Origin of the sequence: Longimycelium tulufanense (genome assembly GCF_014645795.1) — a bacterium.
In the GTDB taxonomy this organism is placed as follows: domain Bacteria; phylum Actinomycetota; class Actinomycetes; order Mycobacteriales; family Pseudonocardiaceae; genus Longimycelium; species Longimycelium tulufanense.
In genome coordinates this window covers 115,344-166,866 of record NZ_BMMK01000013.1, presented here as the reverse complement: position 1 = coordinate 166,866, position 51,523 = coordinate 115,344, and the positions used below count along the sequence as shown (strand labels likewise).

General features: G+C 69.7%; 46 protein-coding genes, 3 tRNA genes and 1 pseudogene (1 of these 50 running past the window's edge). 22 read left to right on the top strand and 28 right to left on the bottom strand.

The genetic code is table 11. The features are described from left to right. The first annotated feature begins 836 nt into the window (after positions 1-836). Entirely contained in the window at positions 837-1,232 is a 396-nt protein-coding gene (locus tag IEY55_RS15535; protein WP_189058399.1) for a hypothetical protein, read from the top strand. Positions 1,233-1,596: 364 nt separating this feature from the next. Here IEY55_RS15535 and IEY55_RS15530 read toward each other — a convergent pair. The 4 genes from IEY55_RS15530 to IEY55_RS15515 all read right to left on the bottom strand — a co-directional run bounded on the left by IEY55_RS15530 (position 1,597) and on the right by IEY55_RS15515 (position 4,772). Beyond that, positions 1,597-1,669: transfer RNA gene (locus IEY55_RS15530), tRNA-Arg, on the bottom strand. Between the two features lie 31 nt (positions 1,670-1,700). Further along, positions 1,701-1,794, bottom strand: a tRNA-Ser gene (locus IEY55_RS15525). A gap of 176 nt (positions 1,795-1,970) precedes the next feature. Then, a complete protein-coding gene (locus IEY55_RS15520) occupies positions 1,971-3,995 on the bottom strand; it encodes an acetoacetate--CoA ligase (protein ID WP_189058398.1) in 2,025 nt (674 codons plus the stop codon). 72 nt (positions 3,996-4,067) lie between these two features. Next, positions 4,068-4,772, bottom strand: a complete 705-nt coding sequence (locus IEY55_RS15515; protein WP_189058397.1) for a dienelactone hydrolase family protein — start codon at positions 4,770-4,772, stop codon at positions 4,068-4,070. Positions 4,773-4,894: 122 nt separating this feature from the next. Between IEY55_RS15515 and hisC the strand changes: the two genes are divergently transcribed. Further along, positions 4,895-5,947 (top strand): histidinol-phosphate transaminase, encoded by a 1,053-nt coding sequence (hisC, locus tag IEY55_RS15510; RefSeq protein WP_189058396.1) that lies wholly within the window; start codon positions 4,895-4,897, stop codon positions 5,945-5,947. On the opposite strand, the gene IEY55_RS15505 is transcribed toward hisC, so the two are convergent. Beyond that, on the bottom strand, positions 5,948-6,415 hold the full coding sequence (locus tag IEY55_RS15505; RefSeq protein ID WP_189058395.1) for a PIN domain-containing protein: 468 nt from the start codon (positions 6,413-6,415) through the stop codon (positions 5,948-5,950). Beyond that, on the bottom strand, positions 6,412-6,672 hold the full coding sequence (locus IEY55_RS15500) for a hypothetical protein (protein ID WP_189058394.1): 261 nt from the start codon (positions 6,670-6,672) through the stop codon (positions 6,412-6,414). The genes IEY55_RS15505 and IEY55_RS15500 overlap by 4 nt, the downstream gene beginning before the upstream one ends. A gap of 281 nt (positions 6,673-6,953) precedes the next feature. Here IEY55_RS15500 and IEY55_RS15495 point away from each other — a divergent pair, with 281 nt between their 5' ends. Continuing rightward, positions 6,954-7,214, top strand: coding sequence for a hypothetical protein (locus tag IEY55_RS15495; protein WP_189058393.1), 261 nt, complete (start codon positions 6,954-6,956; stop codon positions 7,212-7,214). Positions 7,215-7,355: 141 nt separating this feature from the next. On the opposite strand, the gene IEY55_RS15490 is transcribed toward IEY55_RS15495, so the two are convergent. Further along, positions 7,356-7,440, bottom strand: a tRNA-Ser gene (locus IEY55_RS15490). 33 nt (positions 7,441-7,473) lie between these two features. Then, a complete protein-coding gene (locus IEY55_RS15485; RefSeq protein WP_189058433.1) occupies positions 7,474-7,905 on the bottom strand; it encodes a MarR family winged helix-turn-helix transcriptional regulator in 432 nt (143 codons plus the stop codon). Between the two features lie 185 nt (positions 7,906-8,090). On the opposite strand from IEY55_RS15485, the pseudogene IEY55_RS15480 reads away from it, so the two are divergent. Then, positions 8,091-9,802 (top strand): annotated as a pseudogene (locus tag IEY55_RS15480) (bifunctional metallophosphatase/5'-nucleotidase). 50 nt (positions 9,803-9,852) lie between these two features. Here the strand turns inward: IEY55_RS15480 and IEY55_RS15475 are convergent. Further along, positions 9,853-10,392, bottom strand: a complete 540-nt coding sequence (locus IEY55_RS15475) for a MarR family winged helix-turn-helix transcriptional regulator (RefSeq protein WP_229686420.1) — start codon at positions 10,390-10,392, stop codon at positions 9,853-9,855. 1,146 nt (positions 10,393-11,538) lie between these two features. On the opposite strand from IEY55_RS15475, the gene ypfJ reads away from it, so the two are divergent. After that, positions 11,539-12,468 carry a KPN_02809 family neutral zinc metallopeptidase gene (gene ypfJ, locus IEY55_RS15470; protein WP_189058429.1) on the top strand — a complete coding sequence of 310 codons (930 nt, stop codon included), beginning with the start codon at positions 11,539-11,541 and terminating at the stop codon, positions 12,466-12,468. 741 nt (positions 12,469-13,209) lie between these two features. On the opposite strand, the gene IEY55_RS15465 is transcribed toward ypfJ, so the two are convergent. Further along, entirely contained in the window at positions 13,210-14,739 is a 1,530-nt protein-coding gene (locus IEY55_RS15465; RefSeq protein WP_229686419.1) for a M28 family metallopeptidase, read from the bottom strand. Between the two features lie 225 nt (positions 14,740-14,964). Here IEY55_RS15465 and IEY55_RS15460 point away from each other — a divergent pair, with 225 nt between their 5' ends. Then, on the top strand, positions 14,965-15,954 hold the full coding sequence (locus IEY55_RS15460; RefSeq protein WP_189058392.1) for an NAD(P)H-quinone oxidoreductase: 990 nt from the start codon (positions 14,965-14,967) through the stop codon (positions 15,952-15,954). Between the two features lie 220 nt (positions 15,955-16,174). Here the strand turns inward: IEY55_RS15460 and IEY55_RS15455 are convergent, their stop codons facing one another. Further along, positions 16,175-16,864, bottom strand: a complete 690-nt coding sequence (locus IEY55_RS15455; protein WP_189058390.1) for a class I SAM-dependent methyltransferase — start codon at positions 16,862-16,864, stop codon at positions 16,175-16,177. A gap of 13 nt (positions 16,865-16,877) precedes the next feature. Then, a complete protein-coding gene (locus IEY55_RS15450; protein WP_189058388.1) occupies positions 16,878-18,077 on the bottom strand; it encodes a cysteine desulfurase-like protein in 1,200 nt (399 codons plus the stop codon). 141 nt (positions 18,078-18,218) lie between these two features. Here IEY55_RS15450 and IEY55_RS15445 point away from each other — a divergent pair, with 141 nt between their 5' ends. Continuing rightward, complete coding sequence (locus IEY55_RS15445) at positions 18,219-18,776, top strand: bacterial proteasome activator family protein (RefSeq protein ID WP_189058425.1); 558 nt, start codon at positions 18,219-18,221, stop codon at positions 18,774-18,776. Between the two features lie 130 nt (positions 18,777-18,906). Here the strand turns inward: IEY55_RS15445 and IEY55_RS15440 are convergent, their stop codons facing one another. The 4 genes from IEY55_RS15440 to IEY55_RS15425 form a co-directional block, all read right to left on the bottom strand. After that, positions 18,907-20,205 carry a nitroreductase family protein gene (locus IEY55_RS15440; RefSeq protein WP_189058386.1) on the bottom strand — a complete coding sequence of 433 codons (1,299 nt, stop codon included), beginning with the start codon at positions 20,203-20,205 and terminating at the stop codon, positions 18,907-18,909. A gap of 95 nt (positions 20,206-20,300) precedes the next feature. After that, positions 20,301-21,635: a YcaO-like family protein gene (locus tag IEY55_RS15435; RefSeq protein WP_189058384.1), complete on the bottom strand. Its 1,335-nt coding sequence runs from the start codon at positions 21,633-21,635 to the stop codon at positions 20,301-20,303. Beyond that, entirely contained in the window at positions 21,632-23,110 is a 1,479-nt protein-coding gene (locus IEY55_RS15430; protein WP_229686426.1) for a CocE/NonD family hydrolase, read from the bottom strand. The genes IEY55_RS15435 and IEY55_RS15430 overlap by 4 nt, the downstream gene beginning before the upstream one ends. Continuing rightward, positions 23,107-23,793 carry a hypothetical protein gene (locus IEY55_RS15425; RefSeq protein ID WP_189058380.1) on the bottom strand — a complete coding sequence of 229 codons (687 nt, stop codon included), beginning with the start codon at positions 23,791-23,793 and terminating at the stop codon, positions 23,107-23,109. Before IEY55_RS15425 ends, IEY55_RS15430 begins: the two co-directional genes overlap by 4 nt. 21 nt (positions 23,794-23,814) lie before the next feature. Between IEY55_RS15425 and IEY55_RS15420 the strand changes: the two genes are divergently transcribed. Beyond that, positions 23,815-24,093 carry a hypothetical protein gene (locus tag IEY55_RS15420; protein ID WP_189058378.1) on the top strand — a complete coding sequence of 93 codons (279 nt, stop codon included), beginning with the start codon at positions 23,815-23,817 and terminating at the stop codon, positions 24,091-24,093. A 298-nt stretch (positions 24,094-24,391) separates the two neighbouring features. Here the strand turns inward: IEY55_RS15420 and amiA are convergent, their stop codons facing one another. Beyond that, the gene (gene amiA / locus IEY55_RS32550; protein WP_268239317.1) at positions 24,392-24,499 is read right to left on the bottom strand and encodes a streptamidine family RiPP; all 108 of its coding nucleotides are present in this window, start codon (positions 24,497-24,499) and stop codon (positions 24,392-24,394) included. 615 nt (positions 24,500-25,114) lie between these two features. On the opposite strand from amiA, the gene IEY55_RS15415 reads away from it, so the two are divergent. Both IEY55_RS15415 and IEY55_RS15410 read left to right on the top strand, forming a co-directional pair. Then, complete coding sequence (locus IEY55_RS15415) at positions 25,115-26,383, top strand: MFS transporter (protein WP_229686418.1); 1,269 nt, start codon at positions 25,115-25,117, stop codon at positions 26,381-26,383. A gap of 693 nt (positions 26,384-27,076) precedes the next feature. Then, positions 27,077-27,904: an SDR family oxidoreductase gene (locus IEY55_RS15410; RefSeq protein ID WP_189058376.1), complete on the top strand. Its 828-nt coding sequence runs from the start codon at positions 27,077-27,079 to the stop codon at positions 27,902-27,904. A gap of 148 nt (positions 27,905-28,052) precedes the next feature. On the opposite strand, the gene IEY55_RS15405 is transcribed toward IEY55_RS15410, so the two are convergent. Genes IEY55_RS15405 through IEY55_RS15390 form a run of 4 tightly spaced genes read right to left on the bottom strand, consistent with a single transcriptional unit; the run spans position 28,053 to position 31,775 of the window. Beyond that, on the bottom strand, positions 28,053-28,772 hold the full coding sequence (locus IEY55_RS15405) for an ABC transporter ATP-binding protein (RefSeq protein ID WP_229686417.1): 720 nt from the start codon (positions 28,770-28,772) through the stop codon (positions 28,053-28,055). A 59-nt stretch (positions 28,773-28,831) separates the two neighbouring features. Then, complete coding sequence (locus tag IEY55_RS15400) at positions 28,832-29,830, bottom strand: FecCD family ABC transporter permease (RefSeq protein ID WP_189058372.1); 999 nt, start codon at positions 29,828-29,830, stop codon at positions 28,832-28,834. Then, complete coding sequence (locus tag IEY55_RS15395) at positions 29,827-30,792, bottom strand: FecCD family ABC transporter permease (protein ID WP_189058370.1); 966 nt, start codon at positions 30,790-30,792, stop codon at positions 29,827-29,829. Before IEY55_RS15395 ends, IEY55_RS15400 begins: the two co-directional genes overlap by 4 nt. Then, positions 30,789-31,775: an ABC transporter substrate-binding protein gene (locus tag IEY55_RS15390; RefSeq protein WP_189058368.1), complete on the bottom strand. Its 987-nt coding sequence runs from the start codon at positions 31,773-31,775 to the stop codon at positions 30,789-30,791. Before IEY55_RS15390 ends, IEY55_RS15395 begins: the two co-directional genes overlap by 4 nt. Before the next feature lie 134 nt (positions 31,776-31,909). On the opposite strand from IEY55_RS15390, the gene IEY55_RS15385 reads away from it, so the two are divergent. Genes IEY55_RS15385 through glfT1 form a run of 4 tightly spaced genes read left to right on the top strand, consistent with a single transcriptional unit; the run spans position 31,910 to position 35,405 of the window. Next, entirely contained in the window at positions 31,910-32,767 is an 858-nt protein-coding gene (locus tag IEY55_RS15385; protein ID WP_373290017.1) for a class I SAM-dependent methyltransferase, read from the top strand. A 47-nt stretch (positions 32,768-32,814) separates the two neighbouring features. After that, entirely contained in the window at positions 32,815-33,666 is an 852-nt protein-coding gene (gene wzm / locus IEY55_RS15380; RefSeq protein WP_189058366.1) for a galactan export ABC transporter permease subunit Wzm/RfbD, read from the top strand. Then, a complete protein-coding gene (wzt, locus tag IEY55_RS15375) occupies positions 33,667-34,488 on the top strand; it encodes a galactan export ABC transporter ATP-binding subunit Wzt/RfbE (protein ID WP_444543291.1) in 822 nt (273 codons plus the stop codon). Beyond that, positions 34,485-35,405, top strand: a complete 921-nt coding sequence (gene glfT1 / locus IEY55_RS15370) for a galactofuranosyltransferase GlfT1 (protein ID WP_189058362.1) — start codon at positions 34,485-34,487, stop codon at positions 35,403-35,405. Before wzt ends, glfT1 begins: the two co-directional genes overlap by 4 nt. A gap of 91 nt (positions 35,406-35,496) precedes the next feature. Here glfT1 and IEY55_RS15365 read toward each other — a convergent pair whose 3' ends face one another. The 3 genes from IEY55_RS15365 to IEY55_RS15355 all read right to left on the bottom strand — a co-directional run bounded on the left by IEY55_RS15365 (position 35,497) and on the right by IEY55_RS15355 (position 38,502). Then, positions 35,497-35,883: a VOC family protein gene (locus tag IEY55_RS15365; RefSeq protein WP_189058360.1), complete on the bottom strand. Its 387-nt coding sequence runs from the start codon at positions 35,881-35,883 to the stop codon at positions 35,497-35,499. Positions 35,884-35,952: 69 nt separating this feature from the next. Beyond that, entirely contained in the window at positions 35,953-36,834 is an 882-nt protein-coding gene (locus IEY55_RS15360) for an NAD(P)-dependent oxidoreductase (RefSeq protein ID WP_268239316.1), read from the bottom strand. A gap of 387 nt (positions 36,835-37,221) precedes the next feature. Next, complete coding sequence (locus IEY55_RS15355; protein ID WP_189058359.1) at positions 37,222-38,502, bottom strand: acetyl-CoA C-acetyltransferase; 1,281 nt, start codon at positions 38,500-38,502, stop codon at positions 37,222-37,224. Between the two features lie 88 nt (positions 38,503-38,590). Between IEY55_RS15355 and IEY55_RS15350 the strand changes: the two genes are divergently transcribed. After that, positions 38,591-39,922: a 3-oxoacyl-ACP reductase gene (locus IEY55_RS15350; protein WP_189058357.1), complete on the top strand. Its 1,332-nt coding sequence runs from the start codon at positions 38,591-38,593 to the stop codon at positions 39,920-39,922. Then, the gene (locus IEY55_RS15345) at positions 39,922-40,764 is read left to right on the top strand and encodes a MaoC family dehydratase (protein WP_189058356.1); all 843 of its coding nucleotides are present in this window, start codon (positions 39,922-39,924) and stop codon (positions 40,762-40,764) included. The genes IEY55_RS15350 and IEY55_RS15345 overlap by 1 nt, the downstream gene beginning before the upstream one ends. Positions 40,765-41,326: 562 nt before the next feature. Here IEY55_RS15345 and IEY55_RS15340 read toward each other — a convergent pair. Beyond that, a complete protein-coding gene (locus IEY55_RS15340) occupies positions 41,327-42,013 on the bottom strand; it encodes a TetR/AcrR family transcriptional regulator (protein ID WP_189058354.1) in 687 nt (228 codons plus the stop codon). Between the two features lie 102 nt (positions 42,014-42,115). Between IEY55_RS15340 and IEY55_RS15335 the strand changes: the two genes are divergently transcribed. The 3 genes from IEY55_RS15335 (at position 42,116) to IEY55_RS15325 (ending at position 44,355) form a co-directional block, all read left to right on the top strand. Continuing rightward, complete coding sequence (locus tag IEY55_RS15335) at positions 42,116-42,772, top strand: SCP2 sterol-binding domain-containing protein (protein WP_189058352.1); 657 nt, start codon at positions 42,116-42,118, stop codon at positions 42,770-42,772. A 183-nt stretch (positions 42,773-42,955) separates the two neighbouring features. Then, positions 42,956-43,702 carry a PadR family transcriptional regulator gene (locus IEY55_RS15330; RefSeq protein ID WP_229686416.1) on the top strand — a complete coding sequence of 249 codons (747 nt, stop codon included), beginning with the start codon at positions 42,956-42,958 and terminating at the stop codon, positions 43,700-43,702. Positions 43,703-43,899: 197 nt separating this feature from the next. After that, the gene (locus IEY55_RS15325) at positions 43,900-44,355 is read left to right on the top strand and encodes a DUF2867 domain-containing protein (RefSeq protein ID WP_189058418.1); all 456 of its coding nucleotides are present in this window, start codon (positions 43,900-43,902) and stop codon (positions 44,353-44,355) included. Positions 44,356-44,604: 249 nt separating this feature from the next. Here the strand turns inward: IEY55_RS15325 and IEY55_RS15320 are convergent, their stop codons facing one another. Genes IEY55_RS15320 through pdhA form a run of 3 tightly spaced genes read right to left on the bottom strand, consistent with a single transcriptional unit; the run spans position 44,605 to position 48,380 of the window. Continuing rightward, positions 44,605-46,104: a dihydrolipoamide acetyltransferase family protein gene (locus IEY55_RS15320; protein WP_189058350.1), complete on the bottom strand. Its 1,500-nt coding sequence runs from the start codon at positions 46,102-46,104 to the stop codon at positions 44,605-44,607. A gap of 15 nt (positions 46,105-46,119) precedes the next feature. Next, the gene (locus IEY55_RS15315) at positions 46,120-47,142 is read right to left on the bottom strand and encodes an alpha-ketoacid dehydrogenase subunit beta (RefSeq protein ID WP_189058348.1); all 1,023 of its coding nucleotides are present in this window, start codon (positions 47,140-47,142) and stop codon (positions 46,120-46,122) included. Continuing rightward, positions 47,142-48,380 (bottom strand): pyruvate dehydrogenase (acetyl-transferring) E1 component subunit alpha, encoded by a 1,239-nt coding sequence (pdhA, locus tag IEY55_RS15310; protein WP_189058346.1) that lies wholly within the window; start codon positions 48,378-48,380, stop codon positions 47,142-47,144. Before pdhA ends, IEY55_RS15315 begins: the two co-directional genes overlap by 1 nt. Positions 48,381-48,659: 279 nt before the next feature. Between pdhA and IEY55_RS15305 the strand changes: the two genes are divergently transcribed. The 3 genes from IEY55_RS15305 to IEY55_RS15295 form a co-directional block, all read left to right on the top strand. Then, a complete protein-coding gene (locus tag IEY55_RS15305) occupies positions 48,660-49,670 on the top strand; it encodes an alpha/beta hydrolase (RefSeq protein ID WP_189058344.1) in 1,011 nt (336 codons plus the stop codon). 126 nt (positions 49,671-49,796) lie between these two features. Continuing rightward, complete coding sequence (locus tag IEY55_RS15300) at positions 49,797-51,038, top strand: sensor histidine kinase (RefSeq protein ID WP_189058342.1); 1,242 nt, start codon at positions 49,797-49,799, stop codon at positions 51,036-51,038. Then, positions 51,035-51,523: the 5' portion of a response regulator gene (locus IEY55_RS15295; RefSeq protein ID WP_189058340.1), read on the top strand. It continues 174 nt past the right edge of the window; only the first 489 of its 663 coding nucleotides appear in the window; its start codon is at positions 51,035-51,037; its stop codon lies off the right edge, out of view. Before IEY55_RS15300 ends, IEY55_RS15295 begins: the two co-directional genes overlap by 4 nt.

Sequence of the window (51,523 nt, the reverse complement as noted above, 5' to 3'; positions counted from 1 at the left end):
CCACCATCACTGGCATACATCCGGCACGCTGTTGAGTTCTCAAAGAACACACGCACACCATCACCAACCGCACCATCCCGCGCGACCAGATCCAGGGCGTCTGTCACCAAACCTTCTCGATGATTCCAGGCTAACCCGCCCGATTCCCGCCTGTCAAATCCGCTCACCCGCACTCTCACGCGAGCCCACAGACCCCGGCAGCACTACGGCCCAACCCAGAACCCATATTGGTTTCTCACCGAACGCGTCGGGAACGCTAACCGATCACCGTTCCCCCGTCAAATCCGACCCCACCAGAGGCGAACCCAAACAGCAGAAACCGCTCCCGATATTCACATTCCCACACACAACCAGTCCCGGAGAACCCACACACATCCACCCCACCAGGAGGGGATCTAGGACCCGAAACCGGCGGCCGCCCACTCTACCACCCACCGATGGGAGCCTGGTTCGCGACCCACTGCCCCGCCCGTCCGCCACAGCAACCCAGTCCCCCGGGCCATCGACGTCCGTTCCGCGCTGACGAGAGAGAAATTTACGCGTCCGCCACCTCAAGGTCAAATCGCCTGGTCACAGGCTCTCGCCGCGGAACAGGTGGCGTGTTTTCGGTGGTCAATCACTCGGTAGTGGATCACCCGCTCACCGGTTCCAGACCGACGTGACGGGCGACACGTGAAGATCCTTGGGCTCACACCAGCGCGGGTTCCAGACCCGACCCCGGGGTTCCAAGAGCGCTCGCACCCAGCACAGAAGTTCGCCATACGCACCGCACTGACCGGCACGAGTTGTCCCGATCGGCCAAGCTCGGACCAACGGCCGGACGAAGGGAGTCACCTGTGGACGTGCCATCTACCTGTGGCCAGGGCCTCGCGGCGCATTCCGTGTTACCCGCGAAGCTTGGCGGGTTGACCGCTGCCGTGGCGAACGTGCTCGAGACCCACGCGAAGGCCCTTGACCTCGAGGATGAGAACGCCAAGCAGGAGCACGTCGTCTACCAGAGGCTTGTCGAGGCACACCGGCAGGTCGCTACTCAGTTGCTCGCGACGGGTCGGGAGATGGCGGGGTATCGAGACCTGCCGATGGGCAGGCATGACCCGAACCTGATGGCGTCACCGGAGGTTGCCGAGATCTTCGAGAAGTTCGTGCAGGCTGAGCAGGAACTGCTGGCGTTGCTCCAAGAGTGGGTCGAGCAGGATCAGACGATGCTTCGTGACATGGGCCGGATGGAGTAGCAATCAACATTGGAGCCCGGGCCTGGCACACAGGACCGATCCGGCGCGGATGGATCGACGCCAACCCGACTCGCACCTGTGCACGTATCAGGGGTCGGTGAACGTGGGCCGTCGGGATCGGCCCGAGCACCGAGGTGCTGCCCCACAGTCATCCTGACCGGCTCCTGTTCGGCGCGGTCAGCGTCGCCCTCCCGCCTCGACCCGGGCCCACGCCAGCACTCGGCAGGTGGGCCGATCGTGCACGGCCATACCGGCACCGTCAGGTCAAGGTGTCAGCCGGCGGTGTGCTCGACACGGGCGACGCCCCAGGGGTCACGAAAAGAGAAGGCCCTAGCCGGCTGAGCGGCTAAGACCCTCCTCGATGCGCGCTCGGCAGGACTCGAACCTGCAACCTCTTGATCCGTAGTCAAGTGCTCTATCCATTGAGCTACGAGCGCATCTTCTCTTCACTTGTCCGGCGGAGCCGGTTGGCGGAGGCTCCGGGATTTGAACCCGGGAGGGGGTTTGAGCCCCCAACCGCATTAGCAGTGCGGCGCCATAGACCAGACTAGGCGAAGCCTCCCGGGGCCACCGCGGCCACCGGACGCAAAGACTACACACCTTCGACCCCGAAGAGCAAAGCGGGAGGTCGCCAGGTGGGCGGGTGGGCCCACACAGGGCCCTTCCCACCCCCTCCGGCAGGACGAAACCGCAGGCCCAGCGCACGCGGGCGGATCATTGTGATCCGCCGCACCGAGATCAACTCGGGTGCTGGGCGCCGGCCCGGACGGCGAGCTCGAGGAAGGGCCGGAGCGCGTCCGGGTTCGCCAGGGCGTCCCGGCTGACAGCCCGCTCCGGCGGCGTACCGGAGAGGATCTTCTTGACCGGAACCTCGCACTTCTTCCCGTTGAGCGTTCGAGGAACGTCGGCCACCACGAAGAATCGGTTGGGCACGTGGCGCGGCGAGAGCTGGGTCCGCAAGGCGGCCCGCAGCTCCGGTTCCACGTCCGCCAGCTCGGTTCCCGGTGCCAACACAAGGAAGCACAGCAGCTCCCCTTCCGGCTGGCCCACGCCGGTGGTGTCGATGACCAGTGAGTCGACGACGGCGTCGAAGCTCTCGACGACGCGGTAGAACTCGCTCGTTCCCATGCGCACGCCACCGCGGTTGAGGGTCGAGTCGCTGCGTCCGTAGATCACGCAGGAGCCCCGTGGGGTGACGCGGATCCAGTCCCCGTGCCGCCATATCCCCGGGTAGGTGTCGAAGTAGGCGTCCCGCAGCCTGGTGCCGTCCGGGTCGTTCCAGAAGAACACCGGCATGGACGGCATCGGTTTGGTGATCACCAGCTCGCCGACCTCGTCCACGACCTCCCGGCCGGCCTCGTCGTAGGCGGCGACGGCGGCGCCCAACATGCGGCACGAGATCTCGCCCCGCCACACGGGAACGTCCGGCGCCGACCCGACGAAGGCGGTGCACAGGTCGGTGCCGCCGGAAACCGAGCAGATCTGCACGTGCTTGCCTACCGACTCGATGATCCAGCCGAAGCCCTCGGGGGTGAGTGGCGCGCCGGTCGAGCCGACCGCGCGCAGCCCGGAGAGGTCGAACTCCCGGTTCGGATGGAGGTCCTGCTTGAGGCACGCCTGGACGTAGGGCGCGGACGTGCCGAAGTAGGAGACGCGGTGCTCCTCGGCGAGCCGCCACAGGGTGCGCATGTCGGGGTGGCCCGGGCTGCCGTCGTAGAGCACGACCGTGGTGCCCACCAGCAGGCCGGAAATGAGGAAGTTCCACATCATCCAGCCGGTGGTGGTGAACCAGAAGAAGCGCTCGCCGGGGCCGAGGTCGCAGTGCAGTGACAGCGCCTTGAGGTGCTCCAGGACGATCCCGCCGTGCCCCTGCACGATGCCCTTGGGGAGACCGGTCGTGCCGGATGAGTACAGCACCCACAGCGGGTGGGCGAAGGAAACAGGCTGGAACGCCAGCTCAGCGCCTTCGTGCCGGGACAGTAGGTCCGACCATTCGACGACCTGGTGCGGTCCATCGGCGAGGGTCGCGCCCTGGCCGAGATAGTCGATCAGCACGGTGGCGCACAGGCTCGGGATGGCCGCACGCAGTTGCTCGACGGTCGGTCGGACGTCGAAGGCGCGGCCTGCGTAGCGATAGCCGCCGACCGCCACCAGCACCGTGGGCCCGATCTGCTCGAAGCGGTCGGCGACGGCCCGTACCCCGAAGTCCGGGGAGCACGAGGACCAGGTTGCCCCCAGGCTCGCGGCTGCGAGAAACGCGACGAGCGCCTCGGGGGAGTTCGGTACGAGGCCGACCACACGGTCGCCCCGGCGCACACCCAGCTCGACGAGCCCGGCGCGGAAGGCGGCCACTCGCGAGCGCAGTTCCCCGTAGGTGAGGCGTTCGGTGTGTCCGTCTTCCCGCGCGAACACCAGGGCGATGTCCTGGTCGTCCTTGCCCGGACCAGGACGGAGCGCGTGCTCCGCGTAGTTCAGCGTCGCCCCCGGGAACCATTCGGTACCCGGCATGTCCGTGTTTCCGAGCACAGCGGTCGGCCGCTCGTGGAACCGCACCTGGCAGAACCCGGCGACCGCTCCCCAGAAGCCGGCGAGGTCGTCGACCGACCACCGCCACAGCGCGTCGTAGTCGGGCAGGTCGAGGCCGCGGTTGTCGCGAAGCCACCCACGGAACGCCGCGATGCGGCTGCGTGCGACCCGGTCGGGGTCGGGGCGCCACAACACGTCCGGTGCGCCGGCACCGTTGCCGGCCGGGTTGTCGGTCATGCCCTGTTCCTAGCCGATCCGGCGGGCCGGGAGAAGGGGTCCGACGGGGGTGCCCACGTCGGGGGCGTCCGGTCAGCGCAGATGGGAGTCGAACCAGTTGAGGGTGCGCTGCCAGGCGTCCTCGGCGTTGCGGGCGCGGTCCAGCACGGGGTCGACCGGTTCCGGATAGCGCACGACGTTGGTGGCCATCTCGGAGCGCTCGGCCGCCTCGCGCAGCTTCTCGACCTCCTCGGCGGAGATCCTCGGGTCCGCCTCGGTGTAGATGCCGAGCCAGGGGCAGGTCAGCTCGCCGGCCACGTGGACCAGCGAGGGGAGCCCGTCGGACACCGGGGACAGGATTCCGCCGCCACCGATGGTGACCGCGGCGCCGAGCGTGCGGCTGGCGGCCACCACCATGGCGACCGATCCACCCAGTCCGTAGCCGACGACGCCCATCTGGTCGTCCTTGACGCCACGGCCGGACAGCCACACGAACGAGGCGTCGGTGTCGGCCAGCACAGACTCGCCCGACAGCCGGTTGACCTGGTCGCGGAGCCGTTCCTCACCCTCGCTCTCGTCGAGCTCGTCGGCGCCGTCGCGGTGGTACAGGTGCGGGACGACGGCCAGCCAGCCCTCGGCGGCCAGGCTCCGCGCCATGTCGCGAACCGCGTCGGTGACGCCGCGGGCCTCGTGCAGCACGACGAGCCCACCCCGCACGGCGGACTCCGGCTCGCCGACGGTGAGCCGCAGCTCGCTGCCGTCGGTGAGCGGGAGGGTCTCGGTCCGGATCTCCGTCATACCCCCAGCCAACCACGTGGGGGTGAACCCGAGTCAACGTGCCAACTCTGTTGGAGCACTGCCGTGTGGAGGTTCGGGCCGCTACGGTGCGGCCAGGTGAGTGACCTGACAAGGAGTCGCAGATGAGTGTCCGGATCCGCCCCGACCTCGACCGGCTGCCGGGTTACGTGCCCGGCCGCACCGTGCCTGGTGCGATCAAACTGGCCAGCAACGAGGTGTCGCTCGGCCCACTGCCGAGCGTGGTGGAGGCCATTACGCGGGCCGGGACCGAGGTCAACCGTTACCCGGATACCGCGGCGTCGGCGCTGGTCGAGCGGCTGTCGGAGCGGCTGGAGGTGGCGCCGGGGAGGCTCGCGGTGGGGTGCGGTTCGGTGACGCTGTGCCAGCAACTGGTGCAGGCGACCTGTACCGAGGCGAACGAGGTGATTTTCGCCTGGCGGTCGTTCGAGGCGTACCCGATCATCGCGCAGGTTTCCAACGCACGGCAGGTTCGGGTGCCGCTGACGGCCGAGTACACGTTGGACCTTCCGGCCATGGCTGCGGCGGTGACGCCGGCAACCCGGCTGGTATTCGTGTGCACCCCGAACAATCCGACCGGTCCCGCGGTGCGGCGGGCGGAGCTGGAGCGGTTCCTGGACTCGGTGCCGTCGGATGTGGTCGTGGTCCTGGACGAGGCATACCGGGAGTTCGTGACCGATCCCGAGGTGCCGGACGGGCTCGAGCTGGCGCGCGAGCGGGACAACGTGGTCGTGTTGCGCACGTTCTCCAAGGCTTACGGGCTGGCTGGCCTGCGGGTGGGCTATGCGGTGGCGACCCCGGTCGTCGCCGAGGCACTGCGGAAGGTGTACATCCCGTTCAGCGTGAACTCGGTCGCCCAGGCGGCGGCAGTCGCATCGTTGGATGCCGCGGACGAGTTGCTGGCGCGGTGTCAGGGGATTGTCGCCGAGCGGGAGCGAGTGCGGTCGGAGCTGTTGTCGCTGGGGTACGAGGTGCCCGAGACGCAGGCGAACTTCGTGTGGCTGGCGTTGGGTGAACGCACCGAGGCGTTCAACGAGCACTGCCTGGACAACAAGGTCGTGGTGCGGGCGTTCGCGGGTGACGGGGCACGGGTCACGGTGAGCACGCCGGAGGAGAACGACGTGTTCCTCGCCGCTGCCCGGTCGTTCCTGTCCTGATCAGGGGCGCAGTGCTGGGTCGCGGAAGTCGAGGACCGGGACGGGGAGGCCGGCTTCGGCCAATGCGAGCCAGTGCTTGTCGCCGGTGAGTACGGGTAGCTGCTCCGTCCAGGCGTGCGCCAGGCAGCAGATGTCGCCCAGAGACAGGGTGCCAGCGGCCTGCGGGCCCGCTGCTCGCCGGGCCGTGGCGTCCAGCCGCTTGAGCTCGACGAAGTGCTCGGCGTCGGTGGGGAGGACCGGCTGGGCCTGCAGGCCCGTGGCGTCCAGGTCGGCTGCGGCGCGGTGTGGGTCGAGGCCGGCCAGCTCGGCCAGGGTGTGGAGCACCTCGCCGAGGTTGACCGCGGTGATGACCGCGTGGGAGAGCACGTCGTCGAAACGGGCGGCCCGGTCGTCCCCGTCGAGTAGGGCGAGGACGAATGAGGCGTCCAGCAGGATCGGCCCGGACGGGAGCCGGCGGCGCGAGGTCATTCCAGGCTGGTGTCGGCGGAACGGTCGGCGAACAGGCTGGTCTCCAGCCGTTCGTTGCGGTGTCGGCGGCGTTTGCCCTCGCTGACCGCGGTGCGCAACCGGCGCAGAGCGGCGCGGGGGTCCTCCAGCAGGATCCGGCCGGGGGTGTCGACCCGGGCCACCAGCTCGGTGACCTCGGTCAGCCCAGCCTCGGCCAGTAGGCGGGCGGGGAGGGTGGGCCGCCGCTTGCTGTCCAGGACGAGCCGGTAGGTCGCCATGTCGCCCACGGTACGCCTTACGTGGGAAGATCGTGCGTCTTCCCACGTCGGGGTATTCACTTGCACCCTCGGCGACGATCACAGGATGCGACTGCCCCATGGTGCCCTCTCGGATACGGAAGCCGGGATCCTGGGCCCCCACCACCGGATGAGCGGATTCTCAAGACCGTCTTCCACAACGCGGCCCGACAAGTCTGGGGTCGGGTGACCGGCTACTTCCCGTCGAGCAGTCACGCAACTACCACAGGGTCAAGATCGCTCTGCCTCGTAGCGGGGTCGTCGTGCTGGGCCAGGTGTGGCTCCCACTACTCGCGATCGTGGAGCCGAAGGATGAGCATGGGCTGACGCTGCGGTTCCTGGATGTGCCAGCGCTTGCGCAGGCCCTCATGCGGATCTCGCCGTACCGGGTGCTGTCTCGTGCTGTTCTGGAGAGCCCTCTCACGGAGGAGGACCTGGCGACCTTGTCGCGGCACGAGCTCCGGGAGATCCGCTTCTGGCGCCCCGAGACCGTGGCAGAGGTCCTGTTCAACGACTGGGACTGAGGCCGTCGTGGAGTCCAGTCCGCCCTTGTCCCGACGGAGAAGCCAGCCCAAGCGTGTGCACTGGACGCGCCCGTGCGCGCTCAGCCGTGCACTGCTAAGACCACCTCTGACCCACGTTTCCGCAGGCCAGAGGCATTACAGCGGAAGCGGAGGGATTCGAACCCCCGGACCCTTGCGGGTCTCCCGCTTTCAAGGCGGGTGCATTCGGCCGCTCTGCCACGCTTCCAGGAACCGGAGGGTAACCGGCCGGCCCCGCGGATCAGGAGTTGGCATCCCGCAGGTGGTTGGTGACACGTTCGAAGATGCGGGTGAGCATGGCCCGTTCCTCGTCGTCGAGCAGGTCGATCAGGTGCGCGCGAACCCCGTCCAGGTGGGTGGGCGCGGCGGCCTGCAGCAGCTCCCAGCCCTGCTCGGTGAGATGGGCGAACACGCCGCGACCGTCGCTCGGGCACTCCGAACGCCGTACCAGCCCGGCCGACTCCAGCCGCGCCACCTGGTGCGACACCCGGCTCTTCGACGAGGCCACCTCGCTGGCGAGCTGGCTCATCCGCATCCGGTGCTCGGGCTGCTCGGAAAGGCGGACCAGGATCTCGTAGTCGGCCAGTGCCAGGTCGTGCTCCTCGGCCAGATCACGGTGCAGCCGGTACTCCAGCATCTGACTGCCGACTATGTAGGCCCGCCACGCACGCATCTCGTCGTCGTTGAGCCAGCGAGGTTCGGTTCCAGCAGCGGTCACCCCTCCAGGCTAGGCGCTCCGTCCCCGCTCAGGGCTGCTCACGCTGTGTTCACCGCCACGTCTGGTGCCGGCCGCCCTCGCCCGGCACACTCCTGCGCCGGGTGCCCGGAGCTGTGCGGGCGCCGTCTGGAGGGAACTTCATGACCATTTCGTCTCGCCTGCTACGGCGCGCCTCGGCACTGGTGACCGCGCTGGCGTTGCTCGTCGCGCCGGCCGCAGCCGCCGGTCCCGGGCACGATCCCGGCACCACCGAGATCCGCCTGATCGGCTTCAACGACTTCCACGGCAACCTCGAGCCGCCCGCCGGCTCTTCGGGGCGTGTCAGGTTGTCGGACGGCACGGCTGTGGAGGCCGGCGGCGCCGCGTACCTCGCGACCCACGTGCGGGAGCTCCGCGCGCAGACACCGAACTCGCTGCTGCTCTCCGCCGGCGACAACATCGGTGCCTCGCCGCTGGCATCCGCGTTGTTCCACGACGAGCCGACGATCGAGCTGTTCAACCAGATCGGGGTCGACGCATCGGCCGTGGGCAACCACGAGCTGGACGAGGGTACCGCGAGCTGCAGCGAATCCAGTTCGGCGGCTGTCACCCGGTCGACGGGTGCCAGTTCCGCGATCCCTACCGGGGCGCGCAGTGGCCGTACCTCGCGGCCAACATGACCTTCAAGGGCTCGCACGTCCCAGCTGCCCCGCCGTTCACCATCAAGAAGGTGCACGGCGTGCGTGTCGGCATCATCGGTCTGCCGTTGCAGGACCTGCCGAGCGTGGTTTCCGCCGAGGGCATCAAGGACCTCGACTTCGGCCCGGAGATCGACGCGATCGACCGCTACACCGACATCCTCGACCGGATGGGCGTGAAGGTCATCGTGGTGACGCTGCACCAAGGCGACAACACCGAAGGCGGGGGACCGAACGACTGTCGCACGACACCAGGGCCGGCACGGGCCATCGCCGAGAAAGTGTCGCCCAAGGTGGACGTCGTGTTCACCGGACACAGCCACCAGCAGTACGTGTGCACGGTGACCGACCCGGCAGGTCAGCCGCGGCCGATGGTGCAGGGCTTCTCCTTCGGCCGGATCCTCTCGGTGGTCGACATCAAGGTGGACCGTCGCACCAAGGACGTCATCCGGTCGGAGACCAAGGCGTTCAACCACGTGGTGACGCGGGACGTACTTGCCGACCGGAGCGCGCAGACGCTCGTGGACGAGGCCAAGTCCAAAGCGGCACCCATCGCGAACCGTCCGGTCGGCTCCATCACCGCGGATATCCCACGGTCGTCGGTGGCCTCTGGTGAGTCGCCGCTCGGCAACCTCATCGCGGATGCGCAGCTCGAAGCCACCAAGGACACCGGTGCACAAATCGCGTTGATGAACCCCGGTGGTGTGCGTGGGGACCTGGTGTTCGCGTCCTCACCAGCTGGGGAAGGCGACGGCGTGGTGACCTACGGCGAGGCATACACGGTTCAGCCGTTCGGGAACGTTCTGCAGACAATGACGTTGACGGGAACCCAGCTCAAGGCCGTGCTGGAGCAGCAGTGGCTGACGAAGCCGGACGGCACCGTGCAGCAGCGGGTCCTCCAGCCGTCGGCCGGACTGCATTACACGTGGTCGGCCTCTGCGCCCGTGGGGTCGAAGGTGTCCGACGTGACCATCGGTGGTCAGCCCCTGGAACCCACTGGGACGTACCGCGTGACGGTGAACAGCTTCCTCGCCGGTGGCGGGGATGGTTTCACCGAGCTGCGAAACGGGGCGGACGTGACCGGCGGCGTCGTGGATCTCGACGCCTTCGTCGACTACCTGAAGGCGCACCCGGGCCTGGCTCCGCCCGCGACCGACCGCATTTCCCTCGGCTAGTCACGGAGCCGCTGTCTGCGGACCCCCGGCGGTGCCGGGGGTCCGTTCCTTTAGCGACCCGGTCGTGGAGTGTCGCCCAGGTGGATGAGAAGGCGTTGGAGGAGATCGGCGAGGTGGCGTTGATCTGACTCGTCGAGGCCGGCGAGCAGCTGCTTCTCCCGCTCCACGTGGGTGCCCAGCACGGCGTCGACGAGGTCGCGTCCGGTCTCGGTGAGCCGGACCAGGACACCGCGCCGGTCGTGGGGATCGGGTTCGCGCTCCACCAGTCCGCGTTGCTCGAGCCGATCCAGGCGGTGGGTCATCGTGCCGGAGCTGATCATCATGGTGTTCTGCAGCCGGCCCACCGGAAGCCGGAACGGCTCACCGGATCGCCGCAGCGAGGCGAGCACCTCGAACTCCCATCCGCTGAGGTCGTAGCCGGCGAAGTGTTCGGCCAGGCCGCGGTCGACCAGCACCGCGAGCCGGCCGAGCCGATCGATCACGGCCATCGGGGACGGGTCCAGGTCGGGCCGTTCCCGTCGCCACTCCTCCAGGACCGCGGAGATCGCGTCCTCGGCTGGGCTCTGCTGCCCCTTCACTCGTTCGCGCACACTTCTATGTTGCCCCACGTCGTTTTTCTTGACCTCGAGGGAGGTAACGGGTAGAAAGTTTGATGTCAAGAGACACGACGTCAAGGAGTTGTCATGCAGACCTCACTTCACCTGTTCCGTCCGGAAGTCGGCTTCGCGCCACTGGGCCCGGCTACTGCTCGGCTCGCTCGTTCCAACGACCTTTGGGGTGCTGGTCCTCCTGGAGACCTCGCCCGTGGAACGCCTCAACGCCGTCCTCATGCTTGCGGCGGTACTGCTCGACCCACGGGTGCCCACACAAGCCGCGGAGCCAGCTGGGTAAGGGCATCGCTCAGACCTGCCTCGTACACATGCCCGCGCGGGCCATCGGACAAGAAAGACAATGCTCAGTCGGCCGCGCACAGGCGGTTCGACCACGGCGGACGCAGGGGCTCAGCAGCGATCGGTGCCCAGGTACCGCACGATGGCTTCGCCCTGCTGACGGCCACGCCTTTGCCATCCAGGAGACCTCCGCGACGAGGCACGATCCGTGGATCCCCGGGAATGCCGCCCTGCTCGACCCCCGCACCAAGACCCACGGATCGGCCGGGACAAACGGTGGCAGGCCGGGCCGACGCGTTGGCGAGGTCCCGATGAACATCGGGTAACCGGACGACGACCTCGACAATCTTGTGTCCCGAGCAGCTGGCGGGAGGCGAACGACATCCAGCTCGCCCGCGGGGAGCTGGCCACCCTGGCGTCCGTGGTAGCGAACTGAACACAGGACCGCGCAACCAAGTCACCCCACAAGGGGTGAGCGACCACAGCCCCCACAAGGCACTTCGACGCCTGGAGGCGGCCCTGCCGCGCAGACTCCCGATGCACCACTCCCACGACAGTCGACACCACCATCAGCAGGCCGCGCGACCGGCTCGGTGCTTGAAAACTCGACAGAGATGCGAAGCCGCGGACGACCGCCACCACCACGGCTGGCGAGTACGGCGGAGTGGATGCCGTGCGCGTACTCCATATGGTGACCACATATCGTCACCATGGAGTGCCAGCCGGCTGCCGAGTGGGCGAGGCGCCGTCCGGTCAGGTCATGCGACAGGCCGGCGCCTCGCCACCGGGAGTGGGTCGCGGTACCAATGGCTACCGGTGGAGTGGTCTCGCTTCCGGGAGGACGCGGTGCGGTTCAACGAGGACGCAGAGCTCGACACCTCGCAGGTGGACGACCTGCGGGGCGCCGGTGGGATGGGCGTCGGCGGCCGGGTGGCGCTCGGCGGCGGTGGCCTCGGCATCGTCGGGCTGCTGATCTTCTTCCTGCTCGGCCAGCTCGGCGGGGGCGGCACTGTCCTACCAGGCGGCGGGACCGCACTTGATCAGCTGGCACCGGGGCAGCAGGCGGACAACCGTCAGCTCGAGGAGAAGTGCCGAACCGGGCGCGACGCCAACCGGGACCAGGACTGCGCATTGGTGGCGATCATCAACTCGATCCAGAACTACTGGAGCGACCAGTTCGCCCGGTCCGGCAAGACCTATCAGAAGGCGCCGACGAATTTCTTCACCGGCGCGGTGAGCACCGGCGGCTGCGGTGGCGCAAGCTCCGACGTGGGCCCGTTCTACTGCCCCGCCGATACCGAGGTGTACATCGACCTCGGCTTCTTCACGGAACTGCAGGGCCGGTTCAAGGCACAAGGCGGCACCTTCGTGGAGGCGTACGTCCTGGCACACGAGTACGGCCACCACGTGCAGAAACTGCTGGGCACGTCGCGGCGGGTCCGACCGGGCGAGACCGGACCGACCTCCGGAGCGGTGCGGCTGGAGCTGCAAGCCGACTGCTATGCCGGAACCTGGGCACACCACGCCACCAGGACACCGACCAGGTCCGGTAAACCGTTGATCACCGAGATCACACAGGACGACGTGAACCGGGCGCTCGACGCGGCAGCCCGCATCGGCGACGACTACATCCAGAAGAACCTGGGCAGCGGTCGGGTGGACGAGGGCAAGTTCAGCCACGGCAGCTCAACTCAGCGGCAGAAGTGGTTCACCACCGGGCTGAAGAGCGGTGACCCGGCGCAGTGCAACACCTTCGGAACGGCAGACCTCGGCTGAAGTCACGGCACGTTCGGCACCGTACCCGCATAGTCCGCAAGCGTCTTTCTTCCGTGTGTCGCTCTGCCGGGGTGCGTCTCGGCCGCATGACACGCAGGCAGCACGCCGATCAGCCTGGGTTCCTCACCTCAAGCCTGGCCGTAGCAGGGCGGCCGACCACCCGCTCTCGGTCGAGGTCTACGGGGCCCGGTCCGACAGACGACCGGTACCCGGGGGAGAGGCGCCGTCACCGGAGGAAACTTCAGGAACTCGCGTTGCGAGCACCCGGGTAAGGAACGAAAAGTGGTGAGGTGACCGCCGACATCGAGCGGATCGGGGTGCGGCGGCCACGGATTCGAGTCCAGCCCATCGCAAACGACTGACGAATCGACAGCCTGCCTGTCGACAGGAGGTTTCCCAAGCTGGCATGCCCCACCAGGCCACGCTGGTCTTGGGCCGCAAGGCAGCCGGCGCGTGTCCCGGCCGGCTCCCACAGCGTAGGTACACAAGCCCATCTGTGCCCGTGCCACGGAGAACGCGATTCGTCCGCCTATCAACTCGTTGCCAGATCAAACCCGCCAGTTCTGCGTAATGTCTGGGCCCGCCAAGGCACCGCAGCTCCATACCTTGTCCTGTCCCGCCTCACTGAGGCAGGACATGTAGCCCGGTCCCCGACGCGAGGTCCCCTCGGTGAAGGAGGGTCGGCCGCTCCCGCGGCCGACCCTCCTTCACCGGCGAACAGCGACCCAAACAGCGGTCCGATCAGGCTGCTTCGCCGTGCTGTTCTTCGGCCCGGGCCAGCATGGCGCGCTGCTGGAGCGCACGGGTCTCCGCCCGCCTGGCTCGAGGCGGCACGCCATTCACGTCCTCGGTGTCCATCGCGTAGGAGGCCGCGACGAAGGCGATGGCGTCCGCGTTGCGGTCGAGTGCCACACGGTCGACATTGCCCAGGTTGTCGCACTTCTGGTGGTAGCAGGGGTCGTAGGCCTCGCCCGCCTTGCCGCCCCACTTGGCCGCCTGTGCCTCGGTCTTGATGCCCTCGGCACCGGTGAACAAGCCGCCGGCCGGGATGCCCTGGGCGATGAACTCGCCGTAGTCCGAGCGTCCGCTGAAGTCCGTTCCCTCGGTCTCGATACCGCGGGAAGCGAGGTAGTCGACGAACGCCTTCTCGATCTGCGCGGAACCATAGGGACCTGGCCCGGCACCGACCTGGTCGGAATCATCGCCGTCGTAGACGAAGTAGCCGGCGTTCGGCGAGCCCACCATGTCGAAGTTCAGGTACAGCGCGATGTCGAGCTGCTGCTCGAAGTTGAGGTTGCGCACGTAGTGGGTGGAACCGACGAGCCCGTACTCCTCAGCACCCCACCAAGCGAACCGCAGGGCGTTGTTCACCCTGGGCGAGCTACCCATCTTGAGTGCGGTCTCCAGGAGTACGGCCGAGCCGGTGCCGTTGTCGTTGATGCCCGGGCCTTCGGTGACGCTGTCCAGGTGCGCACCGGCCATCACGACGTTGTTCTTGCGACCGGTCCTGGTCTCGGCGATGACGTTTTTCGACGTCCGCTCCTCGGACAGCTCACGCAGGTCGAGGGTGGCGGAGGCGCCGGCCCGCTGCGACAGGGCCTCGCCGTCGACCTTGCTGATACCGCCGGTGGGGATGCGGCCCGCGGACGGGTCGCCGAGGGTGCCGTGAAGCTCGCCGTCCTCGTTGTTGTAGATCACCGCCGCGACCGCGCCCGCATCCGCGGCGAGCTGCTGCTTCTTCGCGAAGGCGCAGGCCCCGCGCTTGATGAGGACGATCTTGCCCCGCACGTCGGTGCCGGCGAAGTCGCCCGCTTCGCAGCCGGGGGTGTCATCCACCGGGATGACGGCGAGCGGCGCGGTGAGCCCGCCCTCCGGGGTGCTGGGCGAGTGCCGCATCAGGTTGATCTTGACGTCGGTGCCGTCCACCGTGAGCCGCTCGGCGATCGTCTCGGTGAACGTGAACGGGAACTCCTGAACCGTCACGTCGAAGCCGGCGCTGCGCAGCTTCCCGGCCACGTAGTCCACGGACTGCTCGTGGCCGGGCGTGGCGGACGCGCGGCGACCGTCATTCCGGTCGGCGATGCGTTGCAGGGCGATGAGGTGGCGGTTCACCCCCGCCACGGTGACCTTGCGGACGAGTTGTCTGGCCAGGGCCGGCCCGTCCGGCGCCGCGGCGGCGGGCGCGGCCAGGGCCGGCGCGACCGGCAGGGTGACGGCGGCGCAGGACGCCACCCCCAGCACGGCCATCAGCATTCGTCTGGCTGCTGCCATATCTGCTCCCCTCTGGCGGCTGGCGCGGCGCCGGCCACCCCGCGGTGGCCGGCGCCACATGAGGGCGAAGCCTGACCTGCATGGACCAAGGGGTCAAGAGCCGATCGTCGGGTGCCACCCGGAGTAGGCCAGCTCGCGGCCGTCCGGCCCAACCGCCGGAGCCCCAGGGGTCGGCGGTGACGCCCCACACTGCGGACGGGTGCACTGCTCGGCTAGCGTCGACACATGTACGCGATCACGACGCGTGAGCCGGGCGGGCCCGAGGTGCTGCGCTGGTCGGCGCTGCCCGACCCGGTTCCGGGACCGGGCAAGGTGCTGGTGGACGTCGTGGCGACCGCGGTCAATCGTGCCGACCTCCTGCAGCGGCAGGGCTTCTACCCACCACCGCCGGGTGCGTCCAAGGTGTTGGGGCTGGAGTGCTCCGGCCGGATCGCCGCGATCGGCCCGGGCGTGACCGGTTGGAAGGTCGGGGACGAGGTGTGTGCGCTGCTCGCCGGCGGCGGCTACGCCGAGCGGGTCGCGGTGCCGGCGGCACAGCTGCTTCCGGTGCCGCGGGGCGTGGCCCTCGCCACCGCCGCGTGCCTGCCCGAGGTGGCGTGCACGGTGTGGTCGAACGTGGTGATGACCGCCGGGCTGCGGGCCGGTGACGTGTTCCTCGTGCACGGGGGCTCCGGTGGCGTGGGCACGCACGCCATCCAGGTCGGCAAGGCGTTGGGCGCCACCGTTGCGGTGACCGCCTCCGCCGGGCGGCTGGACGACTGCCGGAAGCTGGGCACGGACATCGCCGTCGACTACCGGGAGCAGGACTTCGTGGCCGAGGTGAAGGCCGCGACCGATGGCCACGGCGCGGATGTCGTGCTCGACAACATGGGCGCCTCTTATCTGGCCCGCAACGTGGACGTGCTCGCCACGGACGGCCGGCTCGTAGTGATCGGGTTGCAGGGTGGCCGCAAAGCAGAGCTGGACCTGGCGAAGCTGCTGGCGAAACGGGCGAGTATCACCGCGACGGGACTGCGTGGCCGGCCGGTGGAGGGCCGCAGCAGCAAGGCGGAGATCGTGGCGGACGTCCGGGAGCGACTGTGGCCGCTGATCGCCGAGGGCAAGGTCCGCCCGCTGGTGCACGCGACGTTGCCGATCCAGCAGGCAGCGGACGCGCACCGGATGGTGGAGCAGGGTGGCATCTTCGGCAAGGTTCTCCTGCTGATCGAAAGCTGACACGCCCCGCCCTAGGTGGAAGTGGCTGGTTGGGCGGGAAGCACCTTTTGCTGGGCGGAGTGCCTCCGGCACAGCCGGATCCGGACAGGCGGCAGCTGCCCCGACCTTTCGTGCGGGTGGCACACAGCGTGCTGGCCTGACTGCCGCTGTCCGCTTCGCCGCACCCAAGGCGTGCGGCGAAGGGTGGGCCGAGGGCGCTTGGTCGGCGGAAAGCTCGGCGCTACGGCGTCAGCTGGGCGGCCGCGAGGCCGGTGGACTTGTTGATGTGGAACGTGAGCCCGTACTCCTCGCCCCACCGGCCGAGCAGGGCACGGGTTCCCGGACGGTCGGCGTCGTCGACCAGCACGGTGGCCCCGGGTGCGAGTGCTCCGCGGAGCACCGGCAGCGTTGGCTGTCGGACCAGGTCGGAGGAGGGGTCGGCTGCGGGCAGGCCGGGCAGTGTTGGCCCATATCTCAGGTCGGGGCCGTCCACCATGAGAAGGTCGACCAGACCGAAGCGCTCCACGTAGGCGGTCACCTCGTCACGGGCGGGGCGGGGTGCGTACCAGGGCAGGTTGAGCACCGCGGCCGGGTGCGGGGCGAGCGGCACGTGCACGACCCGGGCCAGGTGGTGCAGTGATTCGCGGCGGAGCTGGAGGTCGACGAACGCGGCCCACTTCTCGTCGTGTTCCAGGGCGAGTAGCCTGCCGAACCCGCGTCTGTCCAGCAGGCGGGCCAGGAGCACGGTCGAGGGTCCGCAGCCAAGCTCCAGCAGCACGGTGCGGTTGCCGACCAATACCTCGTCGAGGAAGGACGCGACGGCGGCCGGGCGTAACGCACGTTCCGGGAACGGCAGGTACTCGGTGAGCAGGGGCGCCAACCGCAACCACGCGGCGAGATCGGCGACCACGCTGGCGAGTGTGTCGTCCACCCGGCCTCCCGCACTACCCCAGCTCTGCCACTGCCCGCACCAGTTGGTCGACTTCGACGGCGTTGGTGTAGTGGGCGAGGCCGACCCGCACCGCCCCGCCCACCTCGCCAACCCCGAGGGCGGCGAACACGCCGTGATGGCCCGGGTCGGAGAACGCACACACGCCGCGCTCGGCCAGGTGCTCGACGGCCTCCCAAGCCTTCACCTCGGAGACGGTGAAGGCCAGTGCCGGTACCCGGCGCATCGCGTCGCCGATCACCATCGCGTGGCGTAGCGCACGCAGCTCGCTGATCAGGTTGGCCAGCAAACCGGCCTGATAGGCCTTGACCGAGCCCAGCGAGGTGACGAGCCGCTCCCGGCGTGGGCCGATCGCCGTGTCGTCCAACTCGGCGAGGTAGTCGACGGAGGCCACCAGCCCGGCCAGCAGCGGGTAGGCGTGCGGGCCGAGCTCGAGGCGTTCCGGGCCGCGGGCGCCGGGCTCCAGGGCCACCGAGGGCAACCGGTCGACCATTCCGGCGTCGCGGAACACCAGGGCGCCCACCGGGGGGCCGCCCCAGGCGGAGGCGGACAGGGCGAGCACATCCGCGCCCATCGCGGCGATGTCCAGGGGCACGAACGGGGCCGCCGCGGAGGCGTCGACCACGACCAGCGCGCCCACCTTGCGGGCGGCGTCGGTGATGGTGCGCAGGTCCGGCCGGGTGCCGACGACGCCGGAGGCGGCGGTCAGGGCGACCACTTTGGTTCGGGAGGAGAGCAGGTCGTCGTACTGCCAGGCGGGCAGCTCGCAGGTCTCGATGTCGATCTCGGCCCACCGCACCGTGCCGCCGGAGCGCTGCGCGGCCCGTTGCCAGGGCGCGATGTTGGCGGGGTGGTCGAGGCGGGAGACCACCACCTCGTCGCCGATGAGCCAGCCGTCGCCGAGGGCGTCGGCGAGCCGCTGCAGCAGGACCGCGTTGCTCGGCCCGAGTACGACCCCGTTGGGGTCGGCACCGACGAGGTCGGCGACGGCTCTGCGGGCGGCGTCCACGATGGCCTCGGCCCGCTGGGAGGCAGGGAAAATGCCTCCCGGTCCGGAGACGGGCGCGCGCAGCGCCGTGGACACCGCGGTCGCCACCTGCTCGGGGACCTGCATACCCGCGGGCGCGTCCAGGTGCACCCACCCGTCGCCCAGCGCGGGGAACAACCCACGTACCCGAGCGACGTCAAACGCCATGGCTGACACCGTACGGAGGACGCCAAGCCTCGTGACGCGCGGGGCGTCCGGTTGCGCTCCGCCGAGGTCCGGGGTGGTTCGCCATACCCGGCCCGGGCAGGCCAGGATGGAGGTATGAACGGAGCAGGCCAGGATCGAGACATGGACCGGGCCGGGGAGGGCGCGGCCGGGCGCGAGCCGGAGCAGCACGTGGTCGTGGTGGGTCCGGACGGCGCCCCGATCGGCACCGCGCGCATCCCCAGCGGCGACGAGTCGGCCGAGCAGGGCGAGGGCGGGGACGTGTCGGACCTGGTCGAGCAACCGGCCAAGGTGATGCGGATCGGCACCATGATCAAGCAGTTGCTCGAGGAGGTCCGGCACGCGCCGCTGGACGAGGCGAGCCGGAACCGGCTGCGCGAGATCCACCACTCGTCAATCCGCGAGCTGGAGCAGGGGCTGGCGCCGGAGCTGCGCGAGGAGCTGGAGCGGCTGACCTTGCCGTTCACCGACGACTCCACGCCCTCGGAGTCGGAGCTGCGGGTCGCCCAGGCGCAGCTGGTCGGCTGGCTGGAGGGGCTGTTCCACGGCATCCAGACTGCGTTGTTCGCGCAGCAGATGGCGGCGCGGGTGCAGCTGGAGCAGATGCGCCGCGGCGCGTTGCCGCCCGGCTCGGGCCAGCAGGAAAGTGGCCACGGCCACAGCCTCGGCCAGTACCTGTGATCCCGAGCCCGGTGCCGTGCGGTGGGCATCGGAAGCCGACCGCACGGCGCCGGGACCTGCCGGGCCGCGCATCACGGCAGGACCTGACGAGCTGGTGGGGCAGGTCAGTGCACTCAGCTGCGGTGCCTTTTCAGCTCCGGTCCATCGGTGCCGGTCCCAGAGCGAGGGCGTGGAGTAGGCGTCGCCGTTCGGGCAGTCGCAGAACGGCGTCGATCCAGCAGCCAACCGGCCGGGCGCGGAGGCCGAGCCGGGTGGCGGCGAGCCACGCCTGGTGGACGGCGAGTCCGGCGTGCACCAGGTCGTGGCGAGCCTGGCGGGGAGTGGGCTCCGGGGTGCCCGCGACGAGAAGAAGGGCGGCCGACTCCGTGGCCTGCGGTTGACCGCAGGAGCGCGGGGCCAGCGCCGCGGCGAGTTCTCGGTGCTCGTCCGGCCGGATGAGCAGTGTGGAGATGGCGTGATCCCGTCGCAGGTGACCGGTGGGACTGGCGGAAGGTGACGGCCTCTCCCCCGCACGTCGCCGGTGAGCCGTGGCAGCTTGCCGCCTCTCACGGACGCCCACGGCGCTTGCCGTGATCGGCAGTTGCTCGACCAGAAACGTGGGAGGTGTCGTGGCGCTTGCCGCGGCACTGCCCGCGGTTGCGGGTGGGTCTGGCGTCGAGATCGAGCGGGCCGCGGCAAGGATGCTTCGCAACGCCTCGTCGGGCACGTTGCCGCGCAGTGGCCAGGCGGCACTACGCCTCGCCAAGAGCGTCTCCGCCCGGTTGTCCACAGCAAGGTTCGCCCGATCAGGTCTGTCGTCCGCCGCCGTGCACAACTCCCGAAGGGCCCCATCTACCAGCGGAAACAGATGTTCTCCAGGCTCGGCCTGTGGACAACTCGCGGTTATCCCCAGCCTGTCCACAGGCTTGTGGACAAGCATGTGGACAACCGCGAGCGGGTACTCGGGGGCGCACCCCGGCCACCGCACCGCTCCGGCGTCCCAGGGAAGTCCGGCGAGCGCGGCCAGGCGCTCGCCGGGAATTCCGACAACCGCGTGGGCCGGGATGTTGCATGCGGTGGCGGCGGCCAGCAACGACGCCACCGCATGCCCGAGATCAAGCAGCACGACCGGAAGGGAGCGTGCGCCGTACCGCCACGTGGTTCGCCGGGGCACGAGTGACAGCACCACACACGCGCCAACAAAGTTCGCTTCAACGTGAACCGGTGCGGCCAGGGCATGTGCGATCGGGTCGTACCGGTACGCCACACCATTGCTCACCACATGGAGGTCGACGGGATAGCGCCCGCCGGCCGAGGGCACGCGTCGCAGTCGTACCCCGCCGCCCACGCGCCGCGGATCGGCCGCCACAGCCAGGTCGAGAAAACCGCCGAGCCCGCGACCCGGCCATCGCGTCAGCGGCACCGCCGGCCCCGGCCAACGCCGGCTCACCGGTGGTCGCTGGGCCGGGTTGGTGCCGCCTGGATCAACACCCGACCAAGCCGAACGTAGTGCTTCCACCACGGCTCCCATCGCACGAGTCCGGCTCAGAGGAACGGCGGTGGGTCGAGCAGGATGCCGCCGTCCCATCCTCGTTCGACGCGGACCCGGGACCACCGGGGCAGGCCGAGGTAACGGAATGCCGCGGGGGCGTTGGGTATGAGGCCGGTCGCACACACCCGTTGCACCCGGAGCGAGGTTTCGGCGATGTCCGGGGTGGTGAGGTCGACGTTCACCACGCGGCAGCCCTGTTGCCGCAGGCTGGTGCGCAACGCGGCCAGGTCGCCGGCCGGGAGCGAGTCCAGCCCGACGATCCGCCGTGGTGCGGTGAATCGCGGCAGGAGGCGGTGCCGCACCCGCGGATCGAGCCAATATTGCGGTTGTGCCCCCAGGTCGCGGATCCGCGCGAGGTCCGGTCCCGCGTCGTCGGCGTAGCCGCGGTCGGTCCGGTGCGGGAGGTAGAGCCCCTCGGCGAGGATCCCGGCCTCGATGGCGGCGAACACCCAGCCATCGGGTTCGAGCAGTCCCAGCGTGAAGACCCAGGTGTGCACGGCTTCCAGCACGGCCTTGACGCAGGCTTCCGCCGGATCGAACCGTGCGGCTCCGCCGCCGGCGACGATTCCGGTCTCCTCGTCGACCACGACAGCGGCGACGCAGGCGACCGGATGCTCGGTGGGCAGCTCGACGAGGTGGGTGCTGAGCCGGGAACCCGCCATCTCCCGCGCCAGTCCCGGAACCTCGTCGAGGGGAATGCCGGTGGTGGGTGCGCCCAGGTGCCACCACAGTTCCAACGCGTCACGTTCGACGAGCTCCAGCAGCCCGCGCCGTATCGCGTCCTCCCCGCCCTCCCCGGTCGCGATTCCGGCGTAGTTGAGATGGTGCAGACGAGGCTCACCTCGACGTTGTCCACTATGGAAGTTGAGGTAGGCCCAGGACGCGGGAACCCAACACGGCTCGCCGTCCTCCACACCGCGGGCCCACAGCAGCTCGAAATCCGTGGTGAACGGTTGGTACGGGAAGCCTGGACGCCCGTACTGGTCCGCACGGAAGAACGGAAGGTCGTCGGGACCGAGCAGGCGCTCCCCCGATGCCATCAGTTCGGCGGCGGAGGCCCGTCGCAGGTCGGTGGGCACGCAGTTGCCGCAGTACCGCTCGACCGCCTCGCCGAGGGCGGCAACCCGGGCCCCGTCGACGTCCCCGAAGGTGGTGCCGAGGCTGACCCGGTCCGCCGGCCAGGCCCCGAGGCGTCGGGCGTCGGCGACCTCGGCGGTCATCCCCCGGTAGCGCGGCGGCATCCCGGGAACGGGTGCGACGTCGACCAGCCGCCGGATGATCCCGGTCATGGGATCGACGAGTGCGCTGTTCGGCAGGGCGGACGTCATTGGGTGACCTCCTCGATGAGAGCGGCGGCGGGAACGGCGTCGGCGCCCTGCTCCCACCACGGCAGCCAGACCGTGGCATCGAGGAGCCGACGCCGGCTGGGACGGAGATCCACGGCGTCAACGGGGTCGACCCCGGTGTGCGGGTTACGTGCGTGTCGGGGCCAGTGATGGCCGGCCAGTTCGAACCGCAGCCGGCTCCCGGTGGGGAGTACCGTGCCGAGCGGGCCGACGGTCAGGGTGATGTCGGTGGGCTGCTCCGGCACGTGCTGGACCCGTTGGATCGCGTGTCCGAGTTGGGGCATCGCCCCACCGGGTAGCTCGGCGGAGACTCGAAGTACCCAGTCGGCGTCCACCGCATCGGCGATGACGCGTAGCCGGGCCGCCAGCGCACCACGAAGTTCCCCGGAGGTCAGCGGCGGGGTCCGGAACAATGCACGGTCCTGGCGTGCCGCGTCGCTTCGGAGATCGGCGCGCGGTCGTCGGGACCGGAACGGGTCTCCCGGTGCGGCGCGGAAAGAATCCTGCTCGATCGTCACCCGAGTGTTCCGCTCCACTCCGGAACCGGGCCACCACCGGCGCCACTGGCCCTGGCCGTCGACCGCGATCCAGCTGCGTCTCCCGGTCAGTCGCCCGACGCAGAGCGCTTCAGTCCACGTTGCGTAGAGCGCGCCCAGCCGCCGGCCGCCGAGCGCGCGGCCGGGAGCTTCGGAGTCCAGCCCGTGGCCCCAGGGGCCGAGGACGAGACGTACCGGCCCCCTCCATACCTTGGCCAGCTCGAGGGTCTGCTGCGCGAAGGGGTCGTGCACGCCACCGACCAGCAGTAGTGGAATGTCCAGTCTGGACAGTTCGGACCAGAGTGGATCCCTGGTGCCCGCCTTCCACAGGTCATCCCAGCCCGGCGGGTTCGTGCCGAGTAACCATTCCATGGTGGAGCGGATGGGAACGCGGGCCAGCAGATCGGTGGTTCGTGGAGTCGGTCGGCGGGGGCGTCGGGCTCCACCGTGCTCGGCCCACCAGCCGATCCGACAGGCGAGCCGAGCCGCTCCGCCCGGCTCCCGGGCCGTTGCCCCGTAGCCGAGGGCCGGGACGGAAAGGATCAGCCCGGTGACGGGGGCGACGTCAGCCAGAGCGGTCGTGATTGCGCAGTGAGCTCCGTACGAGGCGCCAGCCAGGATGACCCGCCCGTCGCAGAAGTCCTGTTCGTGCACCCATCGTAGGATTGCGGCACCGTCGACGCCTTCGTACCGATACGGGTGGAAGTCGCCGGTGGAGTCGAATCGTCCGCGCACGTCACCGAGAACACAGGCGAAACCGAGCCGCGCCCAGGCGCGTGCTTCGGCGAGGTGTTCGTGCCGTCCGTAGGGCGTGCGGTTGACGAGCACGGGCAACCGGTCGGGGGTCACGGGCCGGACGACGGTGACGGCGAGGCGCACGCCGTCCGGCCCGTGCACCCTGTGCTGCTCGACGTGGATCACGGGGCGCAAGGCGGCACCGGAAGCACCGGGTGGTCGCTGATGGCGCCACTGTCCAGGTCGAGGATGCGGACCCGGCGCGGGGGAGGCACCGCGCCGGGGGTCAGGGAGCCGCCGCGCGGCATGTGCCCGAGGGCCCAGGTACGCAGGTCGAGTGCGGTGAGGTGCGCGATGAGGGCTTGTTCGGCGGGATCCGGGCGCTCGTCTCCGGTCATGGCGTCGTGGCCTGACCAGTAGGCGGTCAGATGGCGGTGGCCTGATCCCGCCGCTGCGAGGCGGCGCCGGCGCACGTCGCCATGCCGGACGTCGCCGGCGCGGCCGGCGACCGGTTCCAGCACGACGTGCCGGCCTTCCCGGCTGACGCGTTGCCAGGCGATGCCGCGGCCGGGGAGGTGGTCGAGGTCGAGCCAGTGCTCGGGCGCGGGCCCGTTGGCGACAGCGCAAACGGCTGCAAGCTCGTAGTTGTCCACTTCGGACGGTTTCCGGAGTAGAAGTGGGCGCGCCCCGAAGATGTCCAGTGCGTCGAGGACGGGGAGGGCAAGATGGTCGCCGAGGACACCAATCCGAGCCAGCTCCTCGGGCCAGTGTCGCCGCCTACCGAGGTAGCCGGCAGCGGCGAATGCGGTGAGTGCCGACGGTTCCGCCGGACCCGCTCCCCAGGTGGATCCGTTGACGTTCGGGCCCACCGACCGATGCGGGTGCCTTACGTGATGGTTCCCCTGCCCAGTCGTGCCATCAGCAACGCGGGCCGCGTGGTCTGCCCACTGAACCTGACGATCGTTCCGGTCTCCCCGCTTCTGGTCCGGATCACCGGCACCGCTGGCAGCCTGCTGATCCGGGCCACCAACACTGGTATCCCGCCGAACAGGGTCATCAGCACCGGGGTCCTGCCGTTCGGAACCATCAGCAGCCCGGTCGCCCTGTCCACCCGGGGGATCCGCGCTCCTAGCCCGCTGCGCAACCGAGGCATCGGCGGCACAGCCTGAACCCTCACCGCTCAGACCGGCTTGGCCGCTCGAGGAAACGGCGTCGCCGGCCACTGGCGAGGCCGTGTCGTGAGCTCCGACGTCACCACGGAGGGCGGCGCGCACCGCTCGGCGATCCTCCTCAGGCAACGCGACGTCGTAGAACTCCCCGTCGAGCGCGCGTAGGACGTCCCCGCGCCCCGGGACCGCGAACAACGCCGCGCCCGGCGCCAGTTCTCGAGCCATCACCCTCCACCTCTCGGACCGCTGACGACGCGGTGGTCGCCGCCCCGGGGCTGGGGCGGCGACCACTAGCGAGTCACTCCTGGTCGTCCCCGAAGGGGTTCTCGACCAGCGCGTTGCTGTGACTGGCGGAGTTGTGCGGCAGTTCGCGCTCGTTCTCCACGCGCACAAAGACCTTGTCCATGGCGAATCTCCTTCCACGTTGCCCGACCGTCCGGCCGGCGGATACCAGGAGTACCACAAATGAAAATCATTGCCAACAAGGAATGGGAGGCTCGCTCAAGCCAACGCAACGCACGGAGGACGCAACGCGCGGCGAGGCGCAACACACGGCGGGGAGCACCACGCCTCACGCGAGTAGCACCGGGACCAGCGCAGCGCGGATCGACGCCGACCTCGATCCCGGCTCACCTAGCGATCGAACAGGCGTAGGAGCGTCCATGTTTCTGCACGCCACCGGTGACCAGTGGATCTTGGTTCGACTTTGGGCCAGTGGCGTTGCTCCGGCCTCCCCCGAGAGTGGGGCACGGCCGTGCCCCGGCCTGTGCGCGCCGGCGATCGACCGCGACGTCGGACTCCCCCGGTCGATCAACGTCAACAGCAGCCTCTCCGGGTAACGGGTCGACACGGCCCCAATCGAATATGACAACCGTTCTCGTCTAGGCTGGGATGGCGGCGGCGTCACGAGGTCCGGTGCGGCCCTGCCGTCGGATCCGACATCACCGCGGAGGCGGCGCGCACCGCTCGACGATCCGCACACGCGACGTCGCAGAACTCTGGGACCCACAGGAGGTGTCCGGTGACGACCGCCCTGGAGCACGCCAGACCCACGCGCCCCGTCGCCGACTTCCGCCGTTACCTACTGGCGCGCGTGGTGTCGGTGTCGGGCACGCTGATCACCGCCGTTGCGCTGCCGGTCCTGGTCTACCGGCTGACTGGTTCGCCCGGTTGGACCTCCGCCGTCGCCGTGGTGGAAGCCCTGCCCTACCTCCTGTTCGGGTTGGTGGCGGGCGCACTCGCGGATCACGTGGACCGTCGCCGACTCATGGTGTCCGCGGATCTCGTCAGCGCGGCGCTCCTCGCCACGATCCCGCTTGCCTGGGCCGCCGATGCGGTGACGGCGCCCCACATCGTCCTCGTAGCCTTTGCCGTCCAGTCCTTGTTCGTGGTGTTCGACGCGGCCAACTTCGGTGCATTGCCCTCCCTCGTCGGTAGGGACCGACTCACCACGGCCTACGCGTCGGTCTACGGTGCGACCACGCTGGCCGAGCTTCTCGTCCCACCCTTGGCGGGACTGGTGGTCACCGTGGTGAGTCCGGCGGCGCTCCTTGCCGTGGACGCGGTGACCTACGTAGCCTCCGCCCTACTGATCCGAGCAATAACCCGTGCGCTATCCACACGACGGTCCACTGTGTCCGGTTTCGTCGTCCACGATGTACGGGATGGCTTGACGTTCCTCTGGCGACACGGGACGGTTCGTGTTCTCACCCTGGTCGGGGTGACGCACGCGGTGGGAACCGGGGCGTGGATCTCACTTCTCGTGCCCTGGGCGGATCGCGTGCTCGGGGTAGCACCGTCCGGAGACGCCCGGCTCGCGGTGCTGATGAGCTGCTGGGGCGTGGGGGCGTTGGCGGCGTCCCGTCTGACGCCCCCGCTGGTCAGAAGGTACGGCGCGGCACTCCTAGCCCTGCTCGCCCTGCCTGCTTCGCTCGCGTGCGGGCTGGGGGTGCTCGTCGCCTCCCACTGGCTGATCACCGGAGCGGCGGCATCGGCGTGGGGTGTGACAGCAACGATTGTCGTGATCAACGGGGTCAGCTACCGGCAACAGGTGACCCCTGACGAGCTGCAGTCGCGGGTCAACACGACCGCCCGCATGCTGGCGTGGGGCCTGGGCCAACCACTGGGTGCCATGTTGGCGGGAGCCATGACGGTCAGCGTCGGACCGCACGCCGCGCTGGGTGTTGCGTTGGGCGTGCTCGCGTTGGGCGTTGCGGCGGCATGGTGTTCCCCACTGCGCGCAGAAGCGCACTGGCGCCGCACACCCCCCACCGCTTCCGGCGGCCGATGAGATGCGAGGGTTTCCACTGTGCGTAGGAAGGCGTGGTCGCTGGGGCAAGGGAAGTAAGCGCAGCGGACCTTTGCACCGCCGGACCCAGCGACAGGGGTGGCCGTATCCGCTGCGGTGCGGGGACGTTCGGGGAGCGGCCGCACGACCGGCCCCAGCAATGGGCGGATAGACGTAGCCGCGCCGGGACCAGGACGTACCGGTACCACCCGGCGGGCCGGCGACGAGTCGAGGATCCGACGGGTATGCCCCCGCGCGAGCACCCACGGGCCCGTGTGGCCTGCCGGTGGACGTGTTGCCTGCTTGCCTGCTGGGGTCCTAGTCGCCTCCTACTGGCTGATCACGATCGCGGCGGCGCCAGCCCGGGTGTGGCGCCAACGATCTTCCATTGGCGCTATCGACGAATGTGTCCGAGAAGGCAACCAAGAGCGTGCCGAGACAGCTAGGGAGCCGGTCGGGGCTACGCCCCATCAGCACGAGGAGCTGCCGGCCATTGCCCTTGCGGCCCCTCACCCCTGACGCTGGTGGATGAGACGCGTCGATGCTTCTGCCTGGCCGCGGTTACCGCGCTGGCCGGGCACATCAGGGGACTCGCCCGCACGGGTGCTCCGTCGGCAGCGGAAGCACCAAGTCTCGGCAGGGTTACCCCAACCGGCGGGACGGCAGGAGGTTGGCTAGCTTACGAGCGTGCTTGTTGTGACCGGTTCCACCGGCCGGCTGGGTGGCCGGGTAGCTCGTCGGCTCGCCCGAGCCGGAGTGCCGCAACGGCTGGTCGTGCGTGATCTTTCCCGCGCTCCCCAGCTCGATGGTGCGACAGCCGTCGAGGCGGAGTACGGCGACGGTGCAGCGGTCCGACGTGCCCTGGAAGGTGCCGACACGGTGTTCATGGTGTCGGCTACCGAGAGCCCGCAACGGATGACGGAGCACCGCACCTTTGCCGACGCCGCAGCAGCCGTGGGGATCCAGCACCTCGTCTATACGTCGTTCGCTGGGGCCAGCCCGTCCGCGACCTTCACGTTCGCCCGCGATCACTGGTTCACCGAGGAGCACATCCGGGGAAGTGGACTCCGTTTCACGTTCCTGCGGGACAACCTGTACGCCGACTTCCTAGCCCTGATGAGGGGCGACGACGGGGTGATCCGGGGACCGGCGGGGCAGGGGCGCGTTGCCGCCGTAGCGCTGGACGATGTCGCCGATGTCGCCAGCGTTGTCCTGCGTTCCCCCGACACACACGTCGGGGCGACCTACGACCTGACCGGGCCGCAGTCGCTCACTCTGGACGAGGTTGCCGAAGTCATCACCACGGTGACCGGGCGCAAGACGACCTACTACCCGGAAACTGTTCCGGAGGCATACGACTCGCGTGCCGGGTTCGGCGCACCGGACTGGCAGGTCGACGCGTGGGTGTCGACCTACACGGCGATCGCGGCCGGTGAGCTGGAAGGCGTGAGCAGTGCCGTACCGGACATCACCGGCCATCCGGCGAGGTCACTGGCGGACGTGCTCCGCGCCCCGGGCGAATGAAGGAGAGGCCCGGCCCCGGGTACCCGCGGACGTTTTCGGCCACTCTCCGGCCGCCCCGCCGCGATGGTGGGTCACGGCGCGAGTAGCACAGAGGTGTACCGGATGGTCGGGCACACCGCGGACGGGCGCTGCTGCTCATCCCCACACCTCAGAGAACAGCGTCGTAGACACAGGTGGGCCGGCCGGTCACGGAGTCGTGCCAGACGCGGCCCCGCACACCGAAGACCTCAGCGAGGAGGTCGGAATCCACGACCTCCGTGGCGGGTCCGTCGGCGTGCACCCGGCCGTCCCGGAGGGCGAGTACGTGGTCGGCGAAACGCGCGGCCTGCGCGAGGTCGTGGAGCACGGCGACCACGGTCAGGCCACGCTCGGCGCGCAGCCGGGTCACCAGGTCCAGAACCTCGAGCTGGTGCCGGACATCGAGGTAGGTCGTGGGTTCGTCGAGTAGCAGCACGGGCGCGTCCTGGGCCAGTGCCAACGCCAGCCGGACCCGTTGCCGCTCGCCACCGGAGAGTCGGTCCACGGGCGTGTCCGCATGGGCCCCGACCCCGGTCTCGGCCAGCGCCCGCCGTACGGCCTCATCGTCCCCGGCACGAAGCATCCCGAGCGGCCCACGTACCGCATACCTTCCCTGCCGGACGAGTTGCCGCACGGTCAGGCCGGGCACGGCCGGCATCGCCTGCGGGAGAACGGCCAGCCGGCGAGCCACCGAGCGCCGGGAAAGTCGGCGCAGGTCATCCCCGCCCAGCCGAACCTCGCCGGCCCGGGGTCGTTGCAGACCGGCCAGCACCCGCAGCAGGGTGGTCTTGCCGCACCCGTTGCGGCCCACCAGGGCGAGCCAGTCGCCCGCCCGCACCGAGACGTCCACTTCGGACAGAATGACACGAGGTCCATAGTGGACCGATATGCCGCGCGCCTCGACCGGGTTCACCCACACCCTCTTAGGATCGAACGCGAACTTCGCCGCGCCACCGCGACCAACACCATGGCCCCGACCATTGCCGTGATTGCGCCCGCGGGCACACCCATGCGCTGACCACCCGCCAGCGAGTTCACCGCCTGCGCCAACGCATCAGCACCGGCCACGGCCGCCGCACCGGACATCGCGGCTGCAGGCAGCAGCACACGGTGTTCTGCGCCAACGAGCAGGCGTGCGGCATGCGGGGCGAGTAGCCCCACGAAGGACATCGCGCCGACCGCCGACACCGCCGTTGCCACCGCGAGCACGGCCGCCCCGAGTGCTGCGACCCGCCACGGCCCGACCGCCAGTCCGACGCCACGGACGTGATCGTCGTCCACCGCAAGCAGGTCCAGGGCGGGGCCGAGTAGCGCGAGTGCGGACATCACCACGATCAGCCACGGCCACAACGCGTGCCAGTGTTCCCAGGTCCGGCTGGCGAGGGAGCCGACCAGCCAGCGCGCGACCGCCCCGGCGAGCTGCGGGCGCGCGGTCAGCAACACCAGGCTCAGCCCGGCCAGCACCGCCGACACGACCACCCCCAGCACGGCGAGGCGAACCGGTTCGGCGGCGGTGCGGGCCGCCACCAGCCACAGCACCCCACCGCCCAGCGTGCCGCCGACGACCGCCGCGGCGGCAAGGACGTTCGGGGCACCGGCCGCGCCGAACACGGTCGCCGTCACGGCGCCGAGCACGGCCCCGGAGCCGACCCCGGTCACCTCCGGTGCAGCCAGGGGGTTGCGGAGGACCGCCTGGAGCACCGCACCGGCCAGGCCGAGACAGGCGCCCGCGGCGAGGGCGACCAACACCCGGGGGACCCGCAGCCCACCGACGATCCGTGCGGTCGTGCCGTCGGCCGTACCGAACAGGGCCCGCACCGAGGCCACCGGACCGACCGCGGGCCCGATCACGAGTTGGGCCAGGGCGGCAGCGGCCACCGCGAGAAGCAGCCACGCGAGCTTCCTCATCCCAGGGCCTCCGCGCGCCGCCGACGCAGCAGGGCGAGCCCAACCACCACCGCGACCACCGCGGTCAGCCCGCCCACGGGCAGTTCCACCGGGTACAGCAACGTGCGGGCGACGAGGTCGGCGACGGCAACGACCAGGGCACCGAACGCCGCCGACCAACCAAGCCGTGCCCGGGAGTCCGAACGGAACCGCCGGGCCAGGGCGGGTGCCAGCAGCCCCACCCATGCGATCGGCCCCGTCGGGCCCACCACGGCGGCCACCAGAACGCACGCGATGGCCAGTACGGCGACGCGGGCCGGTCCGGCGCGCAGGCCGACCGCCTCCGCCGTCTCATCACCGAGCCGCAGTACCCCGAGAGCGGGCACCGCGAGCACGGCCAAGGGCAGGGCCGCGAGGAGCCCGGGCACGGCCGCGACCGCCGTCGACCAGGTGGTGCCGGTGAGGGAGCCGAGGAGGTAGCGAAACAGCACCCCCTGCTCGCGCGAGTCGGACATGGACACCGCGACGAGCAGGAGGGCCTGCATTCCCGCGCTGACGGCCGCCCCGGTCAGCAGCGCCGCGGCGGGACCAACGGCACCGCGCACGGCGAGGAGGGTGAGCAGCCCGCCGGTGACACCGCCGGCCAGGGCGGGCACCAGCGGGGCACCTGGAACCGGCAGGGCCCACACCACGCAGGCCCCGACGGCCGCCGCCGCACCGCCGGAGACGCCCAGCAGCTCCGGGACGGCCAACGGGTTGCGCAGCGACTCCTGGAGCAGCAGGCCCGCCACGCCCAGCGCCGCACCGGCCAGCAGGCCGAGGGCGAGGCGTGGGGCCCGCACCTGCACGACCAACGCGTGTTCCAGGCCGGAGCCGGTCAGGGCGTCGGCGAGGCGAACGGGGGACACGAACGGGGTGCCCACGCACAACGTGGCCACGGCCGCGGCCACCAGCGCGCCGCCGACGAGCAGCCGTTCTCTCACCGGGCGGCGGCAACCTTGTCCAGTGCTTCGTCGACGATGGCGCCGAGGCTGCGGGTCCCGCGACCGGCGCCCCACAGCTTGGCGTGCGTCTCGTGGACGTTGCCGTGTTGGACGGCCTTCACCTGGCCCCACACCGGGTTGTCCGCGAGTTGTTCGGACAGCTTCTTGTCGGTGGGGCTGAACAGCAGGGAGTAGACGAACACGACGTCCGGCTGCTTGGCCAGGATCTCCTCGACGCTGTAGGTGCTCGCCGTGTCGGCGTCGGTGCCCCTGGCCGGCCAGGGGTAGCCGAACAGCTCACCGAGCAGCCGGCCGGTGAGGGAGTCGGCGGTGTCGACGCTGATCGAGTCGGCGCTGCCGTACATCACGAGGACCGTGCGGTCCCGCAGGCCCCGCTCCCGGCTGGTGCGCACCGCGTCAGCCAGCTTCTGCCGGAACCGCCGCTCGGCATCGGCGGCCTGCTGGGTCCTTCCCGTCAGTGCACCCAGCGCACGGAGGTAGCCGACGCTTTCCTGCCAGTCCTTCGGCCCCACCGTCCACAGCGGCGCGAACCTGGTGATGGCGGGGCGGAGGGCGTCGTGCACGCCCTCCAGGCCGATGACCAGGTCTGGTCGCATGCCGGCGACGGCCTCGACGTCCTCGCTGCCGAAGGTGCCAGGCACCACCGCTACCCCTGCCCCGGCGGCGCCGAGGAGCGCGGGGTGTGTGAGCAAGGTCGGGCTACTGGTGCCGGCCGGTTTCACGCCCAGTTCGGCAAGGGCGTCGTCGCAGAGACCAGTGAGGCAGACAATCCGCTCCGGCGCCGCGGGCAGGGTGATTTCCTGGCCGTGGGGGTCGGTGACGTGCAGGGCCGGCTCCAACGGTGCGACCGAGACATTGATGCTCGGTGGCGACTGGTTCGGCGGGGCGGACGAGGTGGCACTGGAGCAACTGGCCAGCAGGGCGGTACCGGCAAGGACGGCGGCAGCGCGCGCAAGGCGCATGGGATACCCCCAGGAGGCGGACCGGCAGGACGGACGACGCAGACGAATACGATAACTGTTTTCATTTAACTCGTCCACCGCTCCCGAAGGAGACCAGTGTCGGGCATCACACCAGGCTCACATACGATGACCACGTGGTCACGCGGCGAAAGGACCTCGACGTGCTCCACGAGGCGCTGAACCGGGCCCGCGAGATACTCCGGGCGAAGCTCATGCGTGCGGTGGACGATGTGGTTGCCCGCTACCACCGGCAGCAGATGGACGAGCTGAACGGCCAGCTGGCTGAGCTTCGCGAGCTGCGTGCGGAGGTTCACCGCGAGGTCGAACGGGTGATCCAGGCGGTCAAGGAGTTCGAGATCCGCGCCCGGCGGGACCTGCTGTACGCGGGCGAGAGGGAGGCCGCCACCGAGAGCGCCCGGCTCGTTCGGGAGCGGATGGGGCCGGTGCCGCACTTCCCGCACCCGCACGCCACCCTCGACTACGCCCTGTCACTGGCCGACGAGCAGGCAGGCATGGCGCTGGAGTTCGGCGTCTACACCGGGACCACGCTCAAGATCATCGCCCAGGCCCGGGAGGGCAAGGAGGTCTACGGGTTCGACTCGTTCCAGGGCCTGCCCGAGGGCTGGCGGTCCGGGTTCCCGGCCGGCATGTTCACCGTGGACGGGCTCCCCGACGTGCCCGGCGCCGAGCTGGTGGTGGGCTGGTTCGACGACACCCTGCCCGCCTTCCTGGCCGAGCACCAGGGCCCGGTGGCGTTCCTGCACGTCGACGCCGACCTGTACTCGTCGACCAGGACCGTGCTGGAGCAGGTCGGGCCCCGCCTGCAGCCGGGCAGCGTCATCGTCTTCGACGAGTTCTTCAACTACCCGGGCTGGCAGTGCCACGAGTACCGGGCGTGGCAGGAGTACGTCGCCAAGACCGGTGTCCGTTTCAAGTACGAGGCGTACACGATCGACAACGAGCAAGTCGTCGTGCGCGTGACCGGAACGTGACAGACCGCCGCAAGACCAGCACGGACCCGCCGGTACCCTCGGCTACCGTGCAAGCTCCCAGCACGGTCGAGCAGCCACCCACGCTGCCCCACGCACCGTCCCGCAGCTTCCGGCGGGCGTTCCAGGACCTCGCCCAGGGCTGGCGCCAGCGCCCGCTCTGGGGTCACCTCGGCTTCCAGGACATCAAGCAGCGGTACCGCCGCTCGGTGATCGGTCCGCTCTGGATCACCCTGAGCACCGCCATGACCGCGGTCGCACTGGGCATCCTGTACTCCACGCTCTTCAAAACCGAGGTCCCGGAGTTTCTGCCCTACGTTGCGGTCGGGTTGATCGTCTGGAACTTCATCGCGGGTTGCATCAACGAGGGCACCGAGGTCTTCATCACCAACGAGGGCCTGATCAAGCATCTGCCCGCACCGCTGAGCGTGCACATCTACCGCATGGTGTGGCGACAGTCTCTGTTCTTCGCGCACAACCTGCTGGTCTACGTCGTGCTGATGGTGGTCTTCCCGCACCCGCTCGGGCTGGCCACGCTGCTCGCCATCCCGGGGCTGATGCTGGTGGCCCTCAACGGCGTGTGGGTGGCGCTGCTGGTGGGCATCATCGCGACACGGTTCCGCGACATCCCACCGATCATCAGCAGCATCACCCAGTTGTTGTTCTTCATGACGCCGATCGTCTGGAAGTACGACAACGCGCTGCTCGCGAACACGCCCCGGGCGCAGTACGCCGAGTTGAACCCGTTCCTGCACTACGTGGCCGTCGTGCGCGACCCCCTGCTAGGTCAGCCCGTGGAGCCCCGGCACTGGATCGTGGTCGGCGGCATCACCGTGGTGGGATGGGCTCTGGCACTGATCTTCCTGCGGAATTACCGTTCCCGCGTCTCCTACTGGGTCTGAGTGAGGCCAGCCGTGGTCAGCATCGACGTCCGCAACGCCTGCGTCGACTTCCCGATCTTCGACGCGAAGACCAGATCGTTGAAGAAGGCCGTGCTCGGCAAGGCCGGCGGCAAGATCGGCACCGACAGCAAGGTTCCGGTGATCGAGGCGCTGCGGGACATCACGCTCTCCCTGGGGCACGGCGACCGGATCGGGCTGGTCGGCCACAACGGCGCCGGCAAGTCGACCTTGCTGCGCCTGCTCTCCGGTATCTACGAGCCGACCCGAGGCAGCGCGCGTGTGGTCGGCAAGGTCGCACCCGTGTTCGACCTTGGTGTCGGCTTGGACCCGGAGATCTCCGGCTACGAGAACATCATGATCCGCGGCCTGTTCCTGGGCATGACCCGGAAGCAGATGGAGAAGCGGGTCGACGACATCGCCGACTTCACCGAGCTGGGCAACTACCTGCACATGCCGCTGCGCACGTACTCGACCGGTATGCGGGTGCGGCTGGCGCTGGGCGTGGTGACCTCCATCGACCCGGAGATCCTGCTGCTCGACGAGGGTATCGGCGCCGTCGACGCGGCATTCATGGAGCGTGCCAGGGACCGGCTGACGGACCTGGTGAAGCGGTCCGGCCTGCTGGTCTTCGCCTCGCATGCCGACGAGCTGCTGATCGAGTTGTGCAGCAGCGCGATCTGGATGGACCAGGGGCAGATCAAGATGAAGGGCGGCCTTCGTGAGGTGTTGACCGCCTACAAGGGCCACGATCCCTTCGAGAACCTGCCGCCGCACGTCCTGGAGCGGCTGGGCGATTTGACCGGGACGGGCGGTACCGCATGAGCGAGGAGTCCTCGGCCGTCCGGCCGCCGTTGCCGAAGGGCGCGGTGGTGGCCGTGATCGTCACCCGGCACCGGCGTGAGCTGCTGGCCGACGGGTTGAAGATGATCGCGGCGCAGAGCCGGGTCCCCGACCACCTCGTGGTGGTCGACAACGGCCCGGACCGGCCGGCCGAGGACGTGGTGGCGGACTGCGCGGTTCCGACCACCTACCTGCCGTCGCACCGGAACCTGGGCGGTGCGGGTGGGTTCGCGCTGGGCATGCTGCACGCGCTCGCGCTGGGCGCGGAGTGGGTGTGGCTGGCCGACGACGACGGGCACCCAGCCGACGAGAACGTCCTGGCGGTGTTGTTGGCGGAGGCCGAGCGGCGGGGGCTGGCCGCGGTGTCGCCGATGGTGGTCAACATCGACCAGCCGGACCGGCTGGCGTTCCCGCTGCGGCGGGGCCTGAACTGGAAGCGGAACGTCACCGAGCTGGGAAGCGACTTCCGGGCGGGCATCGCGTCGTTGTTCAACGGGGCGTTGTTCCGGGCGTCCACGCTCGACGTGGTGGGGGTGCCGGACTACCGGCTGTTCGTCCGGGGCGACGAGGTGGAGATCCACCGGCGCCTGGTGCGCAGCGGGTTGCCGTTCGGAACGTCGCTGCGGGCCGCCTACGTACATCCCGACGGTTCGGACGAGTTCAAGCCGATGCTGGGAGGCCGGTTCCACGCCCAGGATCCGGAGAACGAGGTCAAGCGCTACTACACCTACCGGAACCGGGGTTATCTGCTTTCCCAGCCAGGGATGCGGAAACTCGGCCTGCTCGAGGTGGTCCGGTTCGGGTTGTACTTCCTCGGTGTGCGACGTGATCCGAAGGCGTTCCTGCAATGGCTGCGCCTGGTTCGGTTGGGCCAGCGGGAGCATTTCTTCCGCAGGTAGACCGCCGGCATGACGCGGCCTCTCCGGTGTCGGAGAGGCCGCGTCGTCGTTGTTGCCCACTTGTCGGCCGGGCTTGGTTTCCCCGTGAGTATCAGGAGTCCTCGCTGCCGTAGGGGCGGGTGATGATCTCCAGCTTGTGGCCGTTCGGGTCGTCGAAGTACACGCCCCGGCCGCCGTCGTTGTGGTTGATCTTGCCGGGCTCGTTGTGGTACGGGTCGGCCCAGTAGGTCAGCCCCTGTTCGCGGACCCGGCTGAAGATCTCGTCGAACTCGCTTTCGCTGACGAGGAAGGCGTAGTGCTGCGGGGCGATCTCGCCGTCGTCGTGCAGGACGTCGAGACTGACCTCGTTGTCCGTCTCCAGGACCAGGAACGGTCCGAACTCGGCGGGTTCGCGGAAGCCGAACGTCTTCGCGTAGAAGTCTGCCGTTGCCTCCCGGTCACGGGCCCGGACGATGGTGTGGTTGAGATAGACCGCCATGATGCTGACCCCTTCGACGGTGTCCGTTCGTTCTCAACCTCCACGCTAGAACTTCGACCTAACTCGAGGTCAAGGTTGAACGGAGCGGAAGGCGTGGTAGACGGCTGCCATGTCCGCGCCGGTGTGGCCGAGTTCCGCGGCGTACTGGAATCGCTCGTGCAGGGCGGTCATGACGGAGGCGTCGGTGCCAGCCTCCCGCATCGCCGCCGCGATGAGCGCGGAATCCTTGACCGCGCCCTCGAGAGCGAAGGCGGGCTCGAACCGCCCTTCGATCATCGCTGCGCCCTTGAGCTGCGCGTACGGGCTGTCCGTACCGCCACCCGCGATTGCTTCCAGGAACAGGCGTGGGTTCAGCCCGAGGTCCTGGGCAAGCGCCACCGACTGCGCGGTGCCAGCGGTGATGGACAGCACCCACGCGTTGAGCACGAGCTTGAGCCGACTCGCGGATCCCGCCTGCTCGTCCACCCACAGGGTTCGTGACCCGACAGCGTCGAAGACGGGTTCGACGCGCACCCGGAGCGCATCGGGCCCGGAGGCCAGGACGACGAGCGTGCCTTGTTCGGCGGGCTGCCGGGTGCCGAGCACCGGGGCATCGACGAAACCGACGCCGTGCTCGGCGGCCAGGTCGGCGAGCTGGGCGGTTCCCTCGAGCCCAACCGTGCTCATCTGGGCCCAGACGGTGTCCGAGGGCATCGCCCCGAGGACTGGGCGCATGGTGTCGGCCACGGAGACGGCGTCGAAAAGCATGGTGACCACGACATCGGCGCCCGCGACGGCCTCGGCCGGGCTGTCCGCGACGGTGGCGCCGTGCTCGGCCAGTGGCGCCGCCTTGTCCCTGGTTCGGTTCCACACTCGCAGTGGCAGGCCGGTCCGGGCGATGCTGCGGGCCATGCCGGCCCCCATGATGCCGGTGCCCAACACCGCGACGGTTGGCGTGTTGTCAGTTCCCACACGTCGACCCTAGCTTCGCCTGCCGTCGGCAGCGGCGCTCCAGCCTTTCCGCTGACACCGCCCACCCTCCCGGGGGGCGAACCCAGTTCCAGCGTACCGATCTTCACGAGTGGGCGAAAACGACTGTACACAGGAGAAACCGGTTATCCACAGGGAGTCCGGCGCATGTAACGGAGGCCGACCCAGCTGCCGCGTCGGCGCGCCCGGTCCCTGTCGAGCGGAGTTTGTACAGGCTGCAGCGCTTTCGGAGGGAACCGGGTAGCCCAGGCAGATCGTTCGCCGGGGACCGCGGGTTCCGGGTCGGCCGGCGTGTCGCCACCACAAGATCACCTCTGGGGATTACCGTGCGATCGCACGGTAATCCCCAGAGGTGCGTACTTTCTTACGTCACTTCTCCAGGATCGCGGTGACGCCGAGGCCACCGGCCGCGCAGATCGAAATCAGGCCGCGGCCACTTCCCCGTTCGTTCAGCAGCTTCGCCAGGTTCGCCACGATCCGCCCACCGGTGGCGGCGAACGGGTGGCCGGCGGCCAGCGAGCCGCCGTTGACATTGAGCTTGCTGCGGTCGATCGAGCCCACCGGCCCGTCCAGACCCAGGCGTTCCTTGCAGAACTGCGGGTCCTCCCACGCCTTCAGCGTGGAGAGCACCTGGGAGGCGAACGCCTCGTGGATCTCGTAGAAATCGAAGTCCTTCAGCTCCGCGCCAGCGCGGGCGAGCATGCGCGGTACGGCGTAGGCCGGGGCCATCAGCAGACCCTCCTCGCCATGCACGAAGTCCGCGCCGGCGGTTTCGCAGAACGTCATGTGCGCCAGCACCGGTAGCTTGCGCGCCCTGGCCCACTTCTCGCTCGCCAGCAGCACCGTCGAGGCGCCGTCGGACAGTGGGGTGGAGTTGCCGGCCGTCATCGTGGCGTTCTCGCCCTTGCCGAACACGGGCTTGAGCTTGGCCAGCTTCTCCAGCGACGTGTCCGCGCGCAGGTTCTGGTCCCGGACCAGCCCCAGGTACGGCGTCACCAGGTCGTCGAAGAAGCCGCGGTCGTAGGCGGCGGCCAGGTTGTGGTGGCTGGCCACCGTCAGCTCGTCCTGCTCTTCCCGGGTGATGCCCCACCGCTCGGCCGTGATGGCCGCGTGCTCGCCCATGGACAGCCCGGTGCGGGGCTCGGCGTTCTGCGGGATGGCCGGGATGATGTGCCACGGCCGGATCTTCGCGAGCAGCCGGAGCCGGGCCGCCGTGCTCTTGGTGGCGTTGATCTTGATCAGGATCCGGCGCAGGTCCTCGTTGACGGGCAGCGGCGCGTCGCTGGTGGTGTCGACGCCGCCGGCGATACCGGACTCGATCTGGCCCAGCGCGATCTTGTTGGCGACGGCGATGACGGCCTGCAGGCCGGTGCCGCACGCCTGTTGGATGTCGTAGGCCGGGGTGTTCGGGTCGAGCTGGGTGCCCAGCACCGACTCCCGGGTGAGGTTGAAGTCGCGGCTGTGCTTGAGCACGGCACCGGCGACCACCTCGCCCATCCGTTCACCCTGCAGGTGGAATCGGCTCACCAGGCCGTCCAGGGCCGCGGTGAGCATGGCCTGGTTGGACGCCGACGCGTAGGGGCCGTTGGAGCGGGCGAACGGGATTCGGTTACCCCCGACGATCGCCACCCGGCGAACACTCGCGGCCATCGGTGACCTCCATCACGATCCTGTGCTATGGATCCTCTTGCCCCCAACCTACTCCAGAGTAGGCTTACTTGCGAGTAGGAGGCGTCACATGGCAGATCGGTACCAGCAGTTCGCGTCGTCCCGAGTCGGCCGCCAGCTCGTGCGGAGGCTCGGCCTGCCCAACCCGGTCCCGCTGCGCCGCTACCGCCCCGGTGACCCCCTGGTCGCCGGTCCGGTGCTGGTCGCGGGTGGGGGCCGGGTCGCCGACGCGGTCCTCGGCGTCCTGAAGTCCGCGCAGGTGGACGCGAAGACCACCGTCGACGAGGGCACCCGGTACGGCGCGCTCGTTTTCGACGCAACCAGCATCACGGACAGCTCGGGGCTTCGCAGCCTCTACGACTTCTTCCATCCGGTTGCCCGCCGCCTCGTCACGTGCGGCCGGGTGATCGTGATCGGCACGCCGCCGGAGGACTGCACCGACATCCGTGAGGCGACCGCCCAGCGCGCGCTGGAGGGTTTCGTCCGGACGGTCGGCAAGGAGTTCCGACGCGGCGCGACCGCCCAGCTCGTCTACGTCTCGGCCGGTGCCGAGGGCGGCATCGAGTCCACGGTGCGGTTCCTGCTGTCGGCCAAGTCGGCCTACGTGTCCGGACAGGTGGTCCGGATCGGCCCCGCCGAGGTCACCACGCCGGCGGACTGGGCGCACCCGCTCGCGGGCAGGGTCGCCCTGGTCACCGGTGCCTCGCGGGGTATCGGCGAGGCGATCGCCGAGGTGCTGGCCCGGGACGGGGCGCACGTGGTGTGCCTGGACATCCCGGCGCAGGGCCAGGACCTGAGCGCGGTGGCCAACCGGATCGGCGGTTCGACGGTGCAGCTCGACATCACGGCCGAGGACGCGCCCGGAAAGCTCGGCGAGTACCTGAAGGAGCGACACGGCGGCGTGGACGTCGTGGTGCACAACGCGGGCATCACGCGGGACAAGACGCTGGCGAAGATGTCCGAGCAGCAGTGGGACTCGGTGCTCAACGTGAATCTCTCCGCACAGGAGCGGATCAACGATGTGCTGCTCGGCGCCGAGGTGTTGCGCCCCGGCGGCCGGCTGATCGGGGTGTCCTCCATCGCGGGGATCGCCGGGAACATGGGTCAGGCCAACTACGCCACGTCCAAGGCCGGGGTGATCGGCATGGTGCGTTCCCTCGCTCCGACACTGGCCGCCCGCGGCGGCACGATCAACGCGGTCGCGCCCGGGTTCATCGAGACCAGGATGACGGCCGTCGTCCCGCTCTTCGTCCGGGAGGCCGGGCGGCGGATGAACAGCATGGCGCAGGGCGGGCTACCGGTGGACGTCGCCGAGACCATCGCGTGGTTCGCCAACCCCGGTTCGACCGGGGTGAACGGCAACGTGGTGCGGGTCTGCGGCCAGAGCCTGCTGGGGGCGTGATGAGCACGCAGACGCTCTCCACGCCGCCGAATCTCGGCGCGCTGTACCGGAAGGCGGTGCTGACCGGGTTCGGCCGGCACGGCAGGGAGTTGCCCGACGTCGAGCTCGAGCTGCGGGACGTGTCGGTGGACGTGGAGCGGCTGGCCGACTACGACCGCGTCTGCGGATTCACGCTGCGGGACGAACTGCCGGCGACCTACGTGAACGTGCTCGCGTTCCCGTTGCAGGTGAAGCTGATGACGGATCCGTCGTTCCCGTTCCCGCTACCGGGGCTGGTGCACATCCGCAACACCATCACGCAGTTCCGACCGGTGCGTGCCGAGGAGGCGCTGAGCTTCCGGGTCCGGGCGGCAGACCTGCGCCCGCACGAGCGTGGGAAGCAGTTCGACGTGGTCAGCGAGGTGTTCGTCGGTGACGAACTGGTGCTCCGGGCGATCGGCACCATGCTTCGGCGCGGTGGTGGTAGTGGGGAGCGGTCGCGTTCCGCGGCTGCTGAGCCGCCGCCGGCCAGTGCGGTGTGGCGGGTTCCGGTCGACATCGGGCGCCGTTACGCGGCCGTGTCCGGGGACATCAACCCGATCCACATGAACAACCTGGCGGCCAAGGCGTTCGGGTTCCCGCGGTCGATCGCGCACGGGATGTGGACGAAGGCGCACTGCCTGGCGGCGTTCGAGGGACGGCTCCCGGCGTCGTTCACCGTGGATGCGCAGTTCAAGACCCCGATCCTGCTGCCGTCGAAAGTTGCGTTCTGGGCGTCCCGGGAGGGTGAGGGCTGGTCCTTCGGCGTGCACGACGCGAAGAAGGGGAAGCCGCACCTGTCGGGGTCGGTGCAGCCGGCCTGACCGGGCCGGATGTGTCCTCTCGTCGGTTCCCGACGACGGGCCGGGTACGACATCACGGGGTGCCCACCCGTGGCGGCCGCATGACCATGCCGTCGGGAGAGCGCGAGCATGCGCGTGTCGGCGTGGTCCGTTGCTGACGCTTGCCCCGGCGCACTCAGGATGCCGGCGGCGGGGCAAGCCAGCTTGTGGCGCTCGCCTGGCCTGCTGGCAGCCCGTACATGCGCCATACCGAATCACGCGCCAGGAAGCACCATTACGGGCCTGGCGCAACGAGACCAGTGCCGGGGATCCCCCTGGCCGACACCCGCCCAACCAGCCAAGGCCGCACAGGTCCCGGGTCGACGCAGGCTCGGCATTCTCCGAAGTTCGGAGTCCGGGATGAGTCAGGCCCCGGCGCCGGTTCGGCCGAGAGCCTGGCCCCAGGCGTTATGTCGTGAATCGCGCTGCCTGCTGAACACCGCCAGTTCGGGCCCAGAACGGCCCTCACGCACAGCGTGCGCTCGCGCGGCGGGCTTCCCTGCATCTCCCCCACGCCGGCCACAACACCGGCCGGGTCGGGCTGTCAGGCCGGCGTGGGTGTGGCGTCGGCCGGGCCTGCGGGCGGGTGCCACGTACGGCCCTGCACCAGGGTGCCGAAGCCCAGCCAGACCAGGTTCATCAGGCGCAACGCCATGGCCTTGGCGGTCTCGTCCGGGTGGTCCAGCCACCAGTCGGCCAGCGACTCCCCCGCCCCGACCAGGGCGGCGGCGATCGGTTTGGTCTCCGGGACGAAGTAGTCGGGCATGCCCTGGGCCTGGGCGGCCTGCGAGAGCAACGCACCGATGAGGGCGATCACCCGCTTGCGCCCCTCGGCGATCTGCTGGGCGAAGGGGTGTCCCTCCGAGGTGACCTGCCGGTGTAGGACGTTCCAGCTGTCCCGGTGCTCGCCGACGAAGGTGAAGAAGGCCAGCACGCCCCGCCAGAGCTGCTCCTCCGGGGCCAGGTTGGGGTCGACGACGGTGCCCACCGACTCGGTGAGGCGCGTCGCCTCCCGTTTGATGCACGCGGCGAACAGCTCCTCCTTCGAGCCCAGGTAGGCGTACACCATCGGCTTGGAGATGGCCGCCACCTCGGCGACCTCGTCCATCGACGCCGCGTGGTAGCCACGTTGGGAGAAGACCGCTGTCGCCGCGTCCAGGATCTGCCGCTCCCGGACGGCGCGTGGCAGCCGCTTGACGCGGGCCGGGCGGCCCCGCTGCTCGGTCTCCATCACACCCCCTCGAACACTGGTCTGTAGAAGGTTAACGGTCCCCCTTGCCCCATTATCTACTCAGAAGTAGTCTTACTCGTTAGTAGGTAGCGGAGGTGTCCGATGTCGCAGAGCCAGGACCACACGGCCGACGCCATCACCCGGCTCGGCCCCAAGGAGCTGGTCGACGCGCTGAGCCGCCTCAGCCCGGAGGACGAGACCATCGCCGATCTGGACATCGACAGCGTGGCCCGCGCCGTTGACCCCAAGGAGCTCAACAAGGACGACTTCGTCGCCCTGCTGTCCGCAATCACCCGGCTGGCGCAAGGGGGCGCCGCGCTCGACCTCACCCGGATGGCCCCGCAGAACTTCGCGCGCCTGATGTCCCGTGCCGGCAAGGACCAGATCGAGGCCGTGATGGGTGCTCCGGAGCTGCGCGAACCCATCCTCGACGAGGTGTTCCGGCGGATGGAGACGCACTTCCGTACCGAGAAGGCGGGCGCCACGTCGTCGGTCATGCACTTCCGCATCACCGGTGGCCGGGGCGAGGACGGCCTGGACCGGTACGAGGCGGTCATCGAGGACGGGAAGTGCTCGATCAACAAGGGCACCACGCGGGACGCGCGCGCCACGGTCACCCTCGGCCCGGCCGAGTTCCTCAAGCTCGCGACCGGCAACGCCTCGGCCCCGGTGCTGTTCATGACCGGGAAGCTCAAGGTCAACGGAGACCTGGGTTTCGCGGCCGGCTTCATGAGCCTCTTCGACATCCCACACGCCTAACCCCGCCCTTCAAGCCCGGGGGGCACCCGGAGGGGGCGTTCACAGCCGATGTGGCCCCGGCTGTGAACGCCCCCTCGTCATGTCCCGGGGGTTGTGTCGGCGACAGTTATCGATATATCGTCAACGTGTCGCGACAGAGCTTCGTAGGGACGAAGGTGGATCACGACACGATCGGAGGGTTTCATGGGTGCAGCACAGGCCACGCCCTTCCCGGGCGACGCGTTCGAAGACTTGCGGCGCGAGGCGCACCGCTGGCTCCGTATGGCGACGGAGGGCGGTCGCCGCGGACCCCGGCAGCACCACCGGCACGGCCCGGGGCACCGGCACGGCCCGCCGCGTCCGCCGCACCACGAGCACCCGTTCGACCTGGGCCCGGGCGGGCCGTTCGGTCCGGGTTGGCCGTTCGGGCACTGGGGGCGCGGGTTCGGCGGGCGGCGTCGGGGTAAGCGCGGGGACGTCCGCGCGGCCGCGCTGGTCCTGCTGGCGGAGGAGCCGCGCAACGGCTACCAGATCATCCAGGAGATCAAGGCCCGCAGCGACAACATGTGGCGTCCCAGCTCCGGCTCGGTGTACCCCGCGCTGCAGCAGCTCGAGGACGAGGGCCTGATCCAGCCGGTGCAGCAGGAGGGTGGCCGCCGGGCGTTCGAGCTGACCACGGCCGGCCGGGAGTATGTCGAGGAGCACGGGGACGAGCTGGGTGAGCCGTGGGCGGCGTTCACCGAGGACGTCCGCGAGGACACCCAGGATGTCGGGCGCGCGTTGCGGCAGACGTTCATGGCGGTCATGCAGGTGCTGGCCGCGGGGAACGAGCGGCAGGTCACCGAGGCCCGCAAGGTCCTCGACGAGACCCGCCGGTCGATGTACCGCATCCTCGCCGAGGACGACGTGACCAGTGACGCCGCTACCGACGAGGAGCCGGACGAGCGTTAGGCGCTTCCCGGGAAATGGGGAACAGGGATAGGGACGCCCCGGTCACCCGTGTGGGCACGGGCGGGTGACCGGGGCCTTCCCGGCTCCGGCGCGACCGGCGTGCCGGGGCGCTCGTCCGCTTCCCGCCGGGCAGGGTGGGCCGAATGACGACGGGACCGCGGGTGCGTAGGTAGGCGCATCCGGTTCAGACCGCGGCTCTGGCCGATCTCGGGCGGTCGGACCATGTCGACGCCTTCTCGGTTGCCGTCCCGCCGGGTATGACCGCGCCGGAGCTGGCGCGCCGAGCGCTGGCGGCTACGCCCGGCTGGGTGCGTGCCCTGTTGCGGGTGCGCGATATCCTGGTCCGGCCGTTCGGTCTGCACACCGGGTCGCGGGCTCCGACACCCGAGGTCGAGATCGAGGTGGGCCGGGAGCTGGATGCCTTCATCGTGTTGTCGGTGTCCGACGGTGAGGTCCTGCTTGGGCGGGACGACAGGCACCTCAGGTTCCGTACTTCGTTCGCGATCCGGGAGGGCGGCCGGGGTCGCGAAGGCGTGTGCACGACCGTGGTTACCTACAACAACATCTGGGGACGCCTCTACCACAACGCGATCAAGCCGTTCCACGGCCTGATCATCCGCACTGTCCTTGCACGAGGAGCCTGCCTGCCGTGAGCGGGCTCCGGCAAGCCCGTCGCCGTGCCCTGTGGACAACTCGTTTCCCCTGTGGACAGCCGTTTTGGTCCGGTTGCGAAGATCGGTAGGCTGGAACTGGGTTTGCCCCCCTGGGAGGGCGGGTGGTGTCCGCGTTAGGTGCAGAGACGCCAAAACAGCACGGAGTCGCCGGGGGTGGCAACGCCGCGAAGCGCCTGCCACGGTGTTGCCCCGAAGCCGTGGCCCCGGGGCAACACCACAACAGTCAGCTTAGAAGGTCATGGCCATGGCCGGGTCGGAGAGCAGCGCACCGACGTCGGCGAGGAACTGCGAGCCCTGCTGTCCGTCGACCACCCGGTGGTCGAAGCTCAGCGAGAGCTGGCAGACCTTGCGCGGCACGACCTTTCCGTTGACCACCCACGGCATGTCGCGGATCGCGCCGAGCGCCAGGATCGCGGACTCGCCCGGGTTGAGGATCGGCGTGCCGGTGTCCACACCGAACACACCGACGTTGGTGATGGTGATCGTGCCGTTGAGCATGTCGGCCGGCGCGGTCCTGCCCTCCCTTGCGGTCGTGGTCAGCTCCTCCAGCGCCACCGCCAGCTCACGCAACGACATCCGGTCGGCGTCGCGCACCTTGGGCACGACCAGCCCACGCGGCGTGGCCGCGGCGATCCCGAGGTGCACGTACTCCTTGTAGACGATCTCGCCGTCCTGCTCGTCCCAGGTGGCGTTCACGTCCGGCGTCCGCCGGGCCGCCAGGCACACCGCCTTGGCGGCGAAGGCCAACGGCGTCACCTTCACGCCACGGAACTCCGGGTGCGTCCCGAGCCGCTCCCGCAACTGCATCATCGGCGTGACGTCGACCGTCAGGAACTCGGTGACGTGCGGCGCGGTGAACGCGCTCTCCACCATCGCCGCGGCGGTCGCCCGCCGCACACCCCGGATCGGCACCCGCCGCTCCCGGGTGGCCGGGTCGTAGGCCGGCGCCTCGACCCGCGGCACAACCTCCACAGTGGACGGTGCACCGGGCGCCGCCGCGCGTTCCACGTCCTCCCGCGTGATCAGGCCCTCCGGCCCGGAACCCGCCACCGTGCGCAGGTCCACACCGAGGTCCTTGGCGAGCTTGCGCACCGGCGGCTTCGCCAGTGGAACGAGCGCCGCCGGCTCATCCGGAGCGGTCACCTCCGGCCGCGCCGCCGCGGGCCGTTCCGGCACCGTCGGCTCGGCGACCCGCGCCGTAGGCCGCTCCGACTCCGGCACACCACCCTGCGAGGGCACCGCGGTGCCCTTGCGCGGCCGGCGCTTCGCCGTCGTCGAGCGCGGCCCATAACCCACGAGCGTCGCGATCCGGCCGTCCGCCCCTTCCTCACCGATCTTCCCGCCCTCGGCCCTGGCCGGCGCCGGGGCCCCGTTGGCGGTCCGGGCGGCATTGGCCGCGACCTGCCCCGAGGCACACCCGCCGGCGTCCTCCCGCGATGCCGGCGCGCCCGGTTCCGCGGCGGAATCCGCGGAAGTCCCGCTCGGGTCGAGGTCGATGGCGATGATCGGGTTCCCGACCTCCACCGCCTGCCCGACCTCGGCCAGCAGCTCCACCACCCGGCCCCGATAAGGACACGGCAGCTCGACCGCGGCCTTGGCGGTCTCGATCTCCACGATGATCTGGTTGACCTCGACGTCGTCCCCGGGCCGGACGTGCCAGTTGAGGATCTCCGCCTCGGTCAGCCCCTCACCCACGTCGGGCAGGGGAAAGTGCTTCACCTGCGGCATCTGCCCCGAACTCCCTCAGTAGGCCAGCGAACGGTCGACGGCGTGCAGCACCCGGTCCAGGTCCGGCAGGAAGTCCTCCTCCAGCTTGGACGGCGGGTACGGCGTGTCGAAGCCGGTCACCCGCAGCACCGGGGCCTCCAGCGAGTAGAAGCACTCCTGCTGCACCCGGGTGGCCACCTCGGCCGTCACCGACGACTCGCTCGGCGCCTCGCTGACCAGCACCAGCCGCCCGGTACGACGCACCGAGTCGAACACCGGTCCAAGGTCGAGCGGCGACAGCGTGCGCAGGTCGATGACCTCCAGGTCGATGCCGTCCTCCTCGGCCGCGGTCGCGGCGTCCAGGCAGGTCTTCACCGACGGGCCATAGCAGGCAACGGTAGCCGAGCCGCCCTGTCGCAGCACCCGCGAGGAGAACAGCGGGTCGGGGGTGATGCCCGGGTCGAGCTGTGCCTTCTCCCAGTAGCGGCGCTTGGGTTCGAAGAAGATCACCGGGTCGTCGCTGGCGATCGCCTGCTGCATCATCCAGTAGGCGTCGATCGGGTTGGAACAGGCGACGACCTTCAGTCCGGCGGTGTGCGCGAAGTAGGACTCCGGCGACTCCGAGTGGTGCTCGACGGCCCCGATCCCGCCACCGAACGGGATTCGCACCACCACGGGCATCTTCACCTTGCCCTGGCTGCGGAAGTGCAGCTTGGCGAGCTGGCTGACGATCTGGTCGAAGCCGGGGAAGACGAACCCGTCGAACTGGATCTCGCAGACGGGCCGGAAGCCCCGGATCGCCAGGCCGATCGCGGTGCCGATGATCCCGGACTCGGCCAGCGGGGTGTCCAGCACCCGCTGCTCACCGAAGTCCTTCTGCAGGCCGTCGGTCACCCGGAAGACACCGCCGAGCTTGCCCACGTCCTCACCCAGCACGAGGACCTTGGGGTCGGCCTCCATCGCGGCCCGCAGGCCCATGTTCAGGGCCTTGGCCATGGTCACGGTCTGCACCTTGGCGCCCTCGTTGGTCCTGGGCTTCTCCATCGTCGGCGCGGCCATCACCGCTCACCTCCCGCGTGGGCGTCGGCGAACCCGGAGAGGTAGTCCAGGAACTCGTCGCGCTCGCGCCGGACCACCGGGCTCTCCTCGGCGTAGACCCGCGAGAAGATCCGCTCCGGGTGCGGGTCGGGCATGTTCACGCAGAACTCGCGCAGGTGCGCGGCGAGCTCGTCGGCCTCGGCCTGCACCTGGTCGAAGAACTCCTGGTCGGCCCACTGCTGCTTGACCAGGTGCACGCGGACCCGCTCGATCGGGTCCTTCAGCTTCCACGCCTCCAGCTCGTCGGAGAGCCGGTAGCGGGTCGGGTCGTCGGAGGTGGTGTGGGCGTCCATCCGGTAGGTGAACGCCTCGATCAGCACCGGGCCGTTGCCGTGCCGGCACTCGTCCATCGCCCAACGCGTCACCGCCAGGCAGGCCAGCACGTCGTTGCCGTCCACCCGGATGCCGGGGAAGCCGTAGCCGCGGGCCCGCTCGTACAGCGGAACCCGGGTCTGCCGCTCCACCGGTTCGGAGATGGCCCACTGGTTGTTCTGGCAGTAGAAGACCAGCGGCGCGTCGTAGACGGCCGACCAGACCATGCCCTCGTGCACGTCGCCCTGGCTGGTGGCGCCGTCGCCGAAGAACACGATGGTGGCCTCGCCGTCGTCGTCGCCCACCTTTCCCTCGAACCGCTGACCCATGGCGTAGCCGGCGGCGTTCAGGCACTGGTTGCCGATGACGATGGTGTAGAGGTGGAACCGCGTGGCGATCGGGTCCCAGCTACCGTGGTCGGTGCCGCGGAAGATGCCCAGGATGTCGGTGGGCTGGATACCCTTGCACCACGCGACGCCGTGCTCGCGGTAGCTGGGGAACGCCATGTCGTTGGGGCGCATCGCGCGGCCGGCGCCGATCTGCGCGGCCTCCTGGCCCAGCAGCGGCACCCAGATACCCAGCTGGCCCTGGCGTTGCAGGGCGTTGCCCTCGCGGTCCGCGCGGCGCACCAGCACCATGTCGCGGTACAGCCCACGCAGTTCCTCGGGCGTGACCTCGATGTCGAAGGCGGGGTGCGACACCCGCTCGCCCTCCGGGCTCAACAGCTGGACCAGGTCGGCGCCACCCTCCGTGGTCGCACGCAAGCCGGCGATCACCTGCTCCCTCGTGGGCGTTCCTGCGGTTGCCGCAGTGGTTCCTGCAGCGCCGGTCGGCGACCGTTCAGCCGTCCGACCCACCGGTCGGGTCCATTGCTCCGGCGACGACATGCATGTCTCCTCGTCCTCTCGGCCGCCCCGGTCGCTTGTGGCCACCGACGCGACTGCGCCACCGGTCGCCGCCGCGCACCGGTCTGGCGCGGGCGACGGGCCGTCGGCGCTGACGGATCGCTCACTCGCCATCCTGGCACGAAATCACCCGCCTCCGTGAGCCCTGCCACATGTGGCCAGGACCACCCGTTCGAGTTAACCGGTCCAGGGACCGTGGGCCGTTGACCAAGTCCATCAATCAGACCAGGAGCACGGATGCACACGCGAGGCAGACCCCTCATGGGGCTGTTTGCGCTGGTCGTAGCGCTACTTGTGCCGCTGGGCGCGACACCGGCCGTGGCCGCGCCGCCCGCACCGCCGGCGGTTTCGGCCGAGCAGGCCCGGGTCGTCTCCGAACAGCGGGTGGACGACCGGACACTGCTGGTGACGGTCTGGTCGCCAGCAGTCCGCAAGGAAATGACAACGCAACTGCTCCTTCCGGACGGCTGGACGAAGGGCACCGGAAAGCAGTGGCCCACCCTGTGGCTGCTTCACGGATGCTGCGGGTGGGAGAACCGGTACGGAGCGTGGCCGGCCTTCACCGACGTGGAGGAAATTCCGGAGCTGCGCAACGTGCTCGTCGTGATGCCGGATGGCGGGGTCGACGGTCACTACAGCGACTGGTTGGCCGACTCGGACCAAGCGGTGACCGGAGCGCGACAGCGCTGGGAGAGCTACCACTTCACCGAGCTCCTCCCCCTTCTGCTGCAGGAATACGGGGTAGACCGCGACCGGCAGGCGATCGCCGGGCTGTCGATGGGCGGGTTCGGCGCGTTGAGCTACGCGGGCCGACACCCCGACCTGTTCCGTGCGGCCGCCTCCTACAGCGGGCTGGTGCACACCCTCATGCCCGAGGGCGACTTCACGCCGTACCGGAGCGGGTCGGAGTTCGTCCAGGCGATCCTGAAGGCCGCCAGCGACGACCCGAACGGCCTGTGGGGCGACCCCGTCGAGCAACGCGAGATCTGGGCCGCGCACAACCCGTACGACCTGGCCCCGGCCCTGAGCCAAATGCCGGTCTACGTCTCGGCGGGCAACGGACAGCCCGGCCCACTGGACAAGCCGGACAAGCAGTTCGACGGCGCCGAGCAGTTGATCCACGCGCAGTCGGCGGCGGTCGCGGAGCGGCTGAAAGAGCTGGGCGGCAACGTGACAACGTCGCTCAACCAGCCAGGGACCCACGACTGGCCCTACTGGGAGCGGGAACTGCACGACTCGCTTCCGATGCTTCTGAAAGCGATTCGGGACTGACACTGGTTCACCGGTTGTGAACGCTGTTGCGGTGCCCCGGGTGTCTCTCCACCCCCGGGGCACCGCCGCCGTTGCGGGGTGGCCCCGCTCAAAGCCGAATCAGCGCTGGTCACATACGCTCCCGGTGTGGAGGAGCGCTGGCGGTCGTGGGGACGGTGGGCTGTCCGGGAGCTTCCCCGGGGCCTGCTGGGTGCCGTCCTCACGGGGTCATCCGCGGGGCCGAGGTCACGGAGTTGGTGGGTTCGGGTCCTCGCGGTCATCCTCAGCGTTGCCGCCGGGTACTTCGTGGGTGTCGGCACCTTCTTCACCAGCTATGTGGAGCCCGTCTCCCTGCGCCTGACCCTGGCCGTGCTCAGCGCCGTGCCGATCGCGTTCACCTGGTGGTTCCCCCTCCTTGCCTGGCGCGTCCTGCTCATCCTGCTGGTGGTCACACCCCTGCTGCCGGTGAGCTGGGGCGTCACCGGGCCATGGTCGCCGTTCATGCTCGTCAGCGCCCTGGTCGTGCTGTACCTGGTGGCGCTTCGAACCGAGTTCGCCGTCTGGGTCTGGGCGTGGTTGCTGACCGTTGGTGCGTTCGCACTTGCCGCGGCGACGACCGCCGACGTCCTGCAGGCGGGCGCAATCGCGGCTGTCCTCATGCTGCTCGGGGACAGCGTGCGTCGACGCCGGCAGGCCGAGCGGGAGAAGCAGGAACAGGAGGAACGTCGCAGGGCTGAGGAGGCCGCACACGCGGTGCTCCAGGAACGCAGCAGGATCGCCCGCGAGCTGCACGATGTCGTGGCGCACCACATGTCCTTGCTGGCCGTGCAGGCCGACACCGCACAGTACCGGCTACCGGACCTACCCGAATCCGCACGGACCGAGTTCGGCACGATCGCGGCAGGAGCCAGGGACGCGCTCAACGAGATGCGTCGCCTGCTCGGCGTACTGCGTGGGGCCGACGAGTCGGCGCAACACACGCCACAGCCCGGTGTCGACCAGATCGACGCCGCGGTCGATCGCCTGCGCGCCACGGGTGTCGAGGTGACCAAGTCGGTGACCGGTGAAGCGATGCCGTTGCCCGCAAGCGTGGACCTCTCTGCCTATCGGATCGTGCAGGAGGCGTTGAGCAACGTCGCCCGGCACGCGCCGGGCGCCGATGCGCACGTCGAGCTCGGCTACGAACCGGACCAGCTCCGGATCGAGGTGCGCAACGGTCCGTCAACCGGAACCGCCCCGGCAGCCGAGCCCGAGAGCGAACGCGTGCGGCACGGCCTCGTCAACGTGCGGGAACGGGTCGGGGTGCTGGGCGGGGACATCACGGTCGGCCCGACACCCGAGGGTGGTTTCCTGCTGGCCGTCACGCTTCCGTTGAAGGGTTCCGCATGATCTCCGTTCTGATCGTCGACGACCAGATGATGGTCCGGGAGGGTTTCCGCGCGGCGTTGCACGCCCAGCCGGACATCCAGGTCGTCGGCGATGCCGGGAACGGCCTGGAAGCGCTCACCGCGGTTCGCGAGGCACGGCCGGACATCGTGCTGATGGACGTGCGGATGCCGGAGATGGACGGCCTCGAAGCCACTCGGCGGCTGCTCGACGTGCCACCCGGTGTGCACCGGCCCAGGGTGGTCATGCTGACCACCTTCGACCTGGACGACTACGTCTACGACGCGTTGCGCGCCGGCGCGAGCGGCTTCCTGCTCAAGGACGCGCCCATGGCCGACCTCATCAATGCGGTTCGTGTGGTGGCTGCCGGCGATGCCCTGCTCGCGCCGTCGGTCACGCGGCGTCTTATCGGGGATTTCGCCAAGCAGCGCAGGAGCACGATGGACGACACGCGGTTGCGCGAGCTGACCTCACGCGAGGTCGACGTG

Bases quoted from the DNA above. Each gene is read 5' to 3' on its own strand.
- IEY55_RS15450 (WP_189058388.1), bottom strand. From the start codon at position 18,077: ATGGCGTTTGACGTCGCTCGGGTACGTGGGTTGTTCCCCGCGCTGGGC.
- glfT1 (WP_189058362.1), top strand. From the start codon at position 34,485: ATGAGCGAGGAGTCCTCGGCCGTCCGGCCGCCGTTGCCGAAGGGCGCG.
- IEY55_RS15445 (WP_189058425.1), top strand. From the start codon at position 18,219: ATGGACCGGGCCGGGGAGGGCGCGGCCGGGCGCGAGCCGGAGCAGCAC.
- IEY55_RS15320 (WP_189058350.1), bottom strand. From the start codon at position 46,104: ATGCCGCAGGTGAAGCACTTTCCCCTGCCCGACGTGGGTGAGGGGCTG.
- IEY55_RS15340 (WP_189058354.1), bottom strand. From the start codon at position 42,013: ATGGAGACCGAGCAGCGGGGCCGCCCGGCCCGCGTCAAGCGGCTGCCA.
- IEY55_RS15330 (WP_229686416.1), top strand. From the start codon at position 42,956: ATGGGTGCAGCACAGGCCACGCCCTTCCCGGGCGACGCGTTCGAAGAC.
- IEY55_RS15355 (WP_189058359.1), bottom strand. From the start codon at position 38,502: ATGGCCGCGAGTGTTCGCCGGGTGGCGATCGTCGGGGGTAACCGAATC.
- IEY55_RS15485 (WP_189058433.1), bottom strand. From the start codon at position 7,905: ATGCGTGCGTGGCGGGCCTACATAGTCGGCAGTCAGATGCTGGAGTAC.
- IEY55_RS15515 (WP_189058397.1), bottom strand. From the start codon at position 4,772: ATGACGGAGATCCGGACCGAGACCCTCCCGCTCACCGACGGCAGCGAG.
- IEY55_RS15390 (WP_189058368.1), bottom strand. From the start codon at position 31,775: ATGCGCCTTGCGCGCGCTGCCGCCGTCCTTGCCGGTACCGCCCTGCTG.
- IEY55_RS15315 (WP_189058348.1), bottom strand. From the start codon at position 47,142: ATGGCCGCGCCGACGATGGAGAAGCCCAGGACCAACGAGGGCGCCAAG.
- amiA (WP_268239317.1), bottom strand. From the start codon at position 24,499: ATGGACAAGGTCTTTGTGCGCGTGGAGAACGAGCGCGAACTGCCGCAC.
- IEY55_RS15350 (WP_189058357.1), top strand. From the start codon at position 38,591: ATGGCAGATCGGTACCAGCAGTTCGCGTCGTCCCGAGTCGGCCGCCAG.
- IEY55_RS15500 (WP_189058394.1), bottom strand. From the start codon at position 6,672: ATGGCGACCTACCGGCTCGTCCTGGACAGCAAGCGGCGGCCCACCCTC.
- hisC (WP_189058396.1), top strand. From the start codon at position 4,895: ATGAGTGTCCGGATCCGCCCCGACCTCGACCGGCTGCCGGGTTACGTG.
- IEY55_RS15305 (WP_189058344.1), top strand. From the start codon at position 48,660: ATGGGGCTGTTTGCGCTGGTCGTAGCGCTACTTGTGCCGCTGGGCGCG.
- IEY55_RS15520 (WP_189058398.1), bottom strand. From the start codon at position 3,995: ATGACCGACAACCCGGCCGGCAACGGTGCCGGCGCACCGGACGTGTTG.
- IEY55_RS15365 (WP_189058360.1), bottom strand. From the start codon at position 35,883: ATGGCGGTCTATCTCAACCACACCATCGTCCGGGCCCGTGACCGGGAG.
- IEY55_RS15505 (WP_189058395.1), bottom strand. From the start codon at position 6,415: ATGACCTCGCGCCGCCGGCTCCCGTCCGGGCCGATCCTGCTGGACGCC.
- IEY55_RS15460 (WP_189058392.1), top strand. From the start codon at position 14,965: ATGTACGCGATCACGACGCGTGAGCCGGGCGGGCCCGAGGTGCTGCGC.
- IEY55_RS15400 (WP_189058372.1), bottom strand. From the start codon at position 29,830: ATGAGGAAGCTCGCGTGGCTGCTTCTCGCGGTGGCCGCTGCCGCCCTG.
- IEY55_RS15335 (WP_189058352.1), top strand. From the start codon at position 42,116: ATGTCGCAGAGCCAGGACCACACGGCCGACGCCATCACCCGGCTCGGC.
- IEY55_RS15435 (WP_189058384.1), bottom strand. From the start codon at position 21,635: ATGACGTCCGCCCTGCCGAACAGCGCACTCGTCGATCCCATGACCGGG.
- IEY55_RS15465 (WP_229686419.1), bottom strand. From the start codon at position 14,739: ATGGCAGCAGCCAGACGAATGCTGATGGCCGTGCTGGGGGTGGCGTCC.
- pdhA (WP_189058346.1), bottom strand. From the start codon at position 48,380: ATGTCGTCGCCGGAGCAATGGACCCGACCGGTGGGTCGGACGGCTGAA.
- IEY55_RS15345 (WP_189058356.1), top strand. From the start codon at position 39,922: ATGAGCACGCAGACGCTCTCCACGCCGCCGAATCTCGGCGCGCTGTAC.